The organism is Devosia sp. CN2-171, from assembly GCF_049354815.1.
Lineage (GTDB): Bacteria > Pseudomonadota > Alphaproteobacteria > Rhizobiales > Devosiaceae > Devosia_A.
This window is the reverse complement of sequence record NZ_CP186479.1, coordinates 3,424,117-3,480,810: the sequence shown is the minus strand read 5'-3', so window position 1 is coordinate 3,480,810 and position 56,694 is coordinate 3,424,117. Positions and strand designations below refer to the sequence as shown.

The following is a 56,694-nucleotide window of genomic DNA, read 5'->3' as shown; positions in this document are numbered from 1 at the left end:
CTGTCAACACTTCCAACCACTGGCAGTCGGGCTTAGCCTTTTGACCCGAACTGAGAGGGCCCGGGCAATGCGCTCGGACCCTTTCCATTCTGGGCTAGGGCGTTACAACCGCATGCAGCGGCTGGTACTTCACCTTGGGGTGGATGCCCGGGGGCAGGTTCGGCGCCAAGTGTTTGGCGAAGAACTGAGCCGAGTTCTCCTTGGCCTCCCACAGCTCGACCACACGCCAGCCGGTTTCGGTGGGATGGGAAGAGTGCATCAGGAAGCCGGGCGCGTTCTTCAACGCCTCCATTACAACCTTGAGCGTAGCGTCGTAGCCTTCAGCCGTTTGACCGGTAATTTCAGCCGTCATCATGATGGTCATGTCGTTACTCCGTTTGGGTCGATCAGCCGGCAAAGCCGCCGGCATCGAGGAAGGACTGCTCTTCGCCGGTCGTCGGCCGGCCGAGGATGGCGTTGCGGTGCGGGAAGCGCCCGAAGCGCTGGATGATCTCGCGGTGGTGCTGCGCCCGGACCGAATGGGGCGGTCCCAGATGCCAGGTGAGTCGCACCGAGCGGTTCTGGTCGACCATGTCCTCCGAGTGGGCGAAGGGCAGGTAGAAGAACACCCGCAGAGCGGCCTCAACCGCGAGGTCGTAACCCCAGTCCACGGCCGCCGTCGCCACCTGCCGAGCCAGCGGGTCTGTGGTGTACATGCACGGCGTGCCGCGGAAGGCGTTGCGTGGGAACTGGTCGAGCAGTAGCATCAGGGCAAGCGCGCCATAGGGCGTATCTCCCCAGTCGGTGAGATCGCCGTGTGCAGCCGTCTCATGAAGGTTGAGGAAACCGTCGCGGAACCGCTCGTCGAAGGCCGGGTCCTTGGCGAACCAAAGTCCGGGTCCGGATTCTCTCCAGAACTCGACTATCGCGGCTGCGTCCGCGGCAATGTCCGGGTAGGGCCGGCCCGCGACCTCCGCCGGGGTTTTTCTCAGTGCGAGCGCGTGGCGGAGGGCCATCATCCCGAAAACCCTCCGTTGCGGAGGAACAATTCCACGTCCGAAATTGCTTCCTGCTTGGCCAGCTTACGTGCGTGGCGGCGAGGCTGCTTGGGAGCGGCAACGTCAGGACGGGAGGCGTAGTCCCGCGCCGCGATACGATCGCCGACAAGCATCAGGCTTTTGTACATTTCATTAGATTCCAGTTGATCGCCCAACCCGCGATTGTCTGATTGCCAGATTGCCGTATACTGAAGCCAGTGATATGATTTCAGCATTATGCTGCACGAAATTGATCTATCGCGTATCGATCTGAACCTGCTGGTGCTTTTCGAGGTCGTGCTTGATGAGCTCAACGTGGGGCGAGCTGCTCTGCGCCTCAGTTTGTCGCCCTCGGCGGTCAGCCACGGGCTCGGTCGGCTGCGTTCGCAGCTCAATGATCCGTTGTTCCTGAAGACGCCGAAGGGTGTCGTCGCCACAGAGCGGGCGCTGGCGCTGGCTGAGCCGGTGGCCGATATCCTGGCGCGCGTACGACGCGTCATGGCCACGGCAGAGCCGTTCGATCCCCTGACTTCACGGCGCCGTTTCATCATCGGCTCGCCGGACGGCAGCGCCATCGTGCCGCTGCCGATGCTGCTCGCCGACCTCGCGGCCAAAGGGCCGGGCATCAATATTGGTACACGCCAGCTCATGCCCGACCCCGCACAACTGCGGCCGTGGGATCCGGCGTTCGAGGAACTGGACGCCCGGCGCGTCGATATCGCGGCGATCACCTTTGGTGAGGTGCCGTCGCGCTTCGTCGCGCGACCGCTTTACACCGACGAATTCGTTGTCGTTGCGCGCCAGGGGCATCCGTTCCTTGCAGAGCCTACGCTCGATGCCTATTGCGCCGCCAATCACGTCGTCGTCTCGGGTCGTGCCGACCCCGCGAGCTACACGGGCGAAGTTCTGGCATCGCTCGGGCGGTCACGCCGTGTGCAACTTACCGTACCGCTTTTCGTCGTGGCGCTGGCCACGATCGCGGAGTCGGATCTTATCGGCTCCATGCCCAAGCGACTGGTCGCGAGTCTCTCCGATCGCTTCGGGCTGGCCAGTGCACCCCTGCCGTTCGACCATGGGCGGCCGAGCCAGGTGAGCCTGGTCGTGCCGCGCGTAGCGCTGATGGATGCCGGGCTCGCCTGGCTCGTCGGCCGCATCGAGCAACTCGTGGTGGAAACTGTCGCCGCGTGAGCGTTGCCAGCCGTCCTTGCCTCGACAGATTTGAAGAACCGCCGCCCAATGGCTCTCTGAGCGTCCGCTTCTGGCGCGAAGTGGACGCTGGCCGATGTCCGCATTTAGCCCAAAAGCGGACATTCAGCCGCTGTTCAGTACCAGTCCCATACCGCCCTTTCCCAAAATGGAGGTAGAGAGAGCATGTCACGTAGCATCGTCGCGTCTGAACACCTGCCCAAGGCGTCACCCTACTTCAGCCACGCCGTGAAGGCGGCTGGACTGGTCTTCGTGTCAGGCACAGGGCCCTACTCTCCAGAGACTGGCAAGATGGTCGGGGACACCATTCAGGAGCAGACGGCCCAGGCGCTTCGCAACATCAGCGCCATCCTCTCGGCTGCCGGCACCAGTCTCGATCGCGTGGTGAGCGCAACCGTGATCCTGGCCGACGAAGATGACTTTGCCGGAATGAATGAGGAGTGGCTGAAGTGGTTTCCCCTTGATCCGCCTGCACGGCAGGGGGCCAAACTTCCAGTCCGGGTTCCTGGGCTCAGGATATCGATTGCCATGATCGCCGAGGGCTAGCTGGGGTGTCCCCTACCGATCCTCAATTGAATTTATGGCCGTGCGCGTTCGCACTTCACGCCGGCGTGCCGGGCCGACACTCGAGGATCGTCAGACGCTTGAGCACAATGCGAGTGATTGAGCATCTGCCCAGCTAGCAACACAACAGAAAGGGCGCCGCCGGTGGCCGGGCGGCGCCCCCTCGTTGCCAATTGCATGGGAGGAACCAATCGTGGGGGCACGCAGGCTCCAATGCCGCCGCAACTCCAGGAAGGGCAACAACATATAGTTGGCCAACTAGCGTTATTGGGCCGTGACGAAGCTCGTCCCGACCTTATCGGCCTGTGAAATGCAAGGATTGCGCGGAAACTAGGGGCAGATACTGTTTCCGAAGCCACCTCGGTAGAGCTCCATTGGAGTGGAGGTGCAACATGCGACTCAGCCACTTCGCCCGCGGCGCCGTAGCAGCCGAGAATGCCCGACGTGCGATGATGCTGCGCGGGTTCACTCCGAACGGCTATCGCCTTTGGGACGGAACAGAAGCCGGCAATCTACTCCGACTTCACCCTGACTATGTTGCTGCGGTAGCACTGAACGTCCGCAGGACGAAGGTTGCCCACTACGGCAAAGCGAGCCGAATGGGCATTGCGCGTCATCGGTCCAAAGCCTGGGACTCGAACGAACTCCTGCGCCTTCACCGCATCTTTCCCCACGGGACAAAGCCAGACGTCATGGCGGCGTTGCCGGGTCGTACTTGGGACGCTATCTGCGGAAGGGCGTACCACGATGGTTATCATCGACCGCCAAGGCACCCGATCGCGAGCGGGAACCACATGCTAGATCAAATCTACATCAGGGCCGTGAAGGAGCGATGGACCCTCAGGGATCTCGACGAGGCATGCCACAGCAATCGCTATTTCGCCAGACACAAGTGGCGCGGCGGAAAGTACGTCGCGGCGTATCATTTCCGCGCCGTGAAGATACTGCGAGGGCGAGTAAAGGTTCGCTGGATTAGCGCTGCGCAGGTACTGGGGCAAAATTCGTGAAGCCTTACACCCTGGCTGAAATTGCGTTCCTGCGGGCATCCTTAGCGACAATGAGTGACATGCAGGTGGCGCTGGTCCTCGGCCGACCCGTCACGGGCATTGCCGTGAAGAGAAGAAGGCTCGGCCTTCGCAAGACTCCAAAGTCCGGCAGCTCCGGGCGCAATCTGATTGCTGATGAAATCCGAGAGAGAGCCCGCACAAGCGGATGGAGCCTGAAGGCGTTGGGTAAGGTGGTTGGCACCAACCGGCACCTGGTCGGGGATGGCTACCTGCGCAGGAAGGGCCTTAATCTTCGGGCAGCTGCGCAAGCTGTGACCCTCCTTGGCGGAGAGCTGTATGCCGAGTGGGATGACTAACTCTTGCGCCTCGCATCATGCCGGCGCAGAGCAGGTTAATGGGAATGGCGAGAGCGACACCGCATCGAGGCAAGTCACGCGCGATAAAAGTGGGGAACGAAGTGGGGACCCTGACCGACGCGGCATAAATCACAGCAATATCATACGCTTGACAAGCAGAGTGGCGGTGCATGTAGTCACCGCAAACCAGTCTCCGATTTCCCTGTTCGACGGGAGAATACAGGGACTTCGCACGTTTTCTGGCCCTTCGGGTACCTTTGTGACGCCGATTTTCTACGTCTTTTCAGTTCGTTAGCGGGCGAATTCCCTAAGCCCCTGAACAGGGAATTTCGTCGCCGATCAGGGAATGTCGGGTCCTGAACCCCGCCGTGATCGAGGTCGCGGAATGGCCCAGCTTTTAGGGTCGCGATCCAGGTGCCCGGCTCCTTTTGCACCGGGGTTCATTTGCTGTGAGCGACAGCGAATGCTCCCTCGATCCGGGTAGCATCAAGCCCTCGTCGATCGCCCTTTGAGGGGGTGCCGACTTTTCGTTTGAACCCCCAATTCCCTCATTCGCCGATGACGGCAATTCTGCTCGGGTCGCTGCCGCTCGCTCGTTCGAAAGCGGGGCGGCGCAACCGACCGGTACCGCTGTGGTGCCGGCTAAGCAGGAGCGCACAAATGGGAAAAACCCGACCATCCGTCTCGAGCCATAGAGGTGCCAACAGCCGACAAATCGAGTACTGGCCGACCTCGAACCTGCGCCCCGGTCCGCGAGTACGAAAACACTCCGAAGCGCAGATTGAGCGCATCTGCGCCAGCATCGAACGCTTCGGGTTCCTCAGCCCGCCGTTGATTAGCGATACCGGCGAGATCATCGCCGGCGTGGCTCGCGTCGAGGCGGCTCGTCGTCTCCGCTTCGACGAACTTCCCGTGCTCGTCGCCAGCGGGCTGTCCGCGGCCGATCTCAAAGCCTACCGCATCGCCGACAATCGACTGTCCGAGATGTCCAGTTGGGACAGGGACGCGCTGAGGCTCGAGTTCGAAGCGATCCTCGAGTTCGATGCCAGCTTCGACCTCCAGTTTTCTGGTTTCGACACCGCGGAGATCGACCTTGTCCTCAACCCCGTCTCGTCGGAGGACGAGCAGGGTCCCGATGACGAGGCCCCTGCCCCGGATGCGATCCCCGTCAGTCGGGTTGGCGACGTGTGGAGGCTGGGAGAGCATCGGCTGGTTTGCGGCGACGCGTTGTCATCCGAGATCTTCGAGGTGCTGATGGGCGGCGAACCCGCCCGGCTTGTTCTAAGCGACGTCCCCTACAACGTGCCCGTCGATGGTCACGTGGGTGGGCTCGGCAAGAAGCACCATCGCGAGTTTGTGCAGGCGTCCGGCGAGATGACGCCAGACGAGTTCGAGGACTTCCTGCGCAAGGCCATCGTGGTGATGGCTGCCAACCTGGTGGACGGCGGAGTCGTGGGCTTGTTCATCGACTGGCGCAGCGTCGAGACCATGCTCCGGGTCGGGCGCGAGCTTGGGCTGAAGCTGCTCAATCTCATCGTCTGGAATAAGTCGAACGGCGGGATGGGCAGCCTCTATCGCAGCAAGCATGAACTGCTTTGCTTGTTCAAGAAGGGCAAGGCCTCGCACGTCAACAACGTGATGCTTGGCGCCAAGGGGCGCTACCGGACCAACGTCTGGGACTACGCCGGGGTGAACACTTTTGGCGCTGGCCGCATGGCCGACCTCGAAGCGCACCCCACCGTGAAGCCAGTCGCCATGATCGCTGACGCTATCATGGATTTAACCGATCGCAATGAGTTGGTGATCGACAGCTTTGTCGGCTCCGGCACCCTGATTGTTGCTGCACAAAAGACAGGTCGGATCGCCAGGTGCACTGAACTCGATCCTCTCTACGTCGATGTCGCCATTCGACGGTTCAGGTCGCGCTTCGGGATCGAAGCCATCCACGAGGCGACTGGACAGACTTTCGATGCCGTCGCCGCTGAGCGAATGAGCGAACCGCCCGAACCGACTCCTGACGTCGATCCGCCCGTTCGGGTTCGCACGCGCCCCGTCGTCCCGGCCGCGGCGGAGACCTAAGCCATGGCCAATCCGATCAACAAACATGATCAGTCCGCTCCGACGACGTCGGTGCGAAGGCGCGAGAGGCCAAACCCTATGGCTGCACCGATCGACCAACCGCGCCGCGAGGCTTCGATGCCTCGCGCGCGCCCCGGCCCAGCGACCGAACGGCCCGACTATGACGTGGGATACGGCAAGCCGCCAAAACACTCGCGATTCCAGCCGGGCCAGTCGGGCAACCCCAACGGCAGGCCGAAAGGGGCAAAGGGGCTCTCGGTGCTGCTCCGTGAGGAGTCGCTCAGCAAGGTCACGCTCCGCGAAAACGGCAAAGAGGTCTCGATCACCAAGCAGGAGGCAGCAATCAAACGGCTCTTTTCCGACGCGCTCAGTGGGAAAGTCACTCCCATGAAGCTTCTCCTCCCGCTGCTCCTCAGCGCTGAGGCGCAAGACGCAGCGACTCCAGATGATCGCAACCTATCGCGCTCCGATGAGGAGCTACTGCGCACCCTGCTGAAGGATTTTGCCGATGAATGAGATCCCGAAACTCCCCCTGCCCGTCGATGATCAGGCGGCGGTGCTCGAAGTGCTGCTCACTCGACGGCTCGACGCCTTCATCGCCAAGACGTTTCAGCACCTCAACGCCGATCAGAATCTGAGGCCGAATTGGTTGCTCAGCACGATGGCCTGGCACCTCGATCAGGTCGAACGGGTCAGGCTGAAGCGCCTGATCATCAATGTGCCGCCGCGGCACCTGAAGTCGATCTCGGCTTCGGTGGCCTTCCCAGCGTTCGTCCTCGGACGGAACCCCGGCACGACGTTCACGCTCGTCTGCTACTCGCAGGAGCTGGGCGAGAAGATGATGCGCGACCTGCGCAGCGTGCTCGGCAGCGCTTGGTACCGACGAGCATTCCCGGAAGTGCGGCTCACAAAGAACACCGCCTCCGAAATCGTCACCGACCGCAATGGCGGCGTAAACATGACGTCGGTCGAAGGCACGCTGACCGGCCGCGGCTCCGACATCATCATCGTCGACGATCCGATCAAGCCGGGTGACGTGCAGTCGGAAGCCGAGCGCAAGCGCGTCAACGAGTGGTTTTCAAACACGCTGTTCTCGCGCCTCAACGACAAGAAGACTGGCCGCATCGTCGTCGCCATGCAGCGCCTGCACGAGGACGATGTTACCGGCTATCTCACCGCATCGCCCGACCATGGCTGGAGCCTACTGAAGGTGCCGGCGATCGCCGACTTAGATACACTCCATCCGGTGATCGGCAGGTCAGCGCCTTACGTCCGTGGCGCCGGCAGCGTCATCGACCCAGACCGCGAGGACCACGAGACTCTGGCGCAACTTCAGCGCGACCTCGGTTCGCTGGTCTTCTCGGCGCAATATCAGCAGGAGCCGCTGCCGCGCGAGGGCAACCTGGTGAAGACGGTGTGGTTCAAAACCTACACAGCGGACGACCTCACACTGGGCTTCGATGCGATCGTCGCCTCCTGGGATACCGCCTCTGCGGCGAACGACAACAACGACTTCTCGGTGGGGACCGTCTGGGGCGTGAAGGACAATCGCTACTATCTGCTGCGAGTTTACCGCGAGCGGCTCGAATATCCCGACCTCCGACGTCTCATCCTCGAAGTCGCTCGTCGCCATAGCGCCGGGCGCGTGCTGCTTGAGAAAGCCGACAGTGGTCGCAACCTCTATGCCGACTTGATCGAGCGCGACCGACATAACCGCTATCGCACGGTGACCCCGAAGGGCAGTAAGGAAGATCGCCTCGCCGCCTGCTCGGCCATCATCGAAGAGGGCCGGGTCTATTTGCCGGAGTCTGCTGACTGGATGCCCGCTTTCCTCCGCGAGGTCACCGGCTTCCCCAGCACCCGGCACGACGACCAGGTCGACAGCGTCAGCCAGTTCCTCAACCACATGCGGCGCCAGTCGGGCGGTCGGTTGAAGCTCGGCCCCGAGGGTCGCCCGAAGCTGGAGCGCAAGCGGCTTCGTCCACGCTGAGCAGACCCGCCTGCACGGGCGGTGTGCTGCTGGCCACCGCCCCGCCCTCGGCACTTCTGAATTGCTCCGGCTCAATGCCGGTCAGCTCCACGAACAGGCGCTCGAGCCGATCGACCCGTTTGTCGTGCGGATGCGGGTCTTGATCTTCGAGGCAGTCGATGAGCTCCAGAATGGTCGAGGGTCGCAACTCGCTCTCGCGCAAAATGATCCGGTCGCGTTGGGTCGCGTAGTACCGAGCGTTCGCTTCGCGCTTATTCATCTCATCGTCCCCTGGTGCGCGGTCGTGCGTGGGCGAGAAGTTTCGCCCACGCCGATCCAACCTCCCGCCGGTCAATTGCCCATCCGCTTCACCGCCTCGGCCCAGTTGAACGGGAGCGGATACGGTCCGACGTACCAGCCGGTCATCACCGGGTTCCCCTCCACGTCACCGTAAGAGGCGAGCTTGATGTGCTCTTTGGTGTTGCTCTCAAGGGGCGCGAACGTGGGGTGACCATCCTTGTTGGCCACCATGAAGATCATCGGGTCGCTGAAGAACCCATCAAGGAAACCGCCACCGGCGAGGGTGCAGCCGGTCAGGCGGAACCCGTCGAACACGTCGGACCGGCAGTTGACGCTGGTGTACGGCCTGCCGTCAAAATTCTGGAACAGCTCTCGGTCGTTCATCTTGATGTAGAAGAGCATTAGCGCCTCCTCGACCTTCTTGGCATCGTCGCTGGTCGATGCCTTCACGTCCGCCTCGTCGATGGTCACCCAGCCGCGCCAAATGGCTTCGCAGCGCTGCCCCCAGGACTCGGTCATCGCGAGAGGCTCCCATTCCGTGAATGGCGCACCCAGGTCCTTTTCGATCTGCGTGTAGTTCTCGGCCTGCCGCGCCCGGATCCACTCGCCCTTCTCATCGGTGCCAGAAATCCCGAACTTCTCGTCGGCCTCCCGGATGGTGGCGAGGTAGCGCTCCTGGCCGTCGCAATAGAGTTTTAGGGCATCGGGTCCGAACTTGGTCGCCTCCTCTGCCGCGGCAGGCGCGGCCGCACATCCTCCCGCTACAATCATCGAGAGGGCGGCAAGAGTCCGAACGCCACCGGCTCGCGGTCCGGTCCCGGGGCGGGCGGCTCGGTCATAAGTCTTTGGTTTCGTGCGCAAACTGATCTCCATCAGGTCCGGTTTTGATGCCAGACACTGATGAGACTCATAGGCTGCAAGTCAACTCGAAATGAGACTCATAGGCTGTAGATTGATCGGCTACATCCACGTCCGCTTCGTGGATGGATTTGCGGGCGATCTTTGCTGGAAACGTCAAGCGGCTGCGCAAGGAGCGCGGCATGTCGCAGGAGGATCTGGCGTTCGAGTCAGGGCTGCACCGGACCTACATTTCTGGGATCGAGCGCGGCGTTCGAAATGTCGGGCTCGACAATGTCAGTGTCATCGCCCAGGCGCTGGGCGTTCCGCCAGATGCATTGCTTAGAGCCTGAGGCGGGCGAAGGGCACCGTTCGACTAGGCCGAGCAAGTGAGGTGACTTTCCGCATCCCACCGTCTCCCGCGGGGCCAGGCCGGACGGTCGAGCCGTGCAGAACACGGTTATCTTTGACCGCGCTAGGCATGGTCGGCCGCTCCATTCGCCTCCTTGGCCAATGCCTTCAGCATACCAACAAAGGCTGTCACCTTGGCTGGCCGGAACCGGGTGGCGGGGTAGACGGCATGGATGCCACCCGACGGCAAGGTCCAGGACGGAATAACGCGGACCAGTCCTCCGGTCTTGAGATGCTCGGCCACCAGAAATTCAGGCAGCACCGAGAGCCCACCGCCGGCGAGCGTAGCCGCGAGCACCGCCGGGGTGGTGTTGATGGCCATGGCCATCCGCATCCGCACGGGGCGGTGCTCGATGTCATCCTTCGAGAAGCGCCAGAGCAGCGGATCCTTGAGCGCCTCATTGGCAATGAACGGCAACGTCGCCAGGTCTTCGGGCTGCTCGGCCGTCACGGCAATGGCCGGCGAGGCGACCAGAAACTGCCGGAATGCGCCGACCCGACGGGCCTGCAGGCTCGAGTCGAGCAGCCAGCCAACCCGGATGGAAAGGTCGATATGGTTGGCGATCAGATCAACCCGCGCGTCGGATAGCAGAAGCTCGACGCTGCAGGCCGGATACCGCCGGGAAAACTCGGCGGCGAGCGGGGCGATGGTCGATGTGCCGTAGTCGTTCGGCGCGGCGATGCGCAGCACGCCCGTCGGCTCGGTATTGGTCGCCGCCAACTCGCTGAACGCATCCTCTGCCTCCCGCAGGATCATGACGCAGCGCGCATGCAGCAGGCGCCCAGCTTCGGTGGGCTCCACGCGCCTCGTGGTGCGCAGCAACAGGCTGGTCCGGAGGTCGGCTTCCAGCCGCGCGACCTGCTGGCTGACGACGGCCTTGGTGATCCCCAACCGCTCGGCCGCCCTCGTGAATGAGCCGGCATCCACTACGGCCGAGAAATAGGCGAGCCGGTTGAGATTGATCGCTTCCATGCGGCCTTCTCCCCTAACTGTATGTTTTTGGCTTACAGTGTGTACTGTTAGTGATGATTTATCGACTAATCAATGAGGCATATCTCTTCGCCAACACAGTTCGCGGGAGACACTGAATGCGCATCACCTATCTCTTCGACCCGCTTTGCGGCTGGTGCTACGGCGCCGGCCCGGCCATCGAGAGGCTGGCCGGGCTCGACGGCGTGAGCGTTGAGCTTGCACCGACGGGCCTGTTTGCCGGCGAGGGCGCGCGCCCGATGGATACGCATTTCGCCGCCTATGCCTGGCAGAACGACCAGCGGATCGCACGTCTCACCGGGCAACCCTTCACCGAGACCTACCGCACGCGGGTCCTCGCTGCGTTGGGCAGCATGTTCGACTCCGCACCGGCAACGATCGGCTTGGTGGCGGTGGGGTTGGGCCAGCCCGAGCGGGAACTCGAGGCTCTCAAGACCCTGCAGCATGCCCGCTACGTCGACGGGCGGAACATCACCACGCTTGCCGCGGTGGCCGACGTCCTGGCCGAAGCAGGGTTCGCCGCGGCGGCCGATGGTGTGCGCGTGCCGGACCAGAATCTGCTGCAGGTCTATCGCCAGCGCACGACCGCCGCGCGTGAACAGATGGCCCGGTTTGGCGCCGATGGCGTACCCGCCCTGCTGATCGGGGAGGCCGGCGACCGCCGCCTCCTGCGCACCGGCGGCCTGTTTGGGCGGTTCGAACTATTGGCGGAACAGCTGCAGGCAGCGTGACGCCCTACCTCACTCCAGGGAACCACAACCATGTCGAAAGGAGACATGTCATGACGACCAAGCTCAGCTGGCAGCACTTTCCCGCCGGACCGAACGGCTTCTTCCGCGCTCCGGTACTGCTGTCGGGCCCGACCGAGGCGCTGCTGATCGACGGCGGCTTCACCTATCCGGACGGCCGCGCGCTGGCCGATGCCATCAAGGCAACGGGCAAGACGCTGACCGCCATCTATGTCAGCCAGTCCGACCCCGACTACTATTTCAGCCTGAAGCCGATCCGCGAGGCCTTCCCTCACGCCAAGGTCATCGCCGCTTCCGACACCATCGCGGCGATCAAGGCGAACGTCGAAAAGAAGCTGGCAACCTGGGGCCCGCAGCTCAAGGAAAACGGCCCGCAGACGCTCGCCGATATCGTCCTGCCGGAAGCATTCGATGGCCCGTCGCCCACCCTCGACGGCGAGACGGTCGAGATCGTTGCGGCCGAAGGGCTCGCGAACCGGCGGTACCTCTGGGTTCCCTCGCTGAGCGCGGTGTTTGGCGGCGTGATGATCTTCTCGGGCGTGCATGTCTGGGTCGCCGATACGCCGACCAAGGAGCAGCGCACTGCCTGGATTGCCAACCTCGACAAGATCGCCGCTCGTCAGCCGGCGGTGGTGGTGCCTGGACACATGACCGCGGACGCCGCCATCGGTCTTTCGGCCATCGAGCACACCAAGAGCTATCTGCTTGCCTTCGAGGAGGAGCTTGCCAGGGCTGCCGACAGCGCGGCGCTCAAGGCCGCGATGGAGGCTCGCTTCCCCGGCCTCGGCATGGGCGTGGCGCTCGACATCGGCTCCAAGGTCACCAAGGGCGAGATGAAGTGGGGCTGAGATGAGCACGAACCTTGAACTGGTCCGCGCGACCTACGAAGGCTCCTCCGAGGACAATGGCCGCAATCTGCTGGCTGTCTTGTCCCCGGACGTCGAATGGACCGAAGCGGAGGGCTTCCCCTACGCCGGGACCTATGTCGGACCCGACGCGCTGATCGAAGGGGTGTTCCGCCGCCTTGGCACGGAATGGACGGGCTACCGCGCCGACGTCCACACCTATCTTGTCGACGGCGATCGCGTTGCCGCGTTCGGCGTCTATTCAGGCACCTACAACGCAACGGGCAAGCCTATGACGGCGCCCTTTGCCCACCTCTACCAGCTCAAGGACGGCAAGATCGTTCGCATGACCCAGTACGTCGACACCGTGCTGGTATCCCGCGCGCTCAGCTGACGGCGCGAAACCAAACCGGAGACAATCAAATGTTCAAGACAACGATTTTTGCATCCATCCTGCTCGTCACAGCCTCGGTGGCAGGCTTTGCCGGCCCGGCCCAGGCGCAAGGCGTGACCGAGACTCAGATGGTTCAGGACTACCAGCTGACCCAGAAGAACAAGGAACTGGTCACCAAGGCTTATCAGGAGCTGTTCGGCGATCACGATCTCACCGCTCTCGACCGCTACTGGGCCGACGAGTACATCCAGCACAATCCCTATATAGGCGACGGCCGGGAAGCCGTGAAGACGTTCCTCGAAGGCCTCGGCATCCTGAGCTGGCCGAAGCAGCAGGTGAGGTTCGAGCGCGTCATCGCCGAGGGCGATCTGGTCATGGTTCAGACCGCTCAGCCCACGTCGGCCAACGGGCCCGGGACTGTCATCGTCGACATCTTCCGCGTCGAAAACGACAAGATCGTCGAGCACTGGGACGTCATCCAGCAGATCCCGGCTGACGCCACCAACAAGCGGACGATGTACTGAGTTCGAGTCGCCCCCGGGCGAGGCCAGGTCGTGGTCCGGCCATTGCGGCCGGACCACGACTGAGCCGCCTTGCTAGGCCCTGCCTTCCCAAAACAGCCGCTCGGCCTGATCAGGATCCAGAACGACACTGGGGTCGGCATCGAGCCACAGCGTTGCTCGCTGTTCGAGCGTGTAGGCCGGCCACTCCCGAACCCCGGGCGCCGACGGCCGGCCATCGCGAGCGAAGCCAGCCCAAAGAGCACTCATATGCTGTGCCGTCTGGATGCGACCCGGCGACTGGTCGGCATAGAGGAAGAAGTCGAGGTTCTTGTCGGTGTTGGCGAACTTGATATTGATATCGGCCGCATGCGGCGATCCAATGGGGAAGTCGGTTCCAGGCACCAAGGTCGGGCTCTCGTAGGCCAGCTGGTACATGAACACGGGCGCGGCACCCTGGGCGACTTTCGCTTCGGCGATCTTGATCGAGTCGCGCCAGATCGGCGAGGTGGTGATCGCGAAGTACAGCGCCGCAGGCGACGCGTCGGGACGGGACTTCCTGAACGTCTCAATGACTGCTTCCAGGTCGTCTCCGGAGTACGTTTCGCTTAGCCGGCTGCGCAGTCCCGCGTCATCGATGTTGAAAATGTCCGGCGGGCCGAACAGGCTGAAGAACACGGTCTCGTCGCGGCACGTACCGCACAGCAGGGGTTTGCCGGCTGAGAACGATGCGACACCGTCAGCGAACGGGTGCTGGGGGATGATGGTGCCGTCGACGAATGCACCAAAGCCGGGGAGCGGGTCGGGGTCGCCCCATGGCGCAACACCTCGCGCTGCTTCCAACTCCTGGATTTCGAGCAGCTTTTCTGCCGGTAGCTCGTGCAGTTTGGGGATGTCGGTCGCGGTTAGCCCGAGCAGCTCCAAGGTCCGTCTGGCACGCTCAGTTGCGCCCTGGCGGGCAGGGAAACGCAGGGGCGAGGCACTCTCGATGGAGGCTTTGTGAAACAGATGAGCGGCATCGGGCATCGTGTAAATGGCAGCCGTCTTGGCGCCGCCACCGCTTTCCCCCCAAACCATGATATTGTCGGGGTCGCCGCCAAAGTTCTCAATGTTTTCGCTCGTCCAGCGCAAGGCGGCGAGGATATCAAGCATCCCTTGGTTTGCTGCATACTCCCCTCCGGCCAAATCGCCGAGAAAGAGATAACCGAGAAGCCCGAGCCGATGGTTGGATTCGACGACCACCACGTCGTGGAGCCGCGCCAAATTGGTCCCGTCCTGGCCGGTCGCGGCGCCGGAGCCGATCATGTAGCCACCACCGTGATTATAGAACATCACGGGGCGGCGCTTACCGTCGACCGCCGGCGTCCAGACGTTCAAGTACAGGCAGTCCTCCGAGGGCGCGGGCATCCGGCCATTGCCGGTCGGCCCCATCTCAGGGCCCGGCCTCTGATAGGACGGGTTGGCGAACTCGAGAGTATCGCGAACGCCGCGCCAGGCGTCGAGGGGCTGAGGTGCCTTGAACCGGAGTTCCCCGAGCGGAGGCTTGGCATAAGGGACCCCGAGGAATTTGACGATCCCGTCCTCCCCCTTGCCGCGGACGGTGCCCGATCCAGTGGCCGCTTCTATCTGCGTCCCGTCATGGGCTCCGGATGGCAGTGGTAGACTGGCTGCGGCCAACAAGCCCAGCGACGATCCGATCAAAGTGCGACGAGACATAGTAGTACCCTGCATTTGGTTCCCATGCGTTGCTCGATCAGCGCGCCGCCTTGGATAAGGGTGGCGGCGCTACAAGGATGTCCGGCACTTAGAAACAGGATACCGCGCGCCGGATCCTTGTCGATAAACGCCCCAATCTGCGCCCCCTCCCCAGCAGCTCGAGCAGCTCCACCTTGGTATTGCCGTGTTGATGAATACCACCGTGGCGCCATGCTCGGGCAAGGGTTGCGGTCGCCGACATGGGCGCTGAGCAGGGCGGTACTTTGCGGCTGCCGAGGTCAGCTCGGGCACAGCAATGGCAATGTGATTGAGCCGGCCGATCATCGATTGGAGAGCCTTCCCTCGATCTATCGTTCACCACGGATAATGCCGCCCACAAAAGCGCGTCGGCATCGGCCTACATTTAAGCGGGAGACCACGGATAGCGATTTTTCCTACTCCACCAGCTCGATGCGCGCCCGATAGTTGGCCTGCTCGAGCAGAGGCTGCAGGCTGCCCTCAATGTGGCCGAGTCTGATTAGGCCAGGCCAGTATTCATATTCGCCGTAGTAGACGATGATGTTGCCCCAAGATGCAAAGTACACAAAGTCGCCGGGCGCCTGGTTGCCGAAGCTGCCGGCCCCCTCGGTGGTCAGCTTGCGGGGCGGATAGGCGATCTTCTCGTTGTTCCCGTAGCTCTCGAATTCAAGGTCCAGCGGCAGCAAGGTCACAAAGTCCCGTGAGGTCGGACTGTCTTCGAGGACTGCCGTGACAGACGTTCCACCGACTTCGATGCTCACTCTCATGGCTTTCCTTTCATCTGCAGCCCCGCTCTGACCGAACGCCGCAGGCACCAGCGTCAGGGCAAGCACAGCCACGAGAGCCGAGGGATATCGCAGGTGTGCGAAGGACTTTTTCACCGTGGAATCTCCGGAGTAGAACGCACTGCGGCGATTGCGAGAACCGAGGAGCCGCAGAGAAGGACCGCCCCGAGGACAAAGGCACTCCACCAGCCCACCGCATCGAACAACGCACCGCCGCCAGTGGCCCCGATCGCAATTGCCAGCTGGATCGTGGCGACCTGCAGGCCGCCGCCGGCTTCTGCGTCATTGGACAGAGCCTTGCAAAGCCAGGTGAGGCCGCTGCGGGCATCGCAGCGCTGGAACGCTTCAGTGTGAGTTGCTGGTCCATGACCAACTATCTAGGGCGGATCGACCTCGTTGATTAGCAGGTTCAAAACGCTAGGACTTATCCGTCCCCGGTAAGAATACGTGAAGGACGCAAGGCGTCGGCCACGAGCCAAGCGCCACCGTATTGGCGTTCCTCTTTGGCGTCGGCCGCCGCGTCGCTGACTGGCCAGATGACGCAGTGACACCCGTCTCTGCTCGCTCTGGCCGCCAGCATCTCCCTCATCGTGCACGGGCCCATCTTCGCGGGTTGCCTGCTCGCCTCCACCGGTGATGCGTCCAGCATACCGTTCGAAGCCGGGAGCGCTCTGCAAGTCCGGGAATCGAACGGTGCATTTGCTATCCGTGGTACGCACTTTCGCTGCAAGTAACGACGGACGTGGGAGTCGACAATTGTTGCACGAGTAAGAGCAGCGGGACAATGTCAGCGAGGCGCGGAATTCCTGTCATCGTGCCGGAGAGTTCGGCGGCGATGGCTCGCCAGAACAGTAGCAATCCGCTTTGGTACGCAGCGCGTTTTACTTGGAGACCGTCAGCTGTTGCGATTGTCACCTGCGCTGGGCGAGCAGTATTAGCCCCGTGGGATAAGACCTCGATGCGTTCGGCTAGGCCAACAATGTCGAGGTCAAAACGCTCGGTCGCTGCGCCGATCTGCCCGCCCCAAAGAACCGGTACTCCCGATGTCGTGCGAGCGGACCCTGAGTAAGAGTGGGGGGGTTCGACTAGCAACCTAATGTCGGTCAGCGTCCCCAGCAGCACCTGCGACGCGACAAGTTGCTCCAACCAAGCGGCAGTTTTGTCGGATCGTGACAGATACTCGGAGCGAACGAGGACGGCGCTGCCGACAGACATCGACGCTAGAACCTGTGTCATGGTCGCTGCCAAATGCAGGATCGGGAAAGTCGGGATAGTCGCACCGCTCAGTCCGTCAATCTGCTTCTCGGTGGATAGACAGGGAGCGGCGAGGACTAGTGCACGCGGCTTGCCCGTCAGGCCCAGCTCAATGCAGTCGGGGGTGACTAATGCAATGTCGGCGGCTCCATCGTCAACGAAATGAAACGTCGACGGGAGGCTTGCGAGTATGGCGCGCTGCGCGCTCGCCGTTTCGTCCGAACAGAACGCGCGGATAAGAAAAGGTCTCTTGGTCACGCTCTTGCCTCTAGATAATGGTCAATACTGCCTGCGAGATCGAGTGCGAATGCGAGATCGGCCACGGCCGTTTCGAGCGGGATGGGTGGCGCGGTTCCATCACGGACGGTCCGGAAGACGGCTTGCCAGACAGCTTGGTAGCCGTTGTGGTCGAAACTGAAGACTTGCGTCGAATCTGGGCCTTCCAGCTCCACGCGCCCCGACCCGGCCATCACGTAGGATGGTGGCATGCTGGCTTTGAGTCGATAGGTGGCGCCCACTACATCGAAGTGCCACTTGGGCGGCCACTTGCCCGGCGCCAACGCGGTCAACTCGACCGTACTGGTGCTGTCTTCGGTGAGCAATGTGTAGCCGTACGGAGGCATAAACTCGGCCGACAACAACTGCCCCATGTTCGGTTGGAAGTCGCGAATGAGAGGGACATTGTGGATTGCGAGGCCGAGCATGGCCCCACGCAGCATCATCTTCTTGAACGCCACATCCAACGTCGCATCGCCACGTGGGACTGGGACGACCGGAACCTGTTCAGTGATCTGATTGATGAACTCATCGTTGCTGGGTATGAAGATGCCGGAGCGGATTCGCAGGGCTGCCTCACCGGTCGACTTCCACGCCTTCAGGGCAGCACGATAAGCTGGATCGTAAGCGTGCATGGTATTGACGAAGATCGCCGTACCGCTTGCTTCTGCCGCGGACTTGATGGCGACGGCTTCTTCCATGCTAATCGCTAGTGGCTTCTCACATAGCACGACCTTCTTCCCGGCACGGCAAGCAGCAATCACCTGCCCGGCGTGAAAGGCATTGGGGCTGCAAACCGCGACGACATCGACAGCGGGATCTGCGAGCACAGAGGCAACTTCAGTCGTGCCCGTGGCACCGCACCGGCCGGCTACAACATTGGCAACCGCGGAATTGGCGTCCATGACCCAGAGGATGCGAAACTCCTCTGGCATGCTCGCAAGGGCCCCTAGGTGTATCGCCTGGGTGACCGGGCCGGCGCCAAGGAACCCAACGCCGACGGCGCTCATGCTGCCCTCCGCTCGGTCTGCCGGGGACGAAGCCACCGCGCGGCGAGGTTCGCACTCTCGGCGGGATGCGAGCCGGCGGCGGTCAGGAAGAATAAAGGTGGATTATGGGCCATAGATCTCGTCATTTGGGCTCTCGTGGTTGTGGCGGGTGGAGTCGGAGAGAGGTTGACGCCACCCGCCCTCCTCCTGGGAGGAGATCTGGACAGAGAGGGTCACCCCGCGGAGACGCGTGCCTAACCCTTTACGCCGCCGGCGATAGCGCCGTGCGTGATGAACTTCTGTACAAATAGGAAGAGGATCAGCGTCGGCAGCATCGTGACAGTCGCCGCCGCCATTAGGCTACCCCAATCGGTAGCAAACTGCTGGATGAACATCTGCACACCCACCGGCAGGGTCATCGCCTCAGTCTTGCGAAGAAAGACGTTGGCAATGAAGAACTCGTTGTAAGAGAACAGGAATGCAAAGATCGACACTGCCGCGAGGCCCGGGCCTGACAACGGCAGCACGATACGGACGAAAGCCCCGATGTGGCCACATCCGTCGATCAACGCAGACTCTTCGAGCTCGCGGGGGATGGTGTCAAAGTAACCCCGCGCCATCCAAGTCACGAATGGAAGGTTCACCGCCCCGTAGACGATTATTACGGACAGCGGCGTATTGATCAGCCCAAGTGGCCGAAACAGGATGAAAAGTGGAATCAACGCCAGGATGATAGGGAACATCTGGATGGCGAACAGGGTCGTCGCATAGCCAGTCAGCAGTCCATTGCGGTAGCGCGACAGCGCGTAGCCTGCCAGCACTGCCGCCGTCACGCTGAAGACCGTGGATCCGAGCGAGATAATTACCGAGTTCCACAGGTAAGTGAAGAACGGAGTACTTCCCAGTGACGTGTAGTTCGTAAGGGAGAGTGACTGGGGGATGATGCTGGTCGAGGTGATGATCTGTTCGGTCGTTTGAAAAGAATTTAGCGTCATCAAGATGATGGGGAGGTTGACCACAAGCACAATGACCAACGTAATGGCGGTCAGTCTCCATCTCCGCCACAGGACTTGCGTGCCCATCGCTCAGCTCCTTCGTTGCCAGCGGAGTAGGAAAACAAACAGCGTCATCAGGATGAAGAGGGTGATGAATGACGTCGCCGCGCCCATGCCAACGTCGTTGCGCGCAAAGGTATAACGGTAGGCGTAAACTACGAGGTTTTCGGTTGCGTTGGCGGGCCCTCCCCGGGCCAGCAGCCATGGGGTGTCGAAGTCATTGACCGTCCAGATCGTCATCAAGAGGCAGAGAACGATCGAGATGTTGGCTATCTGGGGCAAAGTAATGTTCCAGAACGCCTGCCACCGGGTTGCGCCGTCAATAGCGGCTGCCTCGTAAAGGCTGCGGTCGATGGTTTGCAGAGCCGCCAGCAGCGACAGCAACATGAACGGGAAGCTGCGCCAAATCTTGATCAGGATGACGATCGTGACGGTCCAATTGCTGTCAGAAAGGAAGTAAATTGGGCTCCCGCCGAAGAAGGTGATGACCTGGTTGAACAGAGCCCTATCGTCGGCAACCATCCAACGCCATGAAACGATCGCGACTAAGGAGGGGACGATCCACGGGAGGAGGAGCAGAACACGGAGTATGCCGCGTCCTGGCATGTCCTGCTGAAGAAGCATGGCCAAGCCAAGCCCCAGCAGGTAGCAGCCAACTACGTTGCAGACGGCGAAAATCGCACTGAAGCGGAGCGCGTGGTAAAAGGCCGGCGACTCTAGTAGGCCGAGGTAGTTGTCGATCCCGACGAACTTACCGGGCTTCATGAGCGAGCCATCGGTAAGGCTCAGGAACAGGCCCTGAGCCATTGGGTAGGCTATGACGATGATCAGCAACAGGATCGAAGGCGCAAGCAGGAGGGCTGGCGTCAAGAACTGGGGAGCCGTTAGTTGCTTGGCGCGAATGCGCCAAGCAACAGGCTCGGAAGTGTCCAGAGCGGCACTCATCACTGGCCCATCAGCTCCTCGAGATGAGCTTGAGCCGCGGCCAGATTCTCGCCGATCGGTTGTCCTTGCCAGATCGACTGCGTCAGGCTCAACAGGAAGCCGTCACCCTCGATCTCGCTGAGCTCGGGGAACGTGCCGCCCACCGCCGCCGACATCGGCTTGGCGACTGGGACGTAGCTGTCCATAATGAACTTGACGTTCGGGTTACTCTGGAAGAAGTCATCGGCCGCGATCGAAGCGCGGGCGGGCAGATTGCCGACGTGGCCATCTGTCCACAGCGGCAAGGCGTTTTCCGACCACCATTTCAGAAACGCCATCGTCTCTTTGGGATGCTCGGTCTGGTTATACACCATGACGTTGTTGATCCAGCTGATGGTGCCAACGTCGCCATGCGGCCCCTTGAGCGGCGGCACAATGCCAATCTGCGGCTTTGCGTCACCCGCCTGTTCCGGCAGCAGGGGCCCCTGCAGCAAGAACGCTGCTTCGCCTCGGAAGAACGAACCGTTTGAATCATCGTTGACGTAGCCTGCGCTCGCCGGATTGAGCGAACCATCGGCCACCAGATCAGCCAAGAACTGCACCGCCTCGGTGGTCCGCTCGCCAGTAAGGGCGGGCTTGCCACTGGCATCGAAAAGACCGCCACCATTGTTGATGGCCATGGCTAAGACCCAGTGCAGCCCGATTGGGTCTCCGGCTGAAACCAGGCCGTACTTGCCGTCGCCCGTTAACTTCTTGGCGGCCTCACGAAATTCTTGCCACGTTGTTGGAACTGCAACCCCGGCGGTCTCGAGCAAGTCCTTGCGGTAAAACAGCACACGCGTATCAATTGCCCAGGGCAGCGCGACATAGTGCCCATCATAGCGAAGGGCATCGAGCGCGCCTGGCACAAAGTCATTTGGGTCCAATTGCGCTACCAGTTCATCGATCGGCAGGATCGCGCCCTGGTCGTAAAGCTGTACGGCTTGGAAACCGGCGCCGGTCGAGAGGTCCGGAGCGCTTCCCGATGCAATCGCTGTGACGAAGGTTTCGTACCAGTTGGTCCATGGTACGGAGCGGTAGACCACCTTCACGTCGGGATGTTCGGCGTTGTAGCGGTCCACGAGGGCCTGAGCGGCAACCGGGTAGTCCGGCCCACCCCAGATCATGTCCCAGAAGTCGATTGATACTGCCTGTGCGAGAGCTGAGCTCATGGTGAGGGTCAGCGCTGTACCGGCAAGCGCCAACTTGAGTATGGCGCGGCGTGTACGATGGGTCCTGCTCATTGGTGTGTTCCTCCCTTGGTGTCAACCAATCTCAATCGCGCTCCGGCGATCCGGGCGCGGATAAGCTGTCTGCTGACTCGTTGAGGGTCAGCAGCGGCGCGGCTGTACGTTTGCATCCTCCTTTACCCATCTGCTCTTTGCTTTCGGGAGCATGATGGATGTCGTCGTCCCTATGGTGACGTCAACATGATGACGTCACCATATTGTCATCCGGTTAGCAAGAGGGCATGTGTTGATCATGCAGATGATCAGCAAACGGTCGCCACGGGCGGCCAAGGCCACCATGACCGATGTCGCGCAACTGGCTGGTGTATCGGCCGCAACCGTGGCGCGAGCTCTCTACAAGAATGGCTATGTGAAAGAAGAGACCCGCCAAGCAGTCGAGGCAGCCGTGGCAGCAACAGGCTATCGGCTAAACTCGCTGGCGCGCGGACTGCGCACCAGCCGCAGTTTCACGCTGGGGCTGGTGGTGAGTGAGCCGCAGCCTAGCGCCTTTCACGTTCAGACTGCAAACGTTGTGCAACTGGAAGCGCTGAAACTCGGCTACACCGTCCTCACCCTTAACAATCACGGGGACGCGGCTATGGAGGCCGCCGGCGTGAGGCGGTTCCTCGATGACCGCGCCGATGCAGTGATCTTTTGTGCAGCCATAGATCCGGCCAACGTCCGGCTCATCGAGCGCAGCGGGATTCCAACGGTTCAGATCGAACGCCAGGTCGCGCTTGTCGGCGGGCTCGTGCTACCTGACGCCGAGCAGGGCATGCGCGAAGCAGTCGATCATCTCTACGCCCTTGGCCATCGAGACTTTGCTTACATCGGCGGAGTGGGACATTTTGACTTGATGGAAGGACCAAAGTCAGAGGCGGTCGAACCTAAGCGCGAGCGACTCTTTCTCGAAAGCGTCGCACGCCACGGGCTCTCAGTGCCCCCGGCCTACGTCCGGCGCGGGGCATATTACATAGATGGCGGGCAGCGGGGGCAGCCCGGCCACGAGCTAGTGAAGGCCCTGCTCGAGCTACGCCCTCGACCTACTGCCTTGATTTGCGGTTCCGATCTGCTTGCGGCGTTCGCGTTGCAGGCAATCAGTGAGGCGGGGCTGCGTGTTCCGACCGACATATCCGTCATCGGTTACGATGGTGTCCTGGCCGAAATACTAACGCCTCCACTATCAAGTATTGCCCAACCGATCGAGGAGTTGGGACGTCTCGCCGTTGAAATGGCAGTCGCGGCCATCGATGACCCCAATGCCACCTTGCAACCGTGCGTGATACCCACGCGTCTGCTGTTACGCGAATCCACTGGCAATGCGCCCGCCGGCGGCCCGTGATAGGCGCCGGGCGTGACTGTGGGGGAACTTCTCACGGCGTCGTCAGAGGTGCCGGAGTGCAACAAGACCAGGCACCTCCGCCGCGGCGCGGGTATCTGACGCGTGCGATTCTACCAGCGAAGCAGCCAATGGCACCCTGGCATCTATCGACGCTCGCTACTCAGCCAGCCCAATTGAGCCTCACGAGCAGCCCGACCTGTCGGCATCCGACCTCACAGCGCTCGTTACGGAGCAAATTAATCTCAAACACATCGTATGACAGTTTTGCCATCCGATCGAAACAGGACGGCAGCGATCCACATGGACTCCACACGTGAAACGCAAATCAAGCGAAGTCATCCAGGTGATCAAAGTCATGGACAACCCCATCGTGAGGCGAAGCTATCTCCAGCAAAGCCCCTCCGGCAGGTTCGCGATGATGGACGATGCCCCTGTATCGCCTTCTAGCCGGGCTAGTTGTCCGAAATGCCGGCGCCCGAACAGCACCGGGTGACCTGGAAGACCGTTATAGGTTGGCCTGACAACGGTGACCTCGCGGGTAAGTGCTGCGGCCAGATTGCCGAAATCACTCGTCGTGACCAAAGGCATATCCCCCAGGCAAATGAATGCACCCAACGGAGCGCCGGCGATCGCGGCTATCCCAACTGCGATCGAAGTTCCCATACCCTGATCGGCATCCTGATTGAACGCCTCTCTCGCGTGTGGGGCGCGTGCCAGGAGGCCGAATATGTCTGAGCGATAGGCCGCCCCCGTCACGACGATACAGTCGGCAAAGTCGGCTTCCGCAATCGTGCGGAGCAGATGGTCTAGCAAAGGCCGCCCTTGCCACGAATTGGCAAGCTTGTTGACTGAACCAGTCCGCTTGAACGGCCGGCTGCCAGCACAACCGCCACAAAGTCCTTCATCATTAAGGTGCGGCCGTCGCAACAGGCAAATCCATGGCGTCAAATTCAGCACGCGATGCCGAAATTTCTGCAAGCACCGACAGGGCAAGCGTTGCCGGATCGCGCGACTGGGGCAGCCACCCGATTGGGCCGCGGATGCGATCGACCATCTCGCCTGGCAGCCCTGCTCCGAGCAAGCGGATACGTCGACCTTCATGCGTGCGGCGGCTGCCGAGAGCGCCAAGGTAGAAGCCTGGCTCAATCAGCACGCGCCGCAGGATGGGATCCTCCCATTCGTGCTGATGGAACAGCAGCACTGTCGCCGTCCAAGGATCGATAGGCGGCTTCCAATCCATACTGGAGCTAGAAAGTTCGATCCTCTGCGGGTAGTCGCTCATCAAGGCGGCATCAGGCGTTGCAACGACGACGTCGAAGTCGGCCGCAATCCCGACCCTGGCGAGAGTTTCGAGCTCGGGTCCACGACCAACGAGAAGCAAGCGCGTGCGGGGTCGGACCGCTCGAGTGAACGTTTCCCCGTGCCAACCTTGCGGGCGATGGAAAGGCTGAACTTCTGCGCTCCCCGCTGCCGGATCAAACACAATGTTGAAAGGAGTGCGACGTTCAAGTGCGCGGAGCACGCGGTCGATCATTGCTGGATCCGGGCGCACATGGACGAGGACTTCTATTCCCCCGCCACAGGGAAAGCGGATATCAAAGAAGGGCGAGCCGGCACCAAACCGCAACAGCTCGTCCTTTCCCCTCGCAAGGCAAAGCTTGACCTCTGCGGCGACGGCTGGCTCGACACAGCCACCCGACAGATAGCCCGAGTAGCGGCCGTCCGAGAGGACGGCCATGTGGGTGCCAACGGGACGAGGACCACCTCCCTCGACGCGCGTGATCGTCAAGAGCGCACCTTGCAGGCCTTGCGCCAGCGCATCGCCGAGAAAGATGAACGGGCTTGCCTCCATCCCCCTTGTCGGGTCGGTTCGTGCCGGACAATCAAGCATCTGTCAGTGAGCCGGAAGTTGAGACAGATGCTTGTCGAGCGTGATGGGATAGCTTCGCACGCGCACGCCGGTGGCATTGTAGACGGCGTTTGCGATGGCTGCGCTGACACCGCACAGACCGAGTTCGCCTATCCCCTTGGCCTTCATTGCCGATGAGGTAGGGTCGGCCTCGCCAACGAAGATCACCTCCATCTCGCCCATGTCGGCGTGAACAGGAACCTCGTAGCCGGCCAAATCGTGGTTGACAAAGAACCCGCGACGCGAGTCAACCGCCAGCTCTTCCATAAGAGCTGCTCCTATCCCCATGACCATCCCTCCCAACACTTGGCTTCGCGCTGTGATGGGGTTGAGTATTCGGCCGGCATCGCAGGCGGCTACCAGACGCCGCATCCGGATCTCGCCAGTGAGCGCGTGAACCGCAACCTCGGCGAAATGTGCGGCATAAGTGGCGTGCGCCGGGTTTCCACGTTCTCGGTCGTACTCCATACGATCCTCAACCGTGATCTCGCCATCGGCCACCGCCTCGACCAGTGGCACCTGTCGATCGCCAAATATTACAGTCCCGTTCTCGAACCTTGCGGCGGCCGCGTCGAAGCCCAGTTTCTCGGCGATTGCGTTCCGCAATGTGACGCAGGCAGCGTAAACCCCTGACGTCGAACTGTTGGCACCGGCTTGCCCGCCTGAACCCCACGCCGATGGAAAATCTGAATCGCCCAGCATGACCGCCACCTGATCGACACCTAATCCAAGCATCTCTGCTGCGGTCTGGGCGATGATGGTGTAACTTCCCGTACCGATGTCGGTCTGGTCCGCGGCGACCAGCAGCGACCCGTCGGTTCGAAGCATTACGCGAGCACCCGATGCCCCGACAAAATTGCCTCGAAACCCGGCTGCCATGCCCGTGCCGATCAGCCAGTCGCCTTCCCTAGAGCTGGCCGGTACAGCATTTCGGTTCGACCACCCAAACCGCTCGGCGCCCAAGCGGAGACACTCCGCCAAATGCCGGCTTGGGAATTGCTGTGTCGGGTCCACAGGAGTCTGAAGAGTGTCGTTGACCAGCCGCAGTTGCACAGGATCGATGCCCACGGCTTCTGCCAGCTCATCCATAGCGACCTCGAGCGCCATCAGACCCGGAGCCTCGCCAGGCGCACGCATATCACTGCCTTCGGGCAGGTCTAGATCTGCCTTGCGGTTGACAATGAAACGATTGGCGCCAGCGTACAGCCATGCGCTTTGTCCCGTTCCATCCTCCCCTCTGCCGCCAGGCAGATTGCCGGAGAAGCACTCGTGCGAAAAAGCCTGCAAACGTCCATCCGAAGTGGCGCCGAGGCGAAGCCGCTGGATAGTGGCAGAACGATGAGTGGTGTTGTTAGCCATGAATGGACGAGGCAAGGCAACCTTTACTGCTCGTCCGAACTGGCGGGCGGCGAGGGCTGCCAGAATCGCATCCGACCGAAGCCACAGCTTGCCGCCAAAGCCGCCCCCCACGAAGGGCGACACCATACGCAGTTGGCTGACGTCTATGCCCAGCGTTGTCGCCAGGTCACCTTTGCCGAATGTGATCATCTGGTTGGACGTCCACAGCGTCACTTGATCGCCTTCCCAATAGGCAAGCGTCGCATGCGGCTCCATCATCGCGTGTGTCTGGTTGGGAGTGGTGTACTCCTGGTCAACGGTATGCGGCGCCGAAGCGAAAGCAGCTTCGAAGTCACCCAAATTGGTTGATGGCTCCACCGCATCCATGTCGAAACCCGCAAAGGCTTCCCGCAGGTCGAAAGCGCCCTCCTCCCCTGCGTATTCGACCGTGATCATGGCCGCCGCGGCTCGGGCCTGCTCGAAGGTCTCTGCGACCACCAGAGCGATGGCTTGGTGATAGTGCTGAATCTGCGATCCGCCGAAGAGCTGCGCGACGTTGAACATGCCCTTGCCAACATCGTTGAAGTCGGGGGCAGCAATAACTCCAAATACGCCGGGGGCTGCTGCGGCGGCGGCGGTATCCATGGACAAAATTCGGCCCTTGGGGATTGAGGCACCCACGGGATACCCATAAGCAGCATCGGCGATGACGTCGTGCCGCTCGTAGGCGTAGCGTGCGGTACCGGCCGTTTTGAGGGGACCGTCGATACGAGTGATCGGCTGCCCGACGACGCGCATCTGGTCGATCGGATTGCTGGTTTGTGTGGGATCAAATCTCATTTCATGCTCCCGCCTGTCCCAGTAGACCGGTCAACGTGCGTGTCGCCAGCTCGATCTTGAATGCGTTCTCGTGAGTTGGGTTGGCATCTGCCAGCAAGAGATCCATAGTTGCCTGCGCACCTGATGGAAGTGCGGCATCGGCCTGTGTACTTCGCCATGGCCGGGGAGCGACGCCCCCGAGCGCAACACGGCCCGTGCCGTCCTCGGCCAGGATTAACCCCACCGACACGAGCGCGAAGGCATACGAGGCCCGATCGCGCACCTTGTAGTAGACGTGACGGCCGCCTACCGGAGGCGGCAGGATAACGGCGGTTATCAACTCGCCTCGCTCAAGCACGGTTTCGATGTGCGGCGTGTCGCCGGAAGGCGCGTGAAGCTCCTCAATTGGGATCAAGCGCGTCGTGCCGTTCGGAGATACGGTCTCTATGGTGGCGTCGAGCGCCCGCATGGCTACCGCCATGTCACTGGGATGGGTGGCGATGCACGATTGGCTGCCACCAACAACGGCGAGCATACGGCTGAAGCCCTCGATGGCCGAACAGCCGCTGCCAGGGGTACGTTTGTTGCACGGCTGGTTCGTATCGTAGAAATAGGGGCAGCGTGTGCGCTGCAGCAGATTGCCGGCCGTCGTGGCCTTGTTGCGCAGTTGGCCGGACGCGCCGGCGACCAGAGCGCGTGTGAGTAGACTGTAGTCGCGCATGACCCGAGGGTGCGATGCCAGCGCGGTATTGCGCACCAATGCACCGATGCGCAGCCCACCCTCGGCTGTATCCTCAACCTCGTCGAGGCCGAGACCCGTAATGTCGACAAGGTGCGCCGGACTTTCGATCTCGAGCTTCATCAGGTCGAGCAGGTTGGTTCCGCCGGCAATGAACTTAGCGCCATCATTGGCGAGTACGGCTTGCGCCGCTTCGGAGGTCGTCGCGGCTCTCTGATAGCTGAACGGTTTCATGCGCGCGCCTCCGCAACGTCGGTTATGGCATCGAGAATGTTCACGTAGGCGCCGCATCTGCAGATGTTGCCGCTCATTCGCTCGCGGATTTCTGCAGCTGTCACTTGCGGAGGCTGGGCCAGATCTTCGGTCACGTGGCTGGGGACGCCTGCTTCGATTTCCGCCAGAACAGAAACGGCGGAGCAAATCTGGCCAGGGGTGCAGTACCCGCACTGAAATCCGTCGTGATCGACAAAAGCCTGCTGCATCGGGTGCAGCGATGCCGGAGTCCCCAGGCCCTCGACTGTGGTCACCTCTGCACCCTCATGCATGACGGCCAGCGTCAGGCATGAATTGATCCTTTGCCCATCGACAATCACCGTGCAGGCACCGCACTGGCCGTGGTCACACCCTTTCTTGGTGCCCGTCAGGTGCAGGTGTTCTCGAAGAGCGTCCAACAGCGACGTGCGATTATCTAGATCCAGCTGCTGCCGTTGCCCGTTTACAAGGAGCGATACCGATCCGCCGTGGGTTGGCTCCAGTGCTCTCTGCACTGGTGGTGACTGAGCCGCTACGTTGGCGCTTAGAGGAGAAATCGACAGCGCTGCTCCAGCGGCGATCAGATCGCGTCGAGTGATCTTGAAATCATTCGGTTCCGACAAGGCAAGCCTCCTAGGCTACGCTGGATGCCGACCGTCGCTGACGGTTCGTAATCACAGTCAAGGTGGCAAAGCCTATGGTCGGGTCGTAGCAAGATTAACCCTCAAGAGCCGATAAGGCTCTTCGCCGATTTAGGGTAATCGGTGCACGATACGACGCGATGCGCTCGAAAAGCGGCGGACTTTGGGACGATAACGCGCAAATAGGAGCTCAAACCGCAGGAGCCCCTGCAAAGGTCGTCGCGGGATTGTGAACCTAGGCATCTATAAGGTGGCGTGCCCCGAGCGTGCTGTAACTTGTCGGTAGTCATCCGCAGCGGGCACCAGCGCAAAGTCAGGATATCTCGTGAATTCTACCGCATCCAGCGGTGCAATGGCGTCGGAGGCAATGATGTACGCCAAGGGCCACCCGAATAGAGCGCGAGTAACAGGGCGACCAAAGCCTGGCCAATTAGGGAATCGATTTCGCCTTGCTTTGTCGCATTAGCCTGCGTTGGATTGCGCTGAAGCGTTCAATCTCGGACGCGATGTTGAGCGCGAATGTCGGAACGTCCGTCAACACCCCTCAGGGCTATCGACCGCGATCGGTCAGGGAACGGTGCGTAGGAATGGCTTCCCCATGCACCCCAGGCCGATTGCCGAAACTGTAAATGCGCCCTTGCCAAGTGCTTGGCGTTCCATCGTCTGCTCCCGTTAGCCAATATGAGTATGAGAGGCGCATTGGCGAGTGAGTAAATGCCGTTATCCGCGTGAACCAGTGAGCGGAGTTCATGAGGGGTAGCAATGCCTCGGCGCCCCGCTAGATCTCTACGCCCGAGAGCCTTTCGCAGAGTTCGAGCAGCTGGTCTTGCATCGCCGTGTCGCGAGTGCCCCCGTCCGGCTGCCGAACAGCCATTTGGTACAGGTACTCACCCGTGAGGCCAGCGAGGGTGCGTCAGCCGCGGGGGCGAGCACGACCTGGGTGGCGTAACCCTCTGCGAGATCATCCGGCGCGCCGCGACCGCCCATGCCAGTCGGCACCCAGCCCGGATCCACGGCGTTCGACGTTGTGTCAGGCCTCAAGCGAGCGACGGCGAAGCACAGCATCGTTAGGTCAAGCTTGCTTTCGGAATACGCCGTCGGGCAGCTACATGTCGACTCCGCCACACAGCGTCCTCGAGATGTGGCTCGACGCGTTGCATACCGGAACGGAGGTAGATGAGCCGCTGGGGCGTTGCATGATAGCGGTGAGGACGTAAGGAGCCAGCAAGTTGACCGCGAAAATCGCCGGCAGGCTATCCGCCACCTGCAATGGTCCGCCGCCGTAACCAATCCCCGCATTGTGGACCACGGCACTCATCGGTCCAATGGCATTGGCCTGCTCGGCAACGTCGTGCGCCCCGCGATAGTATGGAGGTCGCCAACTACAATGCTGTTTGCCTCCGGGAATGCCCGCTTGACTTCGTCCACGCGCGCAGGACAGCGCGCGTGGAACACGACTTCGTGGCCCAGTTCGACTAGTTTCTGGCCAGTGAGCAGCCCAAGGCCAACCGTCGAGCCGGCTACGAAAATGCGAAACATCCGTGTGCGCTTGGAGCGTGATCAGATCGTCACGGCGTGGCGGTCAGCCGAACGATTTCGGAACCTTGCCCGCGGCGCTCCGTGATCACCACGATCGAGCCATCGGGCGCGACCTTAACGTCCCTTACCCTGGCGCCGAGGGGCACCCGCTCCTCGGCCACGACCCGATCGTTGCCCATGTGCAGGACGACGACGGATTGGGCGACGAGGCCACCGACGAGAAATGCTCCGCTCCACTCGGGGAACATAGTGCCCTCGTAGTACGCCATTCCGGATGGTGCGATGACAGGATCCCAGTAGTAGACAGGCTGCTCGGTGCCGGTCTGGGCGGTTATACCCTCGCCGATGGGGTCCCCGCTATAGTCGATACCGTAAGTCACCTCCGGCCAGCCGTAGTTCTTGCCGGCCTCCGGCATGTTCAACTCATCTCCCCCTCGCGGCCCGTGCTCCACCGTCCACAGCCGGCCTTGGGAGTCGATCGCGGCGGATTGCATGTTGCGATGGCCCAGGCTCCAGACCTCGGGAAGCGCGTCAGCCGTGCCGACGAAGGGGTTGTCAGCAATGGCAGCGCCGTTGCGGTCGACACGGAAAACTTTTCCGATCCCACTGCCGACGTCCTGGGCCTCCACACGTACGCTCGCGTCGTAGCGCTCGCCGACCGTGATAAAGAGAGCACCATCGGGCGAAAAGGCAAGGCGCGACCCGAAGTGGCTAGTGCTGGCATAGCTGGGCATCTGCCTGAAAATGACCTCCAGTCCCTCTAGATGCCCACCTCCATTGCTATCGCGGACGAGAGTAGCCCTAGCGACCGAGGTGCCGTTCCCGCCTTCTCGCGGCTCCGCATAGGAGAAGAACACCTGATTGCTGGTTTCGAAGTCAGGCGCCAACGCTACGTCGAGAAGGCCGCCCTGGCCGGCAGCATCAACTTGCGGAACGCCGCCGATATCCGGGCCAACTATGCCCTCGCCGTTGACGATGAACAGCCGCCCTTCCTTAGCCGTCACGAGCATGGCCCCATCAGGCAGAAACTCGAGGGCCCAGAGCTGGGGAAGTTCGCGGGCGATCACGGATAACTGAGGCTCCGTCACGACCGCCGGCAGCGGCGCCCGCGTTTGATCGGGCAACTGCGGCTGCTGCCCAACGGCGTTTGGTGGTCTCGACTCCACCGGGGTCTGTGCAAGGGCCGGAAGGCCTGGCGCGAACGTCAGGACGATGCCAAAGGCAAGCAGGGATCTGATCATGGGTCTCTTCCTCGCTGGGAGTGATTTGCCGTCCGTTCCCAGATGGGTGCTATTTCCACGGCAATAAGCCCGTCTAGATCGCTAGCGCTTATGCGTGGAGCCGATAAGTGGATACGGGGTGGCGCCGCCTGCCCACGCCTCGTGAGACACCGGACAGGCGAGGCTGGCCCGGCGCCAGTGTGCACCAACGATGTCACGTCTCGGGACGGGTGGTCGGTCTATTCGGGGCTTTGGGCTTGACCCTCACGGTCGCGGCGCGGGCTCGCTCACCGATCATACGGGCGAGGTATGGGCTAGTCCCGTATTTCGCCTTGTAGGCCGCATCGATGCGGTGGTCTATCGGCCCCTCGACCGGTTCGAATGCGACCTCCCGGGTGAGACCGGCAGCAATGATCCTGCCGGCCCCTTGCTGTATCTCCGACTGGTGCCAGCGCGAGCTGCGGCCGTAATAAGCCCTCACGTAGAGTTCGCCGTCGACAGCCACCGACCAGATCCAGGTCGGCGTCCCGTATGTCACCCCATCCGCGCGGAACGGGGAGACATGCAGGTCATCTGCCTCGGCGATGCGCCGCAGCTCGTCCGCCGGCCATCTGTTCATGGCACCGCCCGGTCAGACGCGCAGCAGCGTCTTGATGGCGCGGCGTTCGTCCATCGCCTTGTAGCCTTCGGCTACGTCAGCGATCGGCAGAACCTGGTCGAACACCTTTCCGGGGTTGATCTTGCGCGTGAGCACCAGGTCCATCAGGTGCGGCAGAAACCGGCGCACTGGGGCAGGTCCACCAAGCAGGTTCTTCTGCGCGAAGAACAGGAACTCGCCACTGAGCTCGACACCATGCGGCACGCCGACGAACCCGATCGAGCCACCGGGTCGCGCAGCGTTGATCGCCTGGAACATGGACTCGTTCGTTCCCACGCATTCGAGCACGGAGTCGGCGCCCACGCCCTTCGTGAGCCGCTTGATCGCTGCGACACCTTCGTCGCCACGCTCGGTGACGATGTCGGTTGCGCCATACTCGAGAGCCAGCTCCTGGCGTGCCTTGTGGCGACTCATGGCGATAATCCGTTCGGCGCCCATCTGCTTGGCGGCAAGCACACCCATGAGGCCCACCGCCCCATCACCGACGACGGCGGCAACCGAGCCGGGCTGAACGCGCGCGGCGTCGGCGGCGAACCAGCCGGTGCCCAGGACGTCGGAGACGGCCAGCAGGCTCGGTATCAGGTCGTCAGCCGGCATCTCGGCGGTCGCCACGAGAGTACCGTCGGCGTTGGGGACGCGAGCGTAGGGCGCCTGAGCACCCCCCATAAACTCGCGGTGTTCGCACGACGACTGGAAACCGTGCTGGCAATGCGGGCAAGTATTGTCCGAGGTTGCGAACGAGCCAACCACGAACTGGCCCGGCTTGACCAATTTGACGTCGCTGCCGACTTCGACGACGACGCCACAATATTCATGGCCCATGTGCTGCGGCTGGTTTACCGGCTGTAGCCCGCGATAGGGCCACAGGTCCGACCCGCAGATGCAGGTGGCGGACAGTTTGATGATGGCGTCCGTAGGTTTCAGAATCTTGGGTTCGGGGACGTCCTCGAAGCGGACGTCTCCCGGGGCGTGAAGTACTGTGGCGAGCATTGTCGCGTTCTCCTTGGGTTATGCAGTGGAGCCGCCGTCCACGACGAGGGCGTGGCCGACGATGAAGGAAGCGCCGGGGCTGCACAGCCACATCACAACGCTGGCGATCTCTTCGGGCCGGGCGATACGGCCAATCGGCGTGCCCTGCTCGAGGCCGCTCATCGAGAACGTGCCATCATCAATCATCTTTGCCACCATGGGCGTATCGGTGGCCCCGGGGCAGATTGCGTTGATGCGGATGCCACGCGCTGCGTACTCCTTGCCCGCGCTGCGTGTCAGGCCGAGCACACCGTGCTTGGTGGCATGGTAAGCCGCGAGCTGTGCGCCACCGCGGATCCCGCCGACGGACGAATTGTTCACGATCGCGCCCCTGCCCTGCCTCTGCATCTGGAGCAGTTCATGCTTCATGCAGGCCCAGACGCCACGGAGGTTGACGGCAGTTATCCTGTCGAACACATCTGTCGGCACGTCCGCCAAGTCACCCGTAGGGACCTGGATGCCGGCATTGTTGAATGCGACATCCAGACGGCCGAATTCGGCAACCGTCCTTTCGACCATCGCCGCGACCTGGGACTCGTCTGTGACGTCGCACACCACGGCGATCGCCTTGCCGCCAGCCGATGTGATCTCGTCCACAGTGCTTTGCAGTGCAGCCTGGTCGATGTCGGCCAGCGTCACCGCTGCGCCTGCATCGGCAAAAGCCCGCGCAGTCGCAAGACCCATTCCCATGGCGGCGCCGGTCACTAGCGCAACTTGCTCGCTAAAGTCGTATGTAATGCTCATGAAACGTCCACTCTTGCTGGTGAAGTCGACTGACAGGCGTAACCTAGTCGATCAGCCCGGCTGAGCGGTCGGACGGAATAGGATCTCGTTCACGTCGACATCGTCCGGCTCGTTGACGGCGAAGGCGACCATGCGGGCAAAGGAGTCTGCGGGAAGACCGATCTTGCTGACGAATTCCTTAGTGTCGGTCTGGATGTCCTTCTCGCTGATATGCTCGAGCAGCTCGGTCTTGACAGCACCGGGCGAAATGATCGTCGTCCGGATGTTGTAGGGTTTCACTTCCCGACGCAGGCCTTCGGACAGCGCGCGTACGGCGAACTTGGTGGCGCAATAGACAGTGGCGTCCGGCCCGACCACGTGGCCGTAGACTGATGCGACGTTGATGATGTGGCCCGATCGCTGCGCCTTCATGTGCGGAAGGGCGGCGGCGATGCCGTAGAGCACCCCTTTGAAATTGACGTCGATCATCTGGTCCCATTCGTCGATTTTCAGCCGTTCCAATGGGGCGAGCGGCATTAGGCCGGCATTGTTCAGCATCACGTCGACGCGGCCGAACGCCTCAACCGCCCTGTCGACGAGCGCCTTAACCTGATCCTTATCGGTGACGTCGGTCTTAACCGCCTTTGCTTGGTGCCCTCTGGCAGTAAGCTCGCGAGCTACAGCGTCGAGGCGATCAGCCCGGCGCCCTCCAAGGACGACCTTGGCCCCTCGTGCAGCCAGATGTCGCGCAGCTGCCTCGCCGGTGCCGCTACCAGCGCCGGTGATCACGATCACTTTGCCCTGAATATTCTCAGACAATCGTCCACCTTCGATTTGTTGCATTGCAGGTAGCGCAAGACCAACGCGCGTTTCGCCGCCTTGGGTGGCGCTACCCTTCGTCACTATTCGACAAGCTCAATGCGTGATGGGAACTCGCCGCGTTTCAGCAGCCGGTCTATCCGAATCTTCATTGGCGCTCGTTCTTGGAGACTTCGCCGCTGGCCAATTCCGGACCGCAACCTTGGGAGCCTGAAAACCGAGCCGATGCTCATCTGAGCCGGAGAGGGTGACCCGCAGCGGCTGTGCTAAGTAACACTTCCTGATCACACGGATTAGTCACCCATATCCGCATGGACCTATCGACTGTCGATATGAATGGAGACTCCGCTTGGTGCGGAGTCTCGCCTTGTTACTGACGCTCGTAGGTGACGCGCCAGCTTTCCTCCGGGTTGGTCGGGGTTAGAACCAATTGATCTTCCGAAACCTGGAATGCGCGCTCGAAGCCCTGCCCGATCATAGTGCGCGCCAAAGATGACTCGACGGTCACGACGAAGGTTTTCGCGGCCTCATCGATCGTAACCGTGCCGTAGAACGCCTCATAGCCGTTGGCGGTGTACGGTGTAGCCGCCGCATCGGCATCCGGATTCATGGCCTGCACAGACATCGTACCAGCGTCGGTGAATACGATCTGCCCGGAATACTCAATCGGCTCAAGCTCGCCCGCGGCGTTGCCGACTTCCAAGGAAGTCATGCGCCACGCCCCCGACAGCAGTTTGAGGCTGTCGTCCTGCGCAAACGCCGGGGTCGCGACCGCCATAGCGGCAGCCATTGCCAACGCAACGTGAAGTTTGGTCATTTTCGTCTGCTCCTTTTCATGGATTCATTCTTGCGCTGACAGAGGTGGGAACCGACCACTGCGCTGATTAGCCTCATCCAATCGATTGGACCTATCGACCCATGATATGAATTGCCAAGGAGCGGGCCATGAAGCGTGAAGATCTGAACGAACTACTCTGGTTCCTAGCCGTTGCGAACGAGCGCAGTTTCACAAAAGCCGCAGCCAAGCTCGGTACGTCGCAGTCGACCCTGAGCCACACAATCAAGAAGCTCGAGACCCGGATGGGGATGCGGCTTTTGACCCGCACCACTCGTAGCGTCGCGCCTACGGAGGTAGGAGAACGTCTGATGCGATCGCTCCAGCCGCATGTGGACCAGATCGACGCCGATATCTCAAATCTAATGGCCATGCGCGACAAGCCGTCCGGCGTGGTACGCCTTACCGTGTCAGACCATGCCTACGAGAGCGTCGTGTGGCCGAAACTGCGCCCGGCACTGCGCGATTATCCCGATATTCAGTTAGAGGTCAGTATCGACAACGGCCTGCGCAACATAGTGGAGGAGCGCTTCGATGCCGGGGTGCGTCTGGGCGAAAGCCTCGACAAGGACATGATTGCGGTACGTATTGGGCCAGACTGGCGGATGGTCGCTGTCGGATCACCCGACTACTTCGCTCGTAATCCGATCCCCGCCTCTCCACCAGAACTCGTGAACCACAGCTGCATGAACCACCGCCATGAGAGATCGGGTGGCCTTTATGCATGGGAATTTGCGAAGGACGGAAGATCGCTGCGAGTGAGAGTAGAGGGCCAACTCGCCTTCAATACATCATTCGCCATGATCGACGCCGCAATAAATGGCTACGGCGTTGCATTCGTCCCAGAGGACTTGGTGGCAGGACATATTACTGACGGCAGACTCATTCAGGTGCTTGATGATTGGTCGCCTGCTTTCGCTGGGTACTACCTCTACTACCCGAGCCGTCGCCAGATGTCCCCGGCAATGTCAGTGATTGTGGATGCGCTGCGACATCGAAGTTCGGATCGCACAGGTATGTGATCAGCTTTCGGGGCTAACCTGCTCGGACGGTTCAACATCATCGCTGCTGCGTCGAAGATGCGCGGCTATTGGGACCGTACACAGAGCCAGGACGGCGCTGGTGGCAAAGACCGCGCCCAGTCCGTAGGCTCCCGCTAGCAGTCCCAACAGCGGCGTCAGAATGCCGAGAGCAACATCTATGAAGGCGGTGTACACCGCCATTGCGGACCCCTTGGAATCGGCAGGCGCCCTCCGAACTGCTTCGATCCCGAGGCCGGGGAATACGAACGAGTACCCCAGGCCGGTGACAAGGGCTCCAAAGAACCCAAGAGCCGGCGTTGGCGACAACCATATGAGGGCCATGCCTGCAGCCTGAACGATTACAAAGATCATCGCAGTTTTGGCGCCGCCGATGCGATCGGGAAGTCCGGCAAAGGTTACCCGGGCAACAACCAGAGCGACGGCGAATGCCGTGAAGGGAAGCCAGGCCGGCTCCCAGCCTCGCTGCACGAAAAGCAGCACCGAAAACGCCGTCATAGCACCATAACCAAGGCTCGCGCCCATCATGCCCACCCCCGGCAACCAAACGGCTCTGAGGACCGGTTTCCACCTCCTTGCCCTGCTCGGGCCGCGTCGTTCCGAAGGTACTCGCACAATCGCCAACAGGCTGATCGTCGAGGCGCCCAGTGTGACCACCGCGATTGCCGCAAACCCAAACGCCTCAAATAGAAGGCTGCCGATGGGAGCGCCGACGGCGAGCGCGATATACATGGCCGTTCCGATCCACCCAATCACCTTGCCAGCATTTCCAGGTCCGGCCACGGCCAAACCCCAGCTCTGCGCACCAGTGATGACGAAACTCTCCGCACCGCCCATGACCGTACGCCCAGCCACGAGCACAGCTACGGAGGCCGTGGGGTTCTCGACCAAGATTAAAGAAAGCAAGTAGATAAGGGCCGCGACGATTGCCAAGAACAGTCCGGTAACAACCGCGACCTTAGGCCCGCGAGTGTCTGAAAGAGTGCCCGCTACCAGTCGCGATAGAAGGGCCGCTGCGAACTGCGCGCCCGACACGAGCCCCACGACGAAGACCCCGAAACCAAGGCTGTCGTGAATGTAGAGCGGCAATGCCGGAAGCGCTGCACCGGTGGTCAGAAAGATGACCGTTACGGACGCTAAGATGGGGGCAAGGTGCGCTAACAGGCCCATTGAGTTGCTGCCAGTGGTTTGCTTGCGGTCGCTCAATTTCAGGACTCGCGTTAGCGCATCTGCGCTGGGGATGGGGACCGCAATGGAAGCTTGTGGACTAATGCAGATCGGTAGGAGCGCCTGAACCACGATCCTCGTTATGCCAGTCGACCGGCCGTTCGATCATCCGATGCATCCGCGGCAGTTCGCCGCCGGCGTGCAGACCGCGGATACGGTCGGCAATGTCCGCATCCGCGAAGGTCACTCTGTGATTGTAGCGCACGTAGTCGAGCCAGGTTGGAAAGGCATAGAACTCCATCCAAAGCTGCGGATTCTCAAGGTCGCGCGTGAGACTCCAACGTCGCGCGCCGTTCCGGCGACGTGTCCTTCTCCGCTCAGCCATGGCGTGAAGAAACGCGGGGATGTTCTCTTCGCCAACTAGGTACTCGACCAGGATCTTGATCGGACCGCTGCGAGGCACGATGTCCAGTTCGACCTTCGGTTCCTGCCAGCGATTGGCCGGGTCCAGATTTGGAGACGACAGCTCCGGCAGCGCCAGTCTGCCGAGACCAAGCAACGCCCCGGCTACCATAGCAACCGCTCCAGCCGCGAGAGTGGCCTGGGAGCCGAATTGCGCCGCCACGACGCCCCACACCCAGGCCCCCAGCGCCTGTCCGCCGAAAGAAGCCATGTGGTAGAGCGATAAAGTTCTGCCCACGACCCAACGTGGTGTCGACAGCTGCACTCCGATGTTGAAGGTTGTGAGAGCGATGACCCACCAGGCGCCACCCACCAGAAGAGCAGCCGCCGTCAGTGCGGCCCAGGGACTCGCAGCGAGAGTTAGCGCGCAAATCGCGAAGCCCGCGAACGCAGCACGTACCAACCATTCGATCGACATAAGGCGGCGGAGCTTGCTGCTTATCAGGGCGCCGCCGACGCCGCCAATGCCGAAGCTGCCAAAGAGTATGCCGTAGAGCAGCGCGTCACCCCCTAGCTGGTCACGCGTGACAAGCGGCAAAAGTGCTAACACTGGAAATAACGCATAGTCCGAAGACAAAGGCTCGCAGCAAGATAACCTGCAGATGTGGGGACATCGCCACATATCGGAGTCCCCCGCCGATTGCCGGAACCAATCCCTCCCTTGGCAGTGGGCTTAAACGTGCCGGAGACTTCCACCGCCAAAGCACAACGATCAGCCCGAGGTAACTGGCAGCGTTCACCATAAAGGCGGCCAGTACTCCAAACGCCGCTATGATTGCACCACCCAGGGCAGGACCTATGCCACGTGTGATATTGAAACCCATGCCATTGAGCGCCACTGCGGCTGGGAGATCAGCCTTCGGCACCATGTCGGCGAATGACGCCTGCCAGGACGGCGTGTGGAGCGCGGTGCCGCAACCCAACAGGAACGTGAACCCCAGCAATGTCCACGGTGTCAGCAGGCCCAGGTACCCCGTTGCCAGCAGCAGCAGAGACGTAGCAAGCATGGAAATCTGGGCGGCTAGCATCACCTTCCGGCGATCGAAACTATCCGCTATTGCGCCGGAAACCGTAGAGAACAGCACAATCGGTGCGGCGGCAGCCGCCGGTACCAAAGTGACCAAGTCGGCCGAACGAGTGATTGTCGCCATCATCCAAGCCGCACCGACCGCCTGGACGAGCGCACCAAGCGTCGCCCCCAGGTTGGCTGACCAGAAAACCCTGAAGGTCGGACTGCGAAGTGGAGCTAGAGCCTCCCGAACCTCCTTCATGGCGACAATTCTCACTCGCGCCCTGTTAGGAGGCGCCCTCCAAGTCAGTTGCCCTCTGGCGCAGTGTCTGGTCCGCCCGCAGAGCCGCTTTAGCCACTTTGTGCGTCGCGGTGTGCGGAAGCTCGTTTAGGAACAAGACAAAGCGTGGAACCTTCATCGGCGCGAGACGCTCCCTGCACCAGTCCGCAATGTCTGCCGCGTCCAATACGACACCGGTCTTGCACACCACGGCGACGAGAATCTCGTCTTCGCCCAGCTCAGCCGGGACCGCAACGGCGGCAGCCTCATAGACCCCGGGGTGCTCGCCGATGACACGGTCGAGCTCAGCTCCAGAGATGTTCTCGCCGCGCCGGCGAATGATGTCCTTCTTGCGCGAAACGAAGAAGAAATATCCATCACTGTCGCGCCGGACGAGGTCGCCGGTCGTAAACCACCCATCCCGATAGACGGCACTCGTTTGCTCTGGATCGCGGAAGTAGCCCTGCATCAGCGTTGGCGACTTCAGCCAGAGCTCCCCGACCTCACCATTCGGCACGTCCTTGCCGTCATCGTCTGTCACCCGAGCCGCAGTCCAGGGGCGTGAGCTATCGGGATGGGTGCCGAGGATGCCGATGCTGCCCGCCTTGAAGGGCCCATCGAGTGGATTGCAGATTACTCCCGGGCACTCCGTCATGCCAAAACCGGTGACGAGCTTGGGGATGTGGAAGTCCTCACGGAACGTCTGGGCGAAGGCCTCGCGCACGCCGTAGACCACCCGCAACTTGTGGTCCGGTCGGAACTCGTCGCGCGACCGCTTCTGCAGGATGTTGCCGATCGCTTCGATGATGTTGACCTGCGTCGCCTGCGTCGCAACCACATCGTTCCAGAAGTTGCTGGCGGAAAAGCGTGGCAGAACCACCCCATCGGCGCCCGCCGCAAAGATCGACCCCAGCGAGTAGAACAGGGCGTTCACGTGAAAGAACGGGAGCACGATCAGCACCCGGTCCTCCGGCTGAAGCCCAGTGCGGCCAGCCGCGAGTTCGGCGCATCGCACGTAATTGGCCTGACTATGCATCACCCCTTTAGGCAGCCCGGTGGTGCCCGAAGTGTAGATGATGAGACAGGTGTCCTCGGGCGCGCCGGCTGAGAGTGTACCGCTAACACCCGAGGCAGCGCTCCAGAAGTCATCTACATCCTGGCTAGCGCCGTCCAACTGCATGACCCAAGGACGAAGGGCGGTCTCAGCCAGCGCCTGCTGCACAACAATAAGTGTGGCTCCGGATCCAATGACCCCACAGACACCGGCGTGGTTCAGGATATACGTCAGCTCGGCCGCTCCGAAGCTTGGGTTCAGCGGGACCATGATGGCCCCGACCCGAGCGAGCGCAAACAGCAGGATGGCGTGAGCATCGCTGTTGGGGGCAACGATAGCTACGCGATCGCCCCTCACCACGCCGCGCCGTTCGAGCAGGGCAGTTACCCGCGAGACTTCCTGGCCGAAGCTGCGCCAAGTGTACTCGCGCTCACCAAAGGCGAGCAGCCTCCGCTCCGGATCAAGCGTAGTTCTGCTGGCTAGCAGGCCGGCGAGCGTGTCGCCATGCGACGGATAAAGATTGAGAACGTCCAACGGTTTTAGCACGACCCCTCCCTTGAGATTGCAGGAGGGCGAGAACCTTGAGTTCAGATGTCCTCCAGTACCGCGACCGCTTTGCGGACGTCGGGCGAACGCCTCACGATTGCCGCGTGGCCGTTTCAACGCATTCTAGTCCGCGTCGGAGGGTGGTCAATTCTTCGTTGGCCTCTATTATTGCACTTCACGCAAAGCATATTGCCGTATTGCGCATCTGTCCGCCCGATCGGCGGGTGGATTGCCAGCGGCAGGTCCAGATTGTTACATCTGACGCAACAAATGAGGAGGGTGCAATGGACGAGTTGGGCAGCATCAAAGCGTTCATCGATGTCATTGAATGCGGGAGCTTCTCTGCGGCCGCGCGGCGACGGAACTCCACGGTAAGTTCGGTGGCTCGGCAGGTGAAAGCGCTCGAAGATGAATTGGGGGTACGGCTGCTGAACCGTACCACGCGCCGCAACTCCATTACTGAAGCGGGGGAGAATTTCTACGAGCGAGCGCGCGGCCTGGTCGCAGATCTGCGGTCGGCAAAGCAGGAGGCCTCCTCTTTCCAGACCACAGCTAAAGGTTTGTTGCGCGTCTGTTTGCGAGTGTCGACCAGCCGAGTGATCCTGCCGGCGCTACCGACCTTTCTGGAGAGCCATCCCGGGATCGTGCTTGACGTTACCCTTAGCGACGAACGTCTCGATCTGGTCGCCAACAAGATCGACGTAGCGGTGTGGCTTGGGCACCTTGAGGACTCTCGCCTCGTTGCACGCGCGCTGACCCCAAGCCGACGAATGCTCTGCGCAAGTCCGGAATATCTCGAAAAGCATGGCGTCCCGAGTACCCCCCAAAGCATCTCCGAGCACAATTGCATCGTCTATCAAGGCACGATCTACCAAGAGTATTGGCGCTTCAAAAAGGACGACGAACAGATCGATGTGACAGTGCACGGCAACCTGCGAACCAACTCCAGTCCTGTCCTTGTTTCAGCTGCACTGTCGGGCTTGGGACTCGTGGTGCTCCAAGAATATACCGTGCGGTCAGCCCTCGCGGAGGGGAGGCTGGTGCGGGTCTTACCCGACTACGAAGTTAGTCCCACCGAGGTTGAAACTGGCGTCTACGCAGTCTATCCGCACGCACGCGGTGTCACTCGCAAAACCCGAGTATTCATCGACTTTCTCGTCGATCTGTTCCGCTCCCGGAATCAAGAGCCGGTGCCGACCAGCCCCCCGAGCTGAACGGATACGCACTCCACAGGCCGGCTAATCTCCGGTCGTTCCTTTGCGACGAGAGCACTACCGATGCAGTGCATAAGTGACCATGCCGCCATCCACCCGCAAAGATTCGCCGGTCACGAACCCAGCGGGAACGGAAGCGAGAAATGCAACGACACTGCACAACTCCTGGTGCGTCCCGAAGCGTCCAAGAGCGCTCATCCCCCTGCGCTTGGTACTCTCCTCTGCAGAGTAGGCCACCGTCCCCTCGCGATGGGACGAGTCTATGAGGGCGGGGGCCACACAGTTGACGGTGATCCCGTCCCGTCCCAGCTCGCTGGCAAGGTGCTTCATATACGCCTCAACACCGGCACGGAACACTGTTGAAAGAGCGTGGTGAGGCATCGGAAGATGCACGGAGGCGGAGGTGATCGCGATCATCCTGCCCCAATTGCCGCGCCTCATCATCGGGGCGGCGCGTTGCGTTATGGCGACCACGCCCGAAAGCAGTGTCTCATAAGAAAGGTCCCAACGCACCTTGTCGTCCTCCTTTACCGCATCTCGCAAGGGCGAGGGCGGGCGCCCGGTGTTGAGGACAGCAATGTCGAGCCGACCGAATGTTTCCTCGATTGAAGAAAAGAGCCGATCGATATCAGACGCGTCGAGCATGCTACCGGTCACTGGCAACGTGCGTACGCCGCACTCGTGAGCCAGAGAGCCGGCTATGCGTGCAATCTTTTCTGCCGACCGCGCGAACAGCACGATGTCGGCACCTTCATTCGCAAGTGCACGGGCGGCGTTCATGCCGATACCGCCGCTCGAAGCAGTGACAAGGGCCACCTTTCCCTTGAGGCCGAGATCCATCGTTTTGCGCCTCCCCGCTCGACCGTGACCGCTACCCGGTTACGACGACTTCATCATCCACAACGGTGAAACGGTGCGGAAGATCGACCGACGCCCATTCGATATACCTGAGTACTTCGTCGAAACGTGGGTCCTTCGCAGATAGAGCCTCAGGACGATAGGCTTCGTCGAAGTAGATCGGCAGAAAGGACACTCGCTGCACACCCTTTTCGTTGAATATGCCCCTCGCAAGGAGTGCGAAGCGGCTATCCCGACCATAGGGCATCATTGGGTAGCTCGGATCCAGATCGGTGTGGTTGCGCACTGCACCATGTGCCCAGGCCGGCTCCAACCAGGAGGGGGCCGGGAAAGACTTCGTCATGGCAAAAACGCCAATGCTGTAGAAGATCGCCTTGCCCCTATAGACCTCAACACCCTTCGGGATATGCGGCGCATGGCAGACCACAAGGTCAACTCCGGCATCGATCAATGCGTGCGACACGGTCACCTGATAATCCGAAATGACCCGCGGTAAGCGAATGACTCCCGAATGGAAGGCGACGACCAAGCTATCGACCGACGATCGAATGGTGCGGACAGTCTCGATCAGCCTGGTCAGGTCGTCTGGCTCGGGTTCGGTGAGAACACGAACCGGGGCATGCGCGCCGCGATGCTCGTAACCAGTGCGGATGCGCACACTGAATATTCCAGGCTTATCAATCGTGGCAGCGCTGCCGTCCTTACCTACGGAGGTGACGCCCAAATACGCGATACGGAGCCCCTCCTTTTCGAGGATGACTGGTCGGGTCGCTTCTGCGAGATCGCGGCCAGCTCCCGTCACCTGGATACCGCGACCTCGGAACAGATCTGCTGTGTCAACCAGCGCCTCCGGCCCGCTATCGTAAGCATGGTTGTTTGCCATCGTCACGCCGTCGAAGCGGGCCGCGGTGTACAAGTCCGCCATGTGAACGGGCTGCGACACTTGCGGTGCGTCGGCTGCGATGCGCGCGCGCGACGAATATGTTCGCATGCAATTGACCAGCCGAAAGTCGGCGGCACTAAGCGTTGGCGCGATGCGCTCAATGAAGTGGCTCGGACCGAAAGTCTGGTCAGGGTCGTAGGCCGGGCCGCAATCTCCCCCTACAATAATACTCACACCCACGCATCGCTCCTTAGATTCACGGGCCACAGCGCCGAGGCTCACGGCTGTCGGTGTTGGACCGGCTGCGGTCCCGTTGCTACGCGCTGCCCTGCAGTCGAGCAACGCTCATGCGGACCCCAGCGCGCAAGCAAAAAAGCCCGCAAGGCGGGCGTCGGTGAAGATGCGCCGCGAACAACTGGAGAATGTTCGCGGCGCCAGTCGACAAGTTACCAGGGAGGACACTCGTCAATGTTGTCTTTCGACACCGCGATGTTCGGATAGCTTAGGAACTGGCCCTTCTTGGCGTTGGCCTTGTTCGTGACAGCCTCATAGAGGACGTCAAACGTCATCTCACCGAGCAGCTTGGGCTGGTTGCAGACCGAACCGTCGAGATCACCGCTGGCTACAGCGGCGAGGCCGGCTGTCGAGCCACCGGCGGAGTCGATCAGCAGCGCATTCGAGCCCAGCGCAGAGAGGGCATGGGCGCACCCAATCGCCATCTGGTCGGCATGGCTGTAGATAAGGTCCACATCGGGATTTGCGGTGAGGATGTTCTGGCAAAGCGCCTCACCGGTTTCCGGTGTCCAGTCGGTCGGCTGCGATGCCACGATTTCGAACTGGATGCCGGCCGCCTTGAGTGCTTCCTCAAAGCCATCCTGGCGCTGCTTGACCACCGCGAAGCCCGGTGCGCCCTCAAGGACGGCGATCTTGACCACGCGATCCTTGGGAAGCTGTTCGGCCGCAAAGCGACCGGCCACACGACCGCCTTCCACGTCGTCGGTCGTCGCAAGGGCGGTCAGCTCCGGATAGACGTAGTCCGGCGGATTGACGTTTGGATCGCCCACCGGCACCGCCGTAGCGGCGATCGGAATACCGGCGGCTGCGACCTTGTCGACCAAGGCCTGAACAGCCACAGAGTCGTTGGGCATAAAGCCGATGGCGGCAACGCCTTGCTGCAGCAGGTCGTCGATCTGGTTCGCCTGTGTCTCAAGGCTCATCTTGGAGTCGAGAATAACGACATCGACCCCTTTGGTTGCGGCCTTTTCCTTGAAGCCGTCCGTCAGGGCGACATTGTATGGAAAGGCCATGTTGTTCGGGATGTAGCCGAACACCAATTTGTCTTGGGCAACAGATGCCCCGCCCGCGAGCGCCATTGCGGCGACCAGCGGCATCAAAAAGGTCCGATGCATAGATTTCCTCCTCATGATTCCAGCGAAGCCAGCCATTTCCTTCTGGGCCGGCCGCAAGCAGGATCGGTACGACTTCAACGCCCACCGTCGGCACCTTCTCGCCAGACGCTAAGACAGATGAGTTGAATGCTGTCCCCTCCCGGCCGCCGCAGTCGCTTTTCCCTGCGATGGCACTAGATGATCCTACCCGCCACCCTCCCCTCTAGGTACGACCGACAGGCGCAAATAACCTTTGCGCCTCGTGCGAAAGTCGTGCCCGCAAGCCGTCCGGGGCCCTTCTGTCGGTGAGCTTGTTGAGCCTTAGGTTGAGAACGGGACCGAACCGGAGTTGGATGCCCACTGGCGTCGCCAAACTCGGTCGGGTCGTCAGCTGTCCTAGCGCAGGGTCGTTCCCGCGGGGCGGAACACGGGCACTTGGCACTCTGGTTCGTCGCCGCGGGGGATGAAGGCGACCTCGACCATGTCGCCGATGCGCAAGGCTTTTGGGTCGTCCGTGAGTATGTGGGTCAGCATTCGCGGCCCCTCGTCGAGCTCGACGTAGGCGATCACCGTTTCGGTCCGCCGGAACAAGGTATGCGCATAAATGCGGCCAGTGCCCGAACTCGACACCCACTCAATCTCGGTTGACGAGCAGAATGGACAAGCGGCCCTCGGGTACCAGTGGTACCTGCCGCAGCTCACGCATTGCGGCAATACCAACCGACCCTGGGCGGTTGCGTCCCAGAACACCTGGCTGTGAAAACCCGTCCCGTCCGCGCTGTCACCCATCTCAGCCCTCTCGCTCGAGGACGAGGGTGGCACTGGCGTGCCGGGTCGCGAGATGCCCACCGGTCCCGTGAACCAGCGCGAGGTCGCAGCCAGGTACTTGTACCTGCGGATTGGCCTCCCCCCTCAGCTGACGCACCGCTTCAACCATCCGCGTCATCCCCCCGCGATTGGCGGGATGATTGTTGCAAAGGCCGCCTCCGTCAGTGTTAACAGCCAGGCGCCCGACATTGGCAATGAGGTTACCGTCCGACACAAAGCGGCCACCCTGGCCCTTCTCGCAGAAGCCAAGGTCCTCAAGTTGGACGATCACAGTAATCGTGAAGCTGTCGTAGAGCGAGGCATACCGGATATCTGCTGGTGTCACGCCTGCCGCCGCAAAAGCGAACCGACCGGACTGCGCAGCACCAGAATAGGTGAGGTCGATATACCCGGCCTCCTGGTGCTTGAGGGCAAGCCCCGCGCCACGAAGGCGAACGGCGGGCCGGCTGAGCGATGCCGCAATTTCGGGTCGGGCGAGAACGACGGCGCCACCGCCGTCGGTGATTACGCAGCAGTCCAGCCTGTGAAGCGGATCGGAGATCAGCGGTGAGGCGAGTACCTCATCGACCGTGACGACGTTGCGCAGAACCGCATGCGGATTGTGCTGGGCATGGTGGGACGCTGCGACCTTAACCCACGCCAACTGTTCGCTGGTCGTGCCGAACTCATAGAAGTGACGCGCGGCAACCAGCGCGTAGTTGGAGATGTTGGCGACGCGATAGGGCAGTTCCCATTCGTTGTCGGGAGCGGAACCGTCCTTGACGATCTTCGTGGTGCCAGTGGTGATGCCTTCCGACTTTGGTCGCCCGCCTTGGGTGATGAGCGCGACATTGCACCACCCCATAGAAATGGCGGCAGCAGCTTGCGCCACCTGGGCCACCATTGAGCTGCCACCGACGTCCGTGGACTCGAAATAGCGCAGCTTGAGGTTCAGGTAGTTCGCCATGGACAATACGCCGCCTGGCGCGTCGCCGGAACAGAAGAAGCCATCAACCTCGGCTCGCGTCAGGCCTGCGTCCGCCAGGGCACCGTCGGCGGCCTCGGCATGCAGCTGCGCTACCGTCTTGTCTGGTGCCAGACGCGCGGGATGCTCATATGCGCCGACAATCTGGCCCCAGCCGTCGGATTGCGTCATCGGCCGGCCCCGCCTGGGGGAGGCTCGTCCACTGACCGATCAAGATTGAGCTTCAGACGATAGAAGTCATTTGCCGAGCGCCAGAACAGGTCGTCTTTCTGGCTCGCGTCCAGCGCTCCTGCCAGTCGCTTCATGGCGTTCCAACCGATGTTGTAGGCGTAACTGCCCTTGTCCATAGGGAAGTTGCTCTCGAACATACAGCGCGAAGTCCCGAAAGCATCGACGACGGTTTCAAAGTATGGACGCCACGCGTCGGCGAGAAGCGTCGAGTTTGGTGCCGCCGGCAGCTTATCAAAATCAAGTCCCGCGAGACTGGTGCCCAGCCCGCCTAGCTTGACCATCACATTGGGACATTGCGCAAGTTCGCGAATACCCCTCGACCAGAGACGGAAGACCTCTTCCCGCTTGCCCGCGTAGTTGCCGATCCCGGCGATCCCGCCGTAGTGATCGACCACGATGCGCGTCTCTGGAAAGTCCCTCGCCAGACGGGCCAGCCTCCGAAGCTGGTGAAACAGGAGCCAGGCATCAAAACTCAGACCCAGCGGTGCGAGCTGGGCGAAACCAGCGCGGAAGTCGGCGCTGTCGAGCATGTCTTCCGTCGGCTGGTAAGCGGCGTTGACCAGCAGCGGGTCGGCGTCCCAGAATGCAATATGGCGCACACCGCGGAAGCGTCCTGCCGCTCCGCCGGCGGCGGCAAGATGCGCCTCGAGGATCGGGCGCGCAGCATCGCCCAACCTCAGGTCGGCAAACCCAACGATACCGGCGGCGACCCGCACCGAACCATATCGTCCGCTGACCGACATTGCCGCTACACCATTGGCAAACTCGGTTTCACCAACTGCCCGCATTTCTTCGGGCCCATCGGTGCGCAGCATCGCACGCCCCTGAACGTATACCGTGGCACGAATATCGTGAGCGGTGTCGAGATCGCTGAGTAGGTCTTCAAACAGGTAGCGCCAACCCGGCCGATCGAACAAATGATGATGGGCATCGACAATGGGCTGGCCGGGATCCAGCGCGGCCTCAGTAGTCTTTGCCAGCCAGTCTGGCCGGACCGCGATATGCGTTCTCTGGCCCGATCCACTCATTGGTGGGCAAAGTCCGGATCTGCCAGTTCCGGAGCATTGTTTGTCGGCAACCCCAGCTCGAAGGCGTTAACAGTCAGAGCCACGAAACAATAGTAGCCGACGATCGCGACCAGTTCGACCACCCCCCGTTCCCCCAGCACCTGAACAGCCCGAGCATAGACTACAGCTGGAAGGCGATGATCGTTGAGGAGAAGGTTGGCGACCTCGAACACGATCCGTAGACGATCCTCGTCAAAGCTCGGAACCGATCGAGCAGCGATCGCGGCAACCATGCTCTCGTCGAGACCAGCTTCGAGGCCGTACCGCTTGTGTGAGGTCCACACTTGGTGAGCGGTAAAGTGCCTGGCGGCAACCAGGGTAGCGAGCTCGACTTCGGCGCGATCCAATGTCGTGTCGTATCGCAGAACTTCACCCAGTCGTTGCCCGCGCCTCGCCAGTTCCGGGTTCCTCAACCAGGCGACCATCGGCGAGGGAACCTTGCCGCGGGGGCCAGCAACGACCTCGGCGACGGCGGTGCGTTGATCGTCCGTCATCGCATCACCTGATGGAAGGGAAAGTCTGGGCATCGCTTTGGTACTGCCTAGGATTGCTGAGCCTATCGCGCCGCCGTCAATCCGCCGTCGACGATGAGATGAGTGGCCGTTATGTACTTCGCCTCGTCGCTGGCAAGAAAGACCGTAGCGTTTGCGATGTCCCAGGCGTCTCCCATGCGCCCCATCGGTACGCTCGCATTGCGCTTGGCGATGAACGCTGCCGGATCGTCAACACCGAGTTGTTTGATCAAACGATTTTCGACGAGTGGAGTGTGCATCGTCCCCGGAATGACGACATTCACGCGGATACCCTTTCTCACGTACGCGATGGCCGTCGAGCGCGTGAACGCGATGATGCCGGCCTTTGCCGTCGCGTACGCGACGTGCACGCGGCCACCCACCGCAGAACTTAAGCCGGCCACGCTCGCCATGTTGACGATCGACCCGCCCACACCGTCGGCCTCGAACTGACGTTCCATCACCGGTAGAACGTGCTTACAACCCATGAATGCGGTCTTGAGGTTCAGGTTGAGCTGTTTGTCCCAGGCCTCCTCGGTCATCGAGACCGGATCGCCCGGAGCACTACCGCCAACATTGTTGACCAGGATGTCGATGCGGCCGAAGCGGGCAAGGCAGTCCTCGACTGCCCCCTGTACGTCGCCGCTGTTGGTCATGTCGCAGAGCCGCGATGCCCAGTTCACGTGGCCTTCGCCGGCCATAACGTCAGCTGTCCCTTTTAGGGCATCAGCACTGATATCCACGCCAAAAACGCTGGCCCCTTGCCGGGCAAGAAGGACGGCGATCGCCTTGCCATTTCCCCAACCATCACCAACCGATCCGGCTCCGGTGACGAAGGCAACCTTTCCCTTGAAGTCGAGCATACATCCCCCTGTCGCGCTTCTCTTTCGCGCTTGTCGTGCGAGTGGCCGAGACGATAAGGCACCGCGCCGTGGTTAGTCGGCGACGAGGCCTTCCTCGCGGGCCTTGATCTGCAAAGCCAGAGGCTTGGAGTTGATGCGACACTGTGCGAGGCCGCCACCCATGAACCACAGCCCCTTCTGCGGCGTCGGCCGGTACATGTTGTTCATCTCGCCGTCCTCAGCGATGCCCCAGATCGGTCCAACCCGATCTGCGATGTCGTCGCCAAGCAGCCTGCGCACCAATTCCTGAGGCGAATGGTACCCGGTGGCCGTCACGATCAGGTCGGCCTTTTCGATGCGACCATCTTTCATCAGGGCACCCTCTTCGACGAACCGTTCAATGTCATCGTACTGCAGCAGACCGATCGCGCCCTCGATGATGAGGTCTGAACACCCAACGTTCAGATAGTATCCGCCGCCGCGGCGGCGAAGTCTCATCTGGTGGCCCGTCCCATCTTCACCCTGGTCATGCTTGAAGCCACGAGCCGTCAGCCCGGCGTGCAGCTTTTTGTCCAGTTCGACCATTTTCCGGACGTTGCCCTGATAGGTCTTGATCAGCAGCGGATAGGTGTTTGCAGCGGCGATGATGTCGCTGTCCTCGAGAGGAAAATCCTCCTGATAGAGCGCGTGGTTGATGTGCGCCGCTTCCAAGCTCGTCACAATTGTTGATCCACGCTGGATCAGCGACACAGTAGCTCCGCGGCTGTGAAGATCCTGGGCCACATCGTGTCCGCTCGCACCAGTGCCGATCACCAGGGCCCGCTTGCCCTTCCACTTCGCGCCGTCGTCGTAGTGGTGCGTGTGGAGAACTGTGCCCTTGAAGTCGTCGATGCCGGGGAACTTTGAATAGCGTGGGATGCCATTGACGCCGTTGGCGAAGATCAGGTGACGCGGCTTTAGCATCCGCTCGCTGCCGTCCTTGCGGCGAACCGTTGCGTGCCACACGCCCTCTTCGTCATCGTAGTGACCGCCGACAAGCTCGGTGCCGGTCCAGACGTTGAGCTCCATAGCTTTCGCATAGGTCTCAAACCACAGGCCGATCATGTCCTTGGAGAGAAAGCTCGGCCAGTTGGGCGGAAACGGGATGTAAGGAAGGTGATTGCGCGGCGTCTCGTTATGCAGATTCAGCGCGTGATATCTGTTGCGCCAGACATCACCGACATTGTCGGTCCTCTCAACGATGAGCGTATCGACGCCGAGCAGCCGCAGGTTTGCCGATACCGTCAGTCCTGCCTGTCCAGCACCAACCACCACGACCGTCGGTTCGCGGCCTTCGTAGGCCTGCTCTTCGCGCCGGTCGTCAGTCCAGTTGTTGGCGGCAAAGTTTCTCGTGTAGCCAGACCCGGTGCGGCGCCGTTTCCTGATTGGCTCCTCAAAGCCTTTCAGCTCATCCAGCGTAGTCAGCAAGACCCAGGCCTTTTGCGGTTCCGCCACTGGGAGTCTCAGTAGACCGGATGCGCGCCCCTTGTCGGTCTCGAAACTGAAGATCGCTTCAATGACCTCCATACCAGCTCTGCTGGCACGCCTGGGCGGCGTCCTGGTCTCCGCAATCCTGAAATTGCCCGCCTTGATTTCGGGTTGTCGTGCAAGCAGATGTTCCACGATGGCTGACTTGCCAAGGAACTGCCGGACCGACCAGGTGAACGCTACCAAGTCTCGCCAATGGCACTCGTCCACAAAAAGTGCGGAGAGAGCGTCCCCGTCGCAGCTCCGCATCGCGTGCTCGAAACCGGCTAGCCAGTTCTCGACGTGCCCGGCTTCGGTCACACCCGACCGGTCCGCCTGTTCATTTGTGAGAACCATTGTGTCCATTGAAAGCGGCCTCCATGCGCGGCGGCCTTCCCATGCCGGCCACGCCCATCCCTTTTTTTCTGGGTCTGAGCGTAGTGACACGAGATGGGGAGGGGTATGCCTGACGGCGCGAAATATTATGGCGTGAGACGCAACAATGGCGTCTGAGGTCGTGGGCCGCGGCAGGTCCATATCCGTCCGAGGCGCCTATTTGCTTCGGTCGTGAATCAGCTTGAGCCGCACAGTCAGGGACTCCGCTATGTGCCGCCGCGCCAGCTCGGCAGCGACGTCGGCGTTCCGCGCCGCAATGGCTTCTATCAGCGCCACATGCTCTTCAACAGCCTTGGGAAGGCGCGCCTGGTCGGTGAACGTCGTGGTGGGCAACAGCGCGATCGTTTCGTGCAGGTCCTCCACAGCGGCGCGGAGATAGCGGTTGCGCGCCGCGTCGTAGAGCGCGGCATGGAAGGATCGGTTGCGCCTTGCAGCCTCACGGGCTAGCTGGGAAATCGCAAACTGCTCGTTGAGGTTGCGTAGATTGGCGATCTCATAACTTGTCGCATGTTGGGCTGCGAACCGGGCAACCAGCGCCTCAAGTTCGCCACGCATCGCATAGAGCTCGAAAAGTTGCTCCATGCTGAGTGTCGAAACGGCAAGGCCCCTGCCCTGCGCCGCCTGCAGAAGTCCTTTTTCCTGCAGTCGCCCCATGGCCTCGCGCACCGGGGTTCGGCTCATTCCAAGTCGCTTGGCAACTTCCTCTTCCCGGATGGGCTCGCCTGGCGCGTAAACACCATCGCGGATGAACTCGAGGATGGCGTGATAGGCGCTGTGTGCCAGCATGGTACGCGCCGCTGTTTCCGCCATGCCGTGGTTGCCTCCCAGTCCATTCAAGGCCTGCGCCAGCCAGCGGTAGCGATGCTGCTGAGCGAGGGGAACTCCCGAGTCGAGCGAGCCACACGATATCCACCGTTGCCAATATCTGCATACCATTGTATACAAACGAATGCAAAGAGACCCGAACGGGCAATGGGGAAGGGATGGCCGAGGATCTGACCGGTACTAACTGGGACGTGATCGTGGTTGGAGGAGGCAATGCCGCACTCTGCGCCACGATCGAGGCCGCTGAGACAGGCGCGCGAGTTCTCCTGCTTGAGGGGGCACCCAAACCCTATCGGGGCGGCAACTCGCGACATACACGCAACTTCCGCTGCATGCATCGGGGGCCGATGTCGGTCCTGACAGGCAAGTACGAGGAAGACGAATACCTCAACGATCTAATGCTCGTAACCAAGGGCAAGACCGACGAGCATCTCGCCCGCCTCGCGATTCGAACTTCCGAGAGCTGTCTGCCGTGGATGCAGAAGCACGGAGTGGTGTTTCAGCCTTCCCTGTCCGGCACACTGTCTCTGTCTCGCACCAACGCCTTCTTCCTCGGCGGCGGGAAGGCCTTGGTCAATGCGTACTACAACACGGCGGCAGAACTCGGCGCGACCATAGTTTACGAGGCCAAGGTCACACAAATTATCATCAGCCAGGACACGTTCGAAGCTGTACGCGTGGTCATCGGCGAGACTGAGACCGAGATCCGAGGGAAATCGGTGGTGCTTGCATCGGGCGGATTCCAGGCCGATCTCGAGTGGCTCGCACGAGCATGGGGGCCGGCAGCCCGCAACTTCCTCATTCGCGGCACCCCGTACAATCGCGGGGAAGTGCTGCGCTACATGATCGATGCCGGTGCCGAGACCGTTGGCGATCCCACCCAGTGCCATGCGGTCGCCATCGACGGTCGAGCACCTAAATACGACGGCGGCATCGTCACGCGGCTCGACTGTGTGCCGTTCTCCGTTGTGGTGAACAACGGTGGAGAGCGGTTCTACAATGAGGGCGAGGATGTCTGGCCCAAGCGTTATGCGATCTGGGGCCGCCTTGTTGCCGCTCAGCCCGATCAGGTGGCTTTCGCACTCATCGATAGCAAGAGCACCGATCTCTTCATGCCATCTGTCTTCCCGGCAGTCTCGGCGAACACCATCGGAGAACTAGCCGACGAACTGGGGCTGCCGCGGTCTGCGGTAGAGCGCACCGTCACGGAGTTCAACTCGGCCTGCCGACCAGGCACGTTCCACCCCACCGAGTTGGATGGCGTCGCTACCGAAGGACTCTCGCCACCAAAGACCAACTGGGCGCGACCGCTCGATGCTCCGCCGTACTACGGCTATGCGCTACGCCCAGGCGTCACCTTCACTTACCTCGGTCTCAAGGTCGACGACACGTCCCGTGTCACCGGGGTCAACGGTCTCTACCGCAACGTCTGGGCTGCCGGCGAGATCATGGCGGGCTCGATCCTGGGTGAGGGATATCTGGCCGGCTTCGGCATGACCATTGGAACCGTGTTCGGACGCACTGCCGGCAAGGAGGCCGCCGCCTATGTCAACTGATGAAACCTTCGAAGAAACGGACCTCCGGGTTCTCATGGGCAGCAGCGACGCCACCGCCGAAGCACGACGGCAGCTCGAGATCTGCAACGCGTGCCGCTATTGCGAGGGCTACTGCTCAGTGTTCCCTGCGATGACCCTGCACCGCGCCTTCGCAGACGGCGAGATCACACAGCTGGCCAACCTCTGCCACAACTGCCGCGGGTGCTTCTACGCCTGCCAGTACACTGAACCGCATGAGTTCAAGATCAACCTGCCGCAGGCGCTGGCCGAAGTGCGCGTCGAAAGCTGGGAGAATTTCATATTTCCCAGCCGGGTTGCACATCTCTTCCAGAAGAATGGTGTCGTCCTGGCCGCCGCTCTGCTAACCGCACTTAGCATCATCTTCGCAGTTGCTTATGCCATTCGCCCTGAAGGGGGCGTCGGCTTCTATGCTGTGATCTCCCATGCGGTCATGGCCAGCATCTTCACCGGCGCCACCTTCCTGCCGGCCGGCATCGTAGCCGCAGGCCTCTGGCGCTACTGGCGTCATGTCGGCGGTGAGAGGGTCCGGCTCGCCGACCTTCGCCAGGCATTCGTCGACGCCGCCAAGCTGAAGAACCTTTCCGGCGGAGCTGCCGACGGCTGCAACTACGAACAGGAAGACCGCTTTACCCAGGCCCGGCGCTATGCCCATCAGGCGGTGATGTACGGGTTCCTGCTGTGCTTTGCTTCAACAGCCTCCGGCACGCTGCTACACTATGGTTTCGGCCTCGAGGCGCCATACGGGCCGCTCTCCCTTCCCAAGCTGTTCGGCGTCCCTGGTGGCATTCTCCTGACGCTGGGCGGCATAGCCCTGATCGCCCTGAAGACGCGGGCCGATAAGGCATTAGGTGCTCCCGCTGCCTGGGGCGCGGAAATGGCTTTCGTGGTGTTGCTGACCCTGGCTGGCGCGACCGGCTTGGCGCTCTACTGGACGACCGGCACGCCGTTGGTCCGGCCAATACTGACCACCCATCTAGGTTCGGTGCTCGCCCTGTTTCTGACCCTGCCGTACACCAAGATGGTTCACATCTTCTTCCGTCTGGCGGCCTTGGTGCGAGACGCCCAGACGCGGCGGAACTGAGGCGTCTCATGCAAGAGGAACGTCGCGTGGCCGTCTACGACTACATTATCGTGGGGGCCGGCTCGGCGGGCAGCCCGCTCGCACGGGGCCTGTCCGACGATCCCCAGAATCGCGTCCTGCTGATCGAGGCGGGCCCCTCCTCAGACCGCTTCTGGGTGAACACGCCTGCCGGCATGGCCATGCTCTACTTTGACCGAGAGGTGAACTGGAACTTCTACACCGAGCCCATGGCGAAGCTGCACGATCGCCGGATGTACTGGCCACGCGGCAAGATGCTCGGAGGATCAAGCAGCCTCAACGGAATGATTTTCATCCGAGGCCATCGCAACGACTTCGATAGCTGGGCAAGGCTCGGCAACTCCGGATGGGGATATGACGACGTCCTGCCCTATTTCCGCAAGATGGAGCGTTATGAGGGGGGAGACGACCAGTACCGGGGCAGCTACGGCCCGCTGCACATCACGGATCCGGTCATCAAACAGAACAGCAGCTTCGATTTCATCTCCGCCGCAACGAAGACCGGGATTCCGTTCACTGAGGACATGAACGGGGCCGTCCACGACGGCGTCGGGTTCATCCAGCATAATATCGACAAAGGCCGCAGGCACTCCGCCTACAAGGCCTTCGTCGAACCTGTCCTCAACCGGCCAAATCTCACCGTGCAGACGAAATGTGAGGTGCAGCGCGTCCTGTTCAACGGACGCGTGGCGACCGGCATAGAAATTGTCAGGGACGGACGCCGAGAGACGATTCACGCTGCGCGCGAGGTAATCCTCTCTGCAGGTTCGCTCAAATCACCACAGATTTTGATGCTCTCGGGCGTAGGGTCGGCGGCCGAACTCAAGCAGCACGGGATCGATCTGGTGCATGAGAGTCCCGGCGTCGGCCAGAATCTGCAGGATCACTTCTACATCCATACGGGGTATCGCTCGACGCCCGACAGTTCGTACAACGCCAACCTGTCCGGACTGCGCAAGTATTGGGAGGGCTTCCGCTACCTTCTGACGGGACACAGCTATCTCGCGCTCGGTTCATCACAGGTTGCGGCCTTCGTCAAAAGTCGGCCCGAAGAAGAATACGCGGACCTGCAGATCAGCTTCCGGCCCATGTCCTTCAAGTACTTCCCCGACGGCACCGTCGCGGTGGACCGTCACCCAGGACTTGGCGTTTCGATCTATCAACTCCGCCCGCGGACAACGGGGACGGTGACGCTTCGGTCAGCTAACCCCTCGGATCCGGGGCGATACACGCCGAATTTCCTGACCGACGCGGATGATGTTCGGGCAGTCATTGCCGGCATTCGCAAAGTACGGGAGATCATGTCGAGCGAGCCGATCGCCTCGCGCGTGACTGCGGAGGAGGTCCCGGGCCCTTCGCTACGGACCGATGAGCAGCTTTATCAGTACATGCAGGCGACCGGCAACTCGGCCCATCACCAGGTCGGTACCTGCAAGATGGGCAGTGATCCAATGGCGGTGGTCGATGATCGGCTCCGTGTTCGCGGCGTCGAACGTCTTCGCATCGTCGACGCTTCGATCATGCCGCATCTGACCTCCGGCAACACAAATGCCCCCACGATCATGATCGGCACC

At 61.5% G+C, this 56,694-nt stretch carries 53 protein-coding genes and 2 pseudogenes (1 of these 55 only partly in view); 18 read left to right on the top strand and 37 right to left on the bottom strand.

The annotated features are described in order from the left end of the window. Positions 1–94: 94 nt before the first annotated feature. The 3 genes from ACOYW5_RS17280 to ACOYW5_RS17270 are packed head-to-tail and all read right to left on the bottom strand — an operon-like array spanning position 95 to position 1,252. Positions 95–364: a hypothetical protein gene (locus tag ACOYW5_RS17280; protein ID WP_423066130.1), complete on the bottom strand. Its 270-nt coding sequence runs from the start codon at positions 362–364 to the stop codon at positions 95–97. Positions 365–386: 22 nt separating this feature from the next. After that, on the bottom strand, positions 387–998 hold the full coding sequence (locus ACOYW5_RS17275; RefSeq protein WP_423066129.1) for a DUF924 family protein: 612 nt from the start codon (positions 996–998) through the stop codon (positions 387–389). Continuing rightward, entirely contained in the window at positions 995–1,252 is a 258-nt protein-coding gene (locus ACOYW5_RS17270; RefSeq protein ID WP_423066128.1) for a hypothetical protein, read from the bottom strand. The genes ACOYW5_RS17275 and ACOYW5_RS17270 overlap by 4 nt, the downstream gene beginning before the upstream one ends. A 1-nt stretch (position 1,253) precedes the next feature. Here ACOYW5_RS17270 and ACOYW5_RS17265 point away from each other — a divergent pair, with 1 nt between their 5' ends. The 7 genes from ACOYW5_RS17265 (at position 1,254) to terL (ending at position 8,218) form a co-directional block, all read left to right on the top strand. Beyond that, positions 1,254–2,204: a LysR family transcriptional regulator gene (locus ACOYW5_RS17265; protein ID WP_423066127.1), complete on the top strand. Its 951-nt coding sequence runs from the start codon at positions 1,254–1,256 to the stop codon at positions 2,202–2,204. Between the two features lie 183 nt (positions 2,205–2,387). Continuing rightward, the gene (locus tag ACOYW5_RS17260; protein WP_423066126.1) at positions 2,388–2,768 is read left to right on the top strand and encodes a RidA family protein; all 381 of its coding nucleotides are present in this window, start codon (positions 2,388–2,390) and stop codon (positions 2,766–2,768) included. Between the two features lie 410 nt (positions 2,769–3,178). After that, positions 3,179–3,793 carry a hypothetical protein gene (locus tag ACOYW5_RS17255; protein ID WP_423066125.1) on the top strand — a complete coding sequence of 205 codons (615 nt, stop codon included), beginning with the start codon at positions 3,179–3,181 and terminating at the stop codon, positions 3,791–3,793. Beyond that, the gene (locus ACOYW5_RS17250) at positions 3,790–4,149 is read left to right on the top strand and encodes a hypothetical protein (protein WP_423066124.1); all 360 of its coding nucleotides are present in this window, start codon (positions 3,790–3,792) and stop codon (positions 4,147–4,149) included. The genes ACOYW5_RS17255 and ACOYW5_RS17250 overlap by 4 nt, the downstream gene beginning before the upstream one ends. A 558-nt stretch (positions 4,150–4,707) precedes the next feature. Beyond that, the gene (locus ACOYW5_RS17245) at positions 4,708–6,228 is read left to right on the top strand and encodes a site-specific DNA-methyltransferase (RefSeq protein ID WP_423066123.1); all 1,521 of its coding nucleotides are present in this window, start codon (positions 4,708–4,710) and stop codon (positions 6,226–6,228) included. Positions 6,229–6,231: 3 nt separating this feature from the next. After that, positions 6,232–6,744 carry a DUF5681 domain-containing protein gene (locus ACOYW5_RS17240; RefSeq protein WP_423066122.1) on the top strand — a complete coding sequence of 171 codons (513 nt, stop codon included), beginning with the start codon at positions 6,232–6,234 and terminating at the stop codon, positions 6,742–6,744. Further along, positions 6,737–8,218: a phage terminase large subunit gene (gene terL / locus ACOYW5_RS17235; RefSeq protein WP_423066121.1), complete on the top strand. Its 1,482-nt coding sequence runs from the start codon at positions 6,737–6,739 to the stop codon at positions 8,216–8,218. Before ACOYW5_RS17240 ends, terL begins: the two co-directional genes overlap by 8 nt. A gap of 330 nt (positions 8,219–8,548) precedes the next feature. On the opposite strand, the gene ACOYW5_RS17230 is transcribed toward terL, so the two are convergent. Then, entirely contained in the window at positions 8,549–9,268 is a 720-nt protein-coding gene (locus ACOYW5_RS17230; RefSeq protein WP_423066120.1) for a hypothetical protein, read from the bottom strand. Between the two features lie 212 nt (positions 9,269–9,480). On the opposite strand from ACOYW5_RS17230, the gene ACOYW5_RS17225 reads away from it, so the two are divergent. Then, on the top strand, positions 9,481–9,687 hold the full coding sequence (locus tag ACOYW5_RS17225) for a helix-turn-helix domain-containing protein (RefSeq protein ID WP_423066119.1): 207 nt from the start codon (positions 9,481–9,483) through the stop codon (positions 9,685–9,687). Between the two features lie 122 nt (positions 9,688–9,809). On the opposite strand, the gene ACOYW5_RS17220 is transcribed toward ACOYW5_RS17225, so the two are convergent. Then, positions 9,810–10,718, bottom strand: a complete 909-nt coding sequence (locus ACOYW5_RS17220) for a LysR substrate-binding domain-containing protein (protein WP_423066118.1) — start codon at positions 10,716–10,718, stop codon at positions 9,810–9,812. A gap of 116 nt (positions 10,719–10,834) precedes the next feature. Here ACOYW5_RS17220 and ACOYW5_RS17215 point away from each other — a divergent pair, with 116 nt between their 5' ends. The 4 genes from ACOYW5_RS17215 to ACOYW5_RS17200 are packed head-to-tail and all read left to right on the top strand — an operon-like array spanning position 10,835 to position 13,248. After that, positions 10,835–11,467, top strand: a complete 633-nt coding sequence (locus tag ACOYW5_RS17215; protein ID WP_423066117.1) for a DsbA family protein — start codon at positions 10,835–10,837, stop codon at positions 11,465–11,467. A gap of 50 nt (positions 11,468–11,517) precedes the next feature. After that, positions 11,518–12,333, top strand: a complete 816-nt coding sequence (locus tag ACOYW5_RS17210) for an MBL fold metallo-hydrolase (RefSeq protein ID WP_423066116.1) — start codon at positions 11,518–11,520, stop codon at positions 12,331–12,333. Between the two features lies 1 nt (position 12,334). Further along, on the top strand, positions 12,335–12,724 hold the full coding sequence (locus ACOYW5_RS17205) for a nuclear transport factor 2 family protein (protein ID WP_423066115.1): 390 nt from the start codon (positions 12,335–12,337) through the stop codon (positions 12,722–12,724). Positions 12,725–12,753: 29 nt separating this feature from the next. Next, positions 12,754–13,248 carry a nuclear transport factor 2 family protein gene (locus ACOYW5_RS17200; protein WP_423066114.1) on the top strand — a complete coding sequence of 165 codons (495 nt, stop codon included), beginning with the start codon at positions 12,754–12,756 and terminating at the stop codon, positions 13,246–13,248. Between the two features lie 72 nt (positions 13,249–13,320). Here ACOYW5_RS17200 and ACOYW5_RS17195 read toward each other — a convergent pair whose 3' ends face one another. The 8 genes and pseudogenes from ACOYW5_RS17195 to ACOYW5_RS17160 form a co-directional block, all read right to left on the bottom strand. Next, positions 13,321–14,940 carry a carboxylesterase/lipase family protein gene (locus ACOYW5_RS17195; protein ID WP_423066113.1) on the bottom strand — a complete coding sequence of 540 codons (1,620 nt, stop codon included), beginning with the start codon at positions 14,938–14,940 and terminating at the stop codon, positions 13,321–13,323. A 434-nt stretch (positions 14,941–15,374) separates the two neighbouring features. After that, on the bottom strand, positions 15,375–15,839 hold the full coding sequence (locus ACOYW5_RS17190) for a cyclophilin-like fold protein (protein WP_423066112.1): 465 nt from the start codon (positions 15,837–15,839) through the stop codon (positions 15,375–15,377). Further along, positions 15,836–16,054 (bottom strand): annotated as a pseudogene (locus ACOYW5_RS17185) (MFS transporter); the annotation flags it as partial. The pseudogene ACOYW5_RS17185 and the gene ACOYW5_RS17190, both read right to left, overlap by 4 nt. Before the next feature lie 391 nt (positions 16,055–16,445). Beyond that, positions 16,446–17,255, bottom strand: a complete 810-nt coding sequence (locus tag ACOYW5_RS17180) for a hypothetical protein (protein ID WP_423066111.1) — start codon at positions 17,253–17,255, stop codon at positions 16,446–16,448. Beyond that, entirely contained in the window at positions 17,252–18,283 is a 1,032-nt protein-coding gene (locus tag ACOYW5_RS17175) for a Gfo/Idh/MocA family protein (RefSeq protein ID WP_423066110.1), read from the bottom strand. Before ACOYW5_RS17175 ends, ACOYW5_RS17180 begins: the two co-directional genes overlap by 4 nt. A gap of 233 nt (positions 18,284–18,516) precedes the next feature. Continuing rightward, a complete protein-coding gene (locus ACOYW5_RS17170; RefSeq protein ID WP_423066109.1) occupies positions 18,517–19,344 on the bottom strand; it encodes a carbohydrate ABC transporter permease in 828 nt (275 codons plus the stop codon). A 3-nt stretch (positions 19,345–19,347) separates the two neighbouring features. Next, entirely contained in the window at positions 19,348–20,262 is a 915-nt protein-coding gene (locus tag ACOYW5_RS17165; RefSeq protein WP_423066108.1) for a carbohydrate ABC transporter permease, read from the bottom strand. Beyond that, positions 20,262–21,524, bottom strand: coding sequence for an ABC transporter substrate-binding protein (locus tag ACOYW5_RS17160; protein ID WP_423066107.1), 1,263 nt, complete (start codon positions 21,522–21,524; stop codon positions 20,262–20,264). The genes ACOYW5_RS17165 and ACOYW5_RS17160 overlap by 1 nt, the downstream gene beginning before the upstream one ends. Positions 21,525–21,762: 238 nt before the next feature. Between ACOYW5_RS17160 and ACOYW5_RS17155 the strand changes: the two genes are divergently transcribed. Further along, positions 21,763–22,851: a LacI family DNA-binding transcriptional regulator gene (locus tag ACOYW5_RS17155; protein ID WP_423069486.1), complete on the top strand. Its 1,089-nt coding sequence runs from the start codon at positions 21,763–21,765 to the stop codon at positions 22,849–22,851. Between the two features lie 381 nt (positions 22,852–23,232). On the opposite strand, the gene ACOYW5_RS17150 is transcribed toward ACOYW5_RS17155, so the two are convergent. The 11 genes from ACOYW5_RS17150 to ACOYW5_RS17100 all read right to left on the bottom strand — a co-directional run bounded on the left by ACOYW5_RS17150 (position 23,233) and on the right by ACOYW5_RS17100 (position 35,354). Beyond that, positions 23,233–23,778: a nucleotidyltransferase family protein gene (locus ACOYW5_RS17150; protein ID WP_423066106.1), complete on the bottom strand. Its 546-nt coding sequence runs from the start codon at positions 23,776–23,778 to the stop codon at positions 23,233–23,235. After that, positions 23,759–24,703, bottom strand: a complete 945-nt coding sequence (locus tag ACOYW5_RS17145) for an XdhC family protein (RefSeq protein ID WP_423066105.1) — start codon at positions 24,701–24,703, stop codon at positions 23,759–23,761. The genes ACOYW5_RS17150 and ACOYW5_RS17145 overlap by 20 nt, the downstream gene beginning before the upstream one ends. Before the next feature lie 42 nt (positions 24,704–24,745). Further along, positions 24,746–26,938 carry a molybdopterin cofactor-binding domain-containing protein gene (locus tag ACOYW5_RS17140; RefSeq protein WP_423066104.1) on the bottom strand — a complete coding sequence of 731 codons (2,193 nt, stop codon included), beginning with the start codon at positions 26,936–26,938 and terminating at the stop codon, positions 24,746–24,748. A gap of 1 nt (position 26,939) precedes the next feature. Continuing rightward, complete coding sequence (locus ACOYW5_RS17135) at positions 26,940–27,890, bottom strand: FAD binding domain-containing protein (protein ID WP_423066103.1); 951 nt, start codon at positions 27,888–27,890, stop codon at positions 26,940–26,942. After that, positions 27,887–28,531 (bottom strand): aldehyde dehydrogenase iron-sulfur subunit PaoA, encoded by a 645-nt coding sequence (gene paoA, locus ACOYW5_RS17130; protein WP_423066102.1) that lies wholly within the window; start codon positions 28,529–28,531, stop codon positions 27,887–27,889. Before paoA ends, ACOYW5_RS17135 begins: the two co-directional genes overlap by 4 nt. Before the next feature lie 1,586 nt (positions 28,532–30,117). Further along, positions 30,118–31,329 (bottom strand): PQQ-dependent sugar dehydrogenase, encoded by a 1,212-nt coding sequence (locus ACOYW5_RS17125; protein WP_423066101.1) that lies wholly within the window; start codon positions 31,327–31,329, stop codon positions 30,118–30,120. Positions 31,330–31,522: 193 nt separating this feature from the next. After that, positions 31,523–31,927 carry a DUF2255 family protein gene (locus ACOYW5_RS17120; protein WP_423066100.1) on the bottom strand — a complete coding sequence of 135 codons (405 nt, stop codon included), beginning with the start codon at positions 31,925–31,927 and terminating at the stop codon, positions 31,523–31,525. Positions 31,928–31,939: 12 nt separating this feature from the next. Beyond that, positions 31,940–32,956 (bottom strand): zinc-dependent alcohol dehydrogenase family protein, encoded by a 1,017-nt coding sequence (locus ACOYW5_RS17115; protein ID WP_423066099.1) that lies wholly within the window; start codon positions 32,954–32,956, stop codon positions 31,940–31,942. An 18-nt stretch (positions 32,957–32,974) separates the two neighbouring features. After that, positions 32,975–33,739: a glucose 1-dehydrogenase gene (locus tag ACOYW5_RS17110; protein WP_423066098.1), complete on the bottom strand. Its 765-nt coding sequence runs from the start codon at positions 33,737–33,739 to the stop codon at positions 32,975–32,977. Between the two features lie 51 nt (positions 33,740–33,790). After that, the gene (locus ACOYW5_RS17105) at positions 33,791–34,561 is read right to left on the bottom strand and encodes an SDR family oxidoreductase (RefSeq protein WP_423066097.1); all 771 of its coding nucleotides are present in this window, start codon (positions 34,559–34,561) and stop codon (positions 33,791–33,793) included. Positions 34,562–34,907: 346 nt separating this feature from the next. Next, entirely contained in the window at positions 34,908–35,354 is a 447-nt protein-coding gene (locus tag ACOYW5_RS17100) for a lipocalin-like domain-containing protein (RefSeq protein ID WP_423066096.1), read from the bottom strand. Positions 35,355–35,482: 128 nt separating this feature from the next. On the opposite strand from ACOYW5_RS17100, the gene ACOYW5_RS17095 reads away from it, so the two are divergent. Continuing rightward, complete coding sequence (locus ACOYW5_RS17095) at positions 35,483–36,394, top strand: LysR family transcriptional regulator (protein WP_423066095.1); 912 nt, start codon at positions 35,483–35,485, stop codon at positions 36,392–36,394. Here ACOYW5_RS17095 and ACOYW5_RS17090 read toward each other — a convergent pair whose 3' ends face one another. From ACOYW5_RS17090 to ACOYW5_RS17080, 3 genes and pseudogenes are all read right to left on the bottom strand, one after another. Beyond that, positions 36,395–37,618: an arabinose transporter gene (locus tag ACOYW5_RS17090; protein WP_423066094.1), complete on the bottom strand. Its 1,224-nt coding sequence runs from the start codon at positions 37,616–37,618 to the stop codon at positions 36,395–36,397. A 61-nt stretch (positions 37,619–37,679) separates the two neighbouring features. Then, positions 37,680–39,312 (bottom strand): annotated as a pseudogene (locus ACOYW5_RS17085) (MFS transporter). Between the two features lie 25 nt (positions 39,313–39,337). After that, positions 39,338–40,930: a class I adenylate-forming enzyme family protein gene (locus tag ACOYW5_RS17080; RefSeq protein ID WP_423066093.1), complete on the bottom strand. Its 1,593-nt coding sequence runs from the start codon at positions 40,928–40,930 to the stop codon at positions 39,338–39,340. 284 nt (positions 40,931–41,214) lie between these two features. Here ACOYW5_RS17080 and ACOYW5_RS17075 point away from each other — a divergent pair, with 284 nt between their 5' ends. Then, entirely contained in the window at positions 41,215–42,144 is a 930-nt protein-coding gene (locus ACOYW5_RS17075; RefSeq protein WP_423066092.1) for a LysR family transcriptional regulator, read from the top strand. A gap of 57 nt (positions 42,145–42,201) precedes the next feature. Here the strand turns inward: ACOYW5_RS17075 and ACOYW5_RS17070 are convergent, their stop codons facing one another. The 10 genes from ACOYW5_RS17070 to ACOYW5_RS17025 form a co-directional block, all read right to left on the bottom strand. Then, a complete protein-coding gene (locus tag ACOYW5_RS17070) occupies positions 42,202–42,984 on the bottom strand; it encodes an SDR family oxidoreductase (RefSeq protein ID WP_423066091.1) in 783 nt (260 codons plus the stop codon). 31 nt (positions 42,985–43,015) lie between these two features. Then, positions 43,016–44,125, bottom strand: a complete 1,110-nt coding sequence (locus ACOYW5_RS17065) for a CapA family protein (RefSeq protein WP_423066090.1) — start codon at positions 44,123–44,125, stop codon at positions 43,016–43,018. A 206-nt stretch (positions 44,126–44,331) separates the two neighbouring features. Next, positions 44,332–45,276 (bottom strand): sugar ABC transporter substrate-binding protein, encoded by a 945-nt coding sequence (locus ACOYW5_RS17060; RefSeq protein WP_423066089.1) that lies wholly within the window; start codon positions 45,274–45,276, stop codon positions 44,332–44,334. Positions 45,277–45,669: 393 nt separating this feature from the next. After that, complete coding sequence (locus ACOYW5_RS17055) at positions 45,670–46,062, bottom strand: Zn-ribbon domain-containing OB-fold protein (RefSeq protein WP_423066088.1); 393 nt, start codon at positions 46,060–46,062, stop codon at positions 45,670–45,672. Between the two features lies 1 nt (position 46,063). Beyond that, on the bottom strand, positions 46,064–47,236 hold the full coding sequence (locus ACOYW5_RS17050; RefSeq protein ID WP_423066087.1) for a thiolase domain-containing protein: 1,173 nt from the start codon (positions 47,234–47,236) through the stop codon (positions 46,064–46,066). Further along, positions 47,233–48,324: an amidohydrolase family protein gene (locus tag ACOYW5_RS17045; protein WP_423066086.1), complete on the bottom strand. Its 1,092-nt coding sequence runs from the start codon at positions 48,322–48,324 to the stop codon at positions 47,233–47,235. The genes ACOYW5_RS17050 and ACOYW5_RS17045 overlap by 4 nt, the downstream gene beginning before the upstream one ends. Then, positions 48,321–48,857 (bottom strand): carboxymuconolactone decarboxylase family protein, encoded by a 537-nt coding sequence (locus ACOYW5_RS17040; RefSeq protein WP_423066085.1) that lies wholly within the window; start codon positions 48,855–48,857, stop codon positions 48,321–48,323. The genes ACOYW5_RS17045 and ACOYW5_RS17040 overlap by 4 nt, the downstream gene beginning before the upstream one ends. Positions 48,858–48,919: 62 nt before the next feature. Further along, positions 48,920–49,738 carry an SDR family NAD(P)-dependent oxidoreductase gene (locus ACOYW5_RS17035; RefSeq protein ID WP_423066084.1) on the bottom strand — a complete coding sequence of 273 codons (819 nt, stop codon included), beginning with the start codon at positions 49,736–49,738 and terminating at the stop codon, positions 48,920–48,922. Positions 49,739–49,810: 72 nt separating this feature from the next. Next, on the bottom strand, positions 49,811–51,589 hold the full coding sequence (locus tag ACOYW5_RS17030; RefSeq protein ID WP_423066083.1) for a flavin-containing monooxygenase: 1,779 nt from the start codon (positions 51,587–51,589) through the stop codon (positions 49,811–49,813). A gap of 186 nt (positions 51,590–51,775) precedes the next feature. After that, positions 51,776–52,429, bottom strand: a complete 654-nt coding sequence (locus ACOYW5_RS17025) for a GntR family transcriptional regulator (protein ID WP_423066082.1) — start codon at positions 52,427–52,429, stop codon at positions 51,776–51,778. 173 nt (positions 52,430–52,602) lie between these two features. Between ACOYW5_RS17025 and tcuA the strand changes: the two genes are divergently transcribed. The 3 genes in view from tcuA to ACOYW5_RS17010 are tightly spaced (at most 26 nt apart) and all read left to right on the top strand, a layout consistent with a single transcriptional unit that may run on beyond the window. Further along, a complete protein-coding gene (gene tcuA / locus ACOYW5_RS17020) occupies positions 52,603–54,000 on the top strand; it encodes an FAD-dependent tricarballylate dehydrogenase TcuA (RefSeq protein ID WP_423066081.1) in 1,398 nt (465 codons plus the stop codon). Continuing rightward, the gene (tcuB, locus tag ACOYW5_RS17015; protein ID WP_423066080.1) at positions 53,990–55,102 is read left to right on the top strand and encodes a tricarballylate utilization 4Fe-4S protein TcuB; all 1,113 of its coding nucleotides are present in this window, start codon (positions 53,990–53,992) and stop codon (positions 55,100–55,102) included. Before tcuA ends, tcuB begins: the two co-directional genes overlap by 11 nt. A 26-nt stretch (positions 55,103–55,128) precedes the next feature. Then, positions 55,129–56,694 carry the 5' portion of a GMC family oxidoreductase gene (locus ACOYW5_RS17010; RefSeq protein ID WP_423066079.1) on the top strand. 57 nt of this gene lie beyond the right edge of the window, so only the first 1,566 of its 1,623 coding nucleotides appear in the window; the start codon lies at positions 55,129–55,131; its stop codon lies off the right edge, out of view.

Excerpts from the sequence above, each read along its gene's own strand:
- ACOYW5_RS17280 (WP_423066130.1), bottom strand. The coding sequence starts at position 364 with ATGACCATCATGATGACGGCTGAAATTACCGGTCAAACGGCTGAAGGC.
- ACOYW5_RS17275 (WP_423066129.1), bottom strand. The coding sequence starts at position 998 with ATGATGGCCCTCCGCCACGCGCTCGCACTGAGAAAAACCCCGGCGGAG.
- ACOYW5_RS17270 (WP_423066128.1), bottom strand. The coding sequence starts at position 1,252 with ATGCTGAAATCATATCACTGGCTTCAGTATACGGCAATCTGGCAATCA.
- ACOYW5_RS17265 (WP_423066127.1), top strand. The coding sequence starts at position 1,254 with ATGCTGCACGAAATTGATCTATCGCGTATCGATCTGAACCTGCTGGTG.
- ACOYW5_RS17260 (WP_423066126.1), top strand. The coding sequence starts at position 2,388 with ATGTCACGTAGCATCGTCGCGTCTGAACACCTGCCCAAGGCGTCACCC.
- ACOYW5_RS17255 (WP_423066125.1), top strand. The coding sequence starts at position 3,179 with ATGCGACTCAGCCACTTCGCCCGCGGCGCCGTAGCAGCCGAGAATGCC.
- ACOYW5_RS17245 (WP_423066123.1), top strand. The coding sequence starts at position 4,708 with ATGACGGCAATTCTGCTCGGGTCGCTGCCGCTCGCTCGTTCGAAAGCG.
- ACOYW5_RS17240 (WP_423066122.1), top strand. The coding sequence starts at position 6,232 with ATGGCCAATCCGATCAACAAACATGATCAGTCCGCTCCGACGACGTCG.
- terL (WP_423066121.1), top strand. The coding sequence starts at position 6,737 with ATGAATGAGATCCCGAAACTCCCCCTGCCCGTCGATGATCAGGCGGCG.
- ACOYW5_RS17230 (WP_423066120.1), bottom strand. The coding sequence starts at position 9,268 with ATGATTGTAGCGGGAGGATGTGCGGCCGCGCCTGCCGCGGCAGAGGAG.
- ACOYW5_RS17225 (WP_423066119.1), top strand. The coding sequence starts at position 9,481 with ATGGATTTGCGGGCGATCTTTGCTGGAAACGTCAAGCGGCTGCGCAAG.
- ACOYW5_RS17220 (WP_423066118.1), bottom strand. The coding sequence starts at position 10,718 with ATGGAAGCGATCAATCTCAACCGGCTCGCCTATTTCTCGGCCGTAGTG.
- ACOYW5_RS17215 (WP_423066117.1), top strand. The coding sequence starts at position 10,835 with ATGCGCATCACCTATCTCTTCGACCCGCTTTGCGGCTGGTGCTACGGC.
- ACOYW5_RS17210 (WP_423066116.1), top strand. The coding sequence starts at position 11,518 with ATGACGACCAAGCTCAGCTGGCAGCACTTTCCCGCCGGACCGAACGGC.
- ACOYW5_RS17205 (WP_423066115.1), top strand. The coding sequence starts at position 12,335 with ATGAGCACGAACCTTGAACTGGTCCGCGCGACCTACGAAGGCTCCTCC.
- ACOYW5_RS17200 (WP_423066114.1), top strand. The coding sequence starts at position 12,754 with ATGTTCAAGACAACGATTTTTGCATCCATCCTGCTCGTCACAGCCTCG.
- ACOYW5_RS17195 (WP_423066113.1), bottom strand. The coding sequence starts at position 14,940 with ATGTCTCGTCGCACTTTGATCGGATCGTCGCTGGGCTTGTTGGCCGCA.
- ACOYW5_RS17175 (WP_423066110.1), bottom strand. The coding sequence starts at position 18,283 with ATGAGCGCCGTCGGCGTTGGGTTCCTTGGCGCCGGCCCGGTCACCCAG.
- ACOYW5_RS17170 (WP_423066109.1), bottom strand. The coding sequence starts at position 19,344 with ATGGGCACGCAAGTCCTGTGGCGGAGATGGAGACTGACCGCCATTACG.
- ACOYW5_RS17165 (WP_423066108.1), bottom strand. The coding sequence starts at position 20,262 with ATGAGTGCCGCTCTGGACACTTCCGAGCCTGTTGCTTGGCGCATTCGC.
- ACOYW5_RS17160 (WP_423066107.1), bottom strand. The coding sequence starts at position 21,524 with ATGAGCAGGACCCATCGTACACGCCGCGCCATACTCAAGTTGGCGCTT.
- ACOYW5_RS17155 (WP_423069486.1), top strand. The coding sequence starts at position 21,763 with ATGCAGATGATCAGCAAACGGTCGCCACGGGCGGCCAAGGCCACCATG.
- ACOYW5_RS17145 (WP_423066105.1), bottom strand. The coding sequence starts at position 24,703 with ATGGAGGCAAGCCCGTTCATCTTTCTCGGCGATGCGCTGGCGCAAGGC.
- ACOYW5_RS17140 (WP_423066104.1), bottom strand. The coding sequence starts at position 26,938 with ATGAGATTTGATCCCACACAAACCAGCAATCCGATCGACCAGATGCGC.
- ACOYW5_RS17135 (WP_423066103.1), bottom strand. The coding sequence starts at position 27,890 with ATGAAACCGTTCAGCTATCAGAGAGCCGCGACGACCTCCGAAGCGGCG.
- ACOYW5_RS17125 (WP_423066101.1), bottom strand. The coding sequence starts at position 31,329 with ATGATCAGATCCCTGCTTGCCTTTGGCATCGTCCTGACGTTCGCGCCA.
- ACOYW5_RS17120 (WP_423066100.1), bottom strand. The coding sequence starts at position 31,927 with ATGAACAGATGGCCGGCGGACGAGCTGCGGCGCATCGCCGAGGCAGAT.
- ACOYW5_RS17115 (WP_423066099.1), bottom strand. The coding sequence starts at position 32,956 with ATGCTCGCCACAGTACTTCACGCCCCGGGAGACGTCCGCTTCGAGGAC.
- ACOYW5_RS17110 (WP_423066098.1), bottom strand. The coding sequence starts at position 33,739 with ATGAGCATTACATACGACTTTAGCGAGCAAGTTGCGCTAGTGACCGGC.
- ACOYW5_RS17105 (WP_423066097.1), bottom strand. The coding sequence starts at position 34,561 with ATGCAACAAATCGAAGGTGGACGATTGTCTGAGAATATTCAGGGCAAA.
- ACOYW5_RS17100 (WP_423066096.1), bottom strand. The coding sequence starts at position 35,354 with ATGACCAAACTTCACGTTGCGTTGGCAATGGCTGCCGCTATGGCGGTC.
- ACOYW5_RS17095 (WP_423066095.1), top strand. The coding sequence starts at position 35,483 with ATGAAGCGTGAAGATCTGAACGAACTACTCTGGTTCCTAGCCGTTGCG.
- ACOYW5_RS17075 (WP_423066092.1), top strand. The coding sequence starts at position 41,215 with ATGGACGAGTTGGGCAGCATCAAAGCGTTCATCGATGTCATTGAATGC.
- ACOYW5_RS17070 (WP_423066091.1), bottom strand. The coding sequence starts at position 42,984 with ATGGATCTCGGCCTCAAGGGAAAGGTGGCCCTTGTCACTGCTTCGAGC.
- ACOYW5_RS17060 (WP_423066089.1), bottom strand. The coding sequence starts at position 45,276 with ATGCCGCTGGTCGCCGCAATGGCGCTCGCGGGCGGGGCATCTGTTGCC.
- ACOYW5_RS17055 (WP_423066088.1), bottom strand. The coding sequence starts at position 46,062 with ATGGGTGACAGCGCGGACGGGACGGGTTTTCACAGCCAGGTGTTCTGG.
- ACOYW5_RS17050 (WP_423066087.1), bottom strand. The coding sequence starts at position 47,236 with ATGACGCAATCCGACGGCTGGGGCCAGATTGTCGGCGCATATGAGCAT.
- ACOYW5_RS17045 (WP_423066086.1), bottom strand. The coding sequence starts at position 48,324 with ATGAGTGGATCGGGCCAGAGAACGCATATCGCGGTCCGGCCAGACTGG.
- ACOYW5_RS17040 (WP_423066085.1), bottom strand. The coding sequence starts at position 48,857 with ATGACGGACGATCAACGCACCGCCGTCGCCGAGGTCGTTGCTGGCCCC.
- ACOYW5_RS17035 (WP_423066084.1), bottom strand. The coding sequence starts at position 49,738 with ATGCTCGACTTCAAGGGAAAGGTTGCCTTCGTCACCGGAGCCGGATCG.
- ACOYW5_RS17030 (WP_423066083.1), bottom strand. The coding sequence starts at position 51,589 with ATGGACACAATGGTTCTCACAAATGAACAGGCGGACCGGTCGGGTGTG.
- ACOYW5_RS17025 (WP_423066082.1), bottom strand. The coding sequence starts at position 52,429 with ATGGCGGAAACAGCGGCGCGTACCATGCTGGCACACAGCGCCTATCAC.
- tcuA (WP_423066081.1), top strand. The coding sequence starts at position 52,603 with ATGGCCGAGGATCTGACCGGTACTAACTGGGACGTGATCGTGGTTGGA.
- tcuB (WP_423066080.1), top strand. The coding sequence starts at position 53,990 with ATGTCAACTGATGAAACCTTCGAAGAAACGGACCTCCGGGTTCTCATG.